40 protein-coding genes are annotated in these 43,397 nt (G+C 63.8%); 24 read left to right on the forward strand and 16 right to left on the reverse strand.

What is annotated here, in order from left to right:
- The first annotated feature begins 155 nt into the window (after positions 1-155).
- Genes LB558_RS28820 through deoA form a run of 6 tightly spaced genes read left to right on the forward strand, consistent with a single transcriptional unit; the run spans position 156 to position 6,405 of the window.
- The gene (locus tag LB558_RS28820; RefSeq protein WP_224700630.1) at positions 156-1,688 is read left to right on the forward strand and encodes an ABC transporter ATP-binding protein; all 1,533 of its coding nucleotides are present in this window, start codon (positions 156-158) and stop codon (positions 1,686-1,688) included.
- Complete coding sequence (locus LB558_RS28825) at positions 1,685-2,824, forward strand: ABC transporter permease (protein ID WP_027037671.1); 1,140 nt, start codon at positions 1,685-1,687, stop codon at positions 2,822-2,824. The genes LB558_RS28820 and LB558_RS28825 overlap by 4 nt, the downstream gene beginning before the upstream one ends.
- Position 2,825: 1 nt before the next feature.
- Entirely contained in the window at positions 2,826-3,797 is a 972-nt protein-coding gene (locus LB558_RS28830; RefSeq protein WP_224700631.1) for an ABC transporter permease, read from the forward strand.
- 56 nt (positions 3,798-3,853) lie between these two features.
- Entirely contained in the window at positions 3,854-4,246 is a 393-nt protein-coding gene (cdd, locus tag LB558_RS28835) for a cytidine deaminase (protein ID WP_013529630.1), read from the forward strand.
- 30 nt (positions 4,247-4,276) lie between these two features.
- Positions 4,277-5,086 carry a purine-nucleoside phosphorylase gene (locus LB558_RS28840; protein WP_224700632.1) on the forward strand — a complete coding sequence of 270 codons (810 nt, stop codon included), beginning with the start codon at positions 4,277-4,279 and terminating at the stop codon, positions 5,084-5,086.
- Positions 5,086-6,405, forward strand: coding sequence for a thymidine phosphorylase (gene deoA / locus LB558_RS28845; protein WP_224700633.1), 1,320 nt, complete (start codon positions 5,086-5,088; stop codon positions 6,403-6,405). Before LB558_RS28840 ends, deoA begins: the two co-directional genes overlap by 1 nt.
- Positions 6,406-6,481: 76 nt before the next feature.
- Here the strand turns inward: deoA and LB558_RS28850 are convergent, their stop codons facing one another.
- The 3 genes from LB558_RS28850 to LB558_RS28860 form a co-directional block, all read right to left on the reverse strand.
- Positions 6,482-7,045 carry a TIGR02281 family clan AA aspartic protease gene (locus tag LB558_RS28850; protein WP_224700634.1) on the reverse strand — a complete coding sequence of 188 codons (564 nt, stop codon included), beginning with the start codon at positions 7,043-7,045 and terminating at the stop codon, positions 6,482-6,484.
- Positions 7,046-7,266: 221 nt separating this feature from the next.
- Positions 7,267-7,896, reverse strand: a complete 630-nt coding sequence (upp, locus tag LB558_RS28855; protein ID WP_015315749.1) for a uracil phosphoribosyltransferase — start codon at positions 7,894-7,896, stop codon at positions 7,267-7,269.
- A gap of 146 nt (positions 7,897-8,042) precedes the next feature.
- Positions 8,043-9,017, reverse strand: coding sequence for an adenosine deaminase (locus LB558_RS28860; protein WP_224700635.1), 975 nt, complete (start codon positions 9,015-9,017; stop codon positions 8,043-8,045).
- A 134-nt stretch (positions 9,018-9,151) separates the two neighbouring features.
- Between LB558_RS28860 and ubiE the strand changes: the two genes are divergently transcribed.
- The 3 genes from ubiE to coaBC all read left to right on the forward strand — a co-directional run bounded on the left by ubiE (position 9,152) and on the right by coaBC (position 13,117).
- Positions 9,152-9,928, forward strand: coding sequence for a bifunctional demethylmenaquinone methyltransferase/2-methoxy-6-polyprenyl-1,4-benzoquinol methylase UbiE (ubiE, locus tag LB558_RS28865; RefSeq protein WP_224700636.1), 777 nt, complete (start codon positions 9,152-9,154; stop codon positions 9,926-9,928).
- Positions 9,929-9,998: 70 nt separating this feature from the next.
- Positions 9,999-11,573, forward strand: coding sequence for a 2-polyprenylphenol 6-hydroxylase (gene ubiB, locus LB558_RS28870; protein ID WP_224700637.1), 1,575 nt, complete (start codon positions 9,999-10,001; stop codon positions 11,571-11,573).
- 80 nt (positions 11,574-11,653) lie between these two features.
- Positions 11,654-13,117, forward strand: coding sequence for a bifunctional phosphopantothenoylcysteine decarboxylase/phosphopantothenate--cysteine ligase CoaBC (gene coaBC / locus LB558_RS28875; protein ID WP_224700638.1), 1,464 nt, complete (start codon positions 11,654-11,656; stop codon positions 13,115-13,117).
- A gap of 85 nt (positions 13,118-13,202) precedes the next feature.
- Here coaBC and LB558_RS28880 read toward each other — a convergent pair whose 3' ends face one another.
- Together LB558_RS28880 and LB558_RS28885 are read right to left on the reverse strand one after the other, a co-directional pair.
- Complete coding sequence (locus LB558_RS28880) at positions 13,203-13,781, reverse strand: invasion associated locus B family protein (protein WP_224700639.1); 579 nt, start codon at positions 13,779-13,781, stop codon at positions 13,203-13,205.
- Positions 13,782-13,814: 33 nt separating this feature from the next.
- Positions 13,815-22,148, reverse strand: a complete 8,334-nt coding sequence (locus LB558_RS28885; protein WP_263495444.1) for an autotransporter outer membrane beta-barrel domain-containing protein — start codon at positions 22,146-22,148, stop codon at positions 13,815-13,817.
- 585 nt (positions 22,149-22,733) lie between these two features.
- Here LB558_RS28885 and LB558_RS28895 point away from each other — a divergent pair.
- Both LB558_RS28895 and LB558_RS28900 read left to right on the forward strand, forming a co-directional pair.
- Entirely contained in the window at positions 22,734-23,042 is a 309-nt protein-coding gene (locus LB558_RS28895) for a hypothetical protein (protein ID WP_224700641.1), read from the forward strand.
- A gap of 127 nt (positions 23,043-23,169) precedes the next feature.
- Positions 23,170-23,646, forward strand: a complete 477-nt coding sequence (locus LB558_RS28900; RefSeq protein WP_224700642.1) for an NUDIX hydrolase — start codon at positions 23,170-23,172, stop codon at positions 23,644-23,646.
- 4 nt (positions 23,647-23,650) lie between these two features.
- On the opposite strand, the gene LB558_RS28905 is transcribed toward LB558_RS28900, so the two are convergent.
- The 5 genes from LB558_RS28905 to LB558_RS28925 form a co-directional block, all read right to left on the reverse strand.
- Positions 23,651-24,502: a citryl-CoA lyase gene (locus LB558_RS28905; RefSeq protein ID WP_224700643.1), complete on the reverse strand. Its 852-nt coding sequence runs from the start codon at positions 24,500-24,502 to the stop codon at positions 23,651-23,653.
- Positions 24,499-25,683, reverse strand: a complete 1,185-nt coding sequence (locus LB558_RS28910; RefSeq protein ID WP_224700644.1) for a CaiB/BaiF CoA transferase family protein — start codon at positions 25,681-25,683, stop codon at positions 24,499-24,501. Before LB558_RS28910 ends, LB558_RS28905 begins: the two co-directional genes overlap by 4 nt.
- A 15-nt stretch (positions 25,684-25,698) precedes the next feature.
- Positions 25,699-27,222 carry a tripartite tricarboxylate transporter permease gene (locus LB558_RS28915; RefSeq protein WP_127259888.1) on the reverse strand — a complete coding sequence of 508 codons (1,524 nt, stop codon included), beginning with the start codon at positions 27,220-27,222 and terminating at the stop codon, positions 25,699-25,701.
- Between the two features lie 4 nt (positions 27,223-27,226).
- A complete protein-coding gene (locus tag LB558_RS28920; protein ID WP_224700645.1) occupies positions 27,227-27,763 on the reverse strand; it encodes a tripartite tricarboxylate transporter TctB family protein in 537 nt (178 codons plus the stop codon).
- Between the two features lie 125 nt (positions 27,764-27,888).
- A complete protein-coding gene (locus tag LB558_RS28925) occupies positions 27,889-28,863 on the reverse strand; it encodes a Bug family tripartite tricarboxylate transporter substrate binding protein (RefSeq protein ID WP_224700646.1) in 975 nt (324 codons plus the stop codon).
- A gap of 183 nt (positions 28,864-29,046) precedes the next feature.
- On the opposite strand from LB558_RS28925, the gene LB558_RS28930 reads away from it, so the two are divergent.
- Positions 29,047-29,817 carry an IclR family transcriptional regulator gene (locus tag LB558_RS28930; protein WP_224700647.1) on the forward strand — a complete coding sequence of 257 codons (771 nt, stop codon included), beginning with the start codon at positions 29,047-29,049 and terminating at the stop codon, positions 29,815-29,817.
- Positions 29,818-29,959: 142 nt separating this feature from the next.
- On the opposite strand, the gene LB558_RS28935 is transcribed toward LB558_RS28930, so the two are convergent.
- Complete coding sequence (locus LB558_RS28935) at positions 29,960-30,493, reverse strand: GNAT family N-acetyltransferase (protein ID WP_224700648.1); 534 nt, start codon at positions 30,491-30,493, stop codon at positions 29,960-29,962.
- 198 nt (positions 30,494-30,691) lie between these two features.
- Here LB558_RS28935 and LB558_RS28940 point away from each other — a divergent pair, with 198 nt between their 5' ends.
- A complete protein-coding gene (locus LB558_RS28940; protein WP_224700649.1) occupies positions 30,692-31,147 on the forward strand; it encodes a DUF2214 family protein in 456 nt (151 codons plus the stop codon).
- Here the strand turns inward: LB558_RS28940 and nth are convergent.
- On the reverse strand, positions 31,141-31,947 hold the full coding sequence (gene nth, locus LB558_RS28945) for an endonuclease III (protein WP_224700650.1): 807 nt from the start codon (positions 31,945-31,947) through the stop codon (positions 31,141-31,143). The genes LB558_RS28940 and nth overlap by 7 nt on opposite strands.
- A gap of 22 nt (positions 31,948-31,969) precedes the next feature.
- Between nth and LB558_RS28950 the strand changes: the two genes are divergently transcribed.
- A complete protein-coding gene (locus tag LB558_RS28950; protein ID WP_224700651.1) occupies positions 31,970-32,464 on the forward strand; it encodes a DUF2244 domain-containing protein in 495 nt (164 codons plus the stop codon).
- An 86-nt stretch (positions 32,465-32,550) separates the two neighbouring features.
- On the opposite strand, the gene LB558_RS28955 is transcribed toward LB558_RS28950, so the two are convergent.
- Positions 32,551-33,366, reverse strand: coding sequence for a class I SAM-dependent methyltransferase (locus LB558_RS28955; RefSeq protein ID WP_224700652.1), 816 nt, complete (start codon positions 33,364-33,366; stop codon positions 32,551-32,553).
- Between the two features lie 115 nt (positions 33,367-33,481).
- Between LB558_RS28955 and LB558_RS28960 the strand changes: the two genes are divergently transcribed.
- From LB558_RS28960 to LB558_RS28995, 8 genes are all read left to right on the forward strand, one after another.
- Positions 33,482-34,357 (forward strand): methylated-DNA--[protein]-cysteine S-methyltransferase, encoded by an 876-nt coding sequence (locus LB558_RS28960; protein ID WP_224700653.1) that lies wholly within the window; start codon positions 33,482-33,484, stop codon positions 34,355-34,357.
- 220 nt (positions 34,358-34,577) lie between these two features.
- Positions 34,578-35,048 carry a hypothetical protein gene (locus LB558_RS28965; protein ID WP_224700654.1) on the forward strand — a complete coding sequence of 157 codons (471 nt, stop codon included), beginning with the start codon at positions 34,578-34,580 and terminating at the stop codon, positions 35,046-35,048.
- 21 nt (positions 35,049-35,069) lie between these two features.
- A complete protein-coding gene (locus LB558_RS28970; RefSeq protein ID WP_224700655.1) occupies positions 35,070-35,462 on the forward strand; it encodes a hypothetical protein in 393 nt (130 codons plus the stop codon).
- On the forward strand, positions 35,429-35,941 hold the full coding sequence (locus LB558_RS28975; protein ID WP_224700656.1) for a hypothetical protein: 513 nt from the start codon (positions 35,429-35,431) through the stop codon (positions 35,939-35,941). The genes LB558_RS28970 and LB558_RS28975 overlap by 34 nt, the downstream gene beginning before the upstream one ends.
- The gene (locus tag LB558_RS28980) at positions 35,916-36,398 is read left to right on the forward strand and encodes a hypothetical protein (RefSeq protein ID WP_224700657.1); all 483 of its coding nucleotides are present in this window, start codon (positions 35,916-35,918) and stop codon (positions 36,396-36,398) included. Before LB558_RS28975 ends, LB558_RS28980 begins: the two co-directional genes overlap by 26 nt.
- 150 nt (positions 36,399-36,548) lie before the next feature.
- Positions 36,549-37,454: a ribokinase gene (locus tag LB558_RS28985; RefSeq protein WP_224700658.1), complete on the forward strand. Its 906-nt coding sequence runs from the start codon at positions 36,549-36,551 to the stop codon at positions 37,452-37,454.
- Positions 37,455-37,456: 2 nt separating this feature from the next.
- Positions 37,457-38,908 (forward strand): amidase, encoded by a 1,452-nt coding sequence (locus LB558_RS28990; RefSeq protein ID WP_224700659.1) that lies wholly within the window; start codon positions 37,457-37,459, stop codon positions 38,906-38,908.
- 96 nt (positions 38,909-39,004) lie between these two features.
- Positions 39,005-39,619, forward strand: coding sequence for a LysE family translocator (locus tag LB558_RS28995; RefSeq protein ID WP_224700660.1), 615 nt, complete (start codon positions 39,005-39,007; stop codon positions 39,617-39,619).
- Between the two features lie 153 nt (positions 39,620-39,772).
- On the opposite strand, the gene LB558_RS29000 is transcribed toward LB558_RS28995, so the two are convergent.
- Positions 39,773-40,714 carry a nucleoside hydrolase gene (locus tag LB558_RS29000; protein WP_224700661.1) on the reverse strand — a complete coding sequence of 314 codons (942 nt, stop codon included), beginning with the start codon at positions 40,712-40,714 and terminating at the stop codon, positions 39,773-39,775.
- Between the two features lie 316 nt (positions 40,715-41,030).
- On the opposite strand from LB558_RS29000, the gene LB558_RS29005 reads away from it, so the two are divergent.
- A complete protein-coding gene (locus tag LB558_RS29005; RefSeq protein ID WP_013529591.1) occupies positions 41,031-41,456 on the forward strand; it encodes an Hsp20 family protein in 426 nt (141 codons plus the stop codon).
- A 121-nt stretch (positions 41,457-41,577) separates the two neighbouring features.
- On the forward strand, positions 41,578-41,832 hold the full coding sequence (locus LB558_RS29010; RefSeq protein ID WP_023760740.1) for a DUF1150 family protein: 255 nt from the start codon (positions 41,578-41,580) through the stop codon (positions 41,830-41,832).
- Between the two features lie 68 nt (positions 41,833-41,900).
- Here LB558_RS29010 and ptsN read toward each other — a convergent pair whose 3' ends face one another.
- Positions 41,901-42,365 (reverse strand): PTS IIA-like nitrogen regulatory protein PtsN, encoded by a 465-nt coding sequence (gene ptsN, locus LB558_RS29015; RefSeq protein WP_013529589.1) that lies wholly within the window; start codon positions 42,363-42,365, stop codon positions 41,901-41,903.
- A gap of 121 nt (positions 42,366-42,486) precedes the next feature.
- A complete protein-coding gene (gene hpf, locus LB558_RS29020; protein ID WP_013529588.1) occupies positions 42,487-43,071 on the reverse strand; it encodes a ribosome hibernation-promoting factor, HPF/YfiA family in 585 nt (194 codons plus the stop codon).
- Positions 43,072-43,397 lie beyond the last annotated feature (326 nt).

Consider the following 43,397-nt stretch of genomic DNA (forward strand, 5'->3'; position numbering starts at 1 on the left):
TCATACTAGCGAATGTGAAGGCCTCGGCCACGTTGGAAATTGACAAGCGCACCGGGATTTGTCGAGAGTGAACCTGCTCCGCCAATTGGCACGGGGGGAGCGTCATGCTAGGCGTTTTGACCAAGCGATAAAAAAATAAGAGTGGGACAGGCTGCATGGCGCAAGCCGCAATCGAGTTGATCGGCATCAACAAGAGTTTTGGTGCGGTGCGCGCCAACCGGGACATCAATCTCGAGATCGGTCGCGGCACGATCCACGGCATTGTCGGCGAGAACGGAGCTGGCAAATCGACGTTGATGTCGATCCTCTACGGCTTCTACCAGGCCGACAGCGGCGAGATCCGCGTTGGCGGCCAGCCGGCCTCGATCAAGACCCCCAATGACGCCATCGCGCTCGGCATCGGCATGGTGCATCAGCACTTCATGCTGGTCGACAATTTCACGGTGCTGGAGAACGTCATCCTCGGCGCCGAAAGCGATGCGCTGCTGAAGAAGAGCATCGCCAAGGCGCGCTCCGAACTGGAGCGGCTGGAGCGTGAATACGGGCTGGAAGTCGATCCCGATGCAGTCATCGAGGAGCTGCCGGTCGGCCTGCAGCAGCGTGTCGAGATCCTGAAGGCACTCTATCGCGGCGCCGAGATCCTGATCCTCGACGAGCCGACGGGCGTGCTGACACCGGCCGAGGCCGACCATCTTTTCCGCATCCTCGGGCAGCTGAAAGACCAGGGCAAGACGGTGGTGCTGATCACCCACAAATTGCGCGAGATCATGGCCATCACCGACACCGTGTCGGTGATGCGCCAGGGCACGATGGTGGCGACGCGCGAAACCAGGAAGACGACTGTCGAGGAACTGGCCGAGCTGATGGTCGGGCGACGCGTGCTCTTGCGGGTCGAGAAGGGCGAGGCGGCAGCCGGCGGCGTCAAGCTCGCGGTTAAGAACCTGACGGTGAAGGATACGCGCGGCGTCACCATGGTCGACGACATCTCCTTCGATATCAGGGCGGGCGAGATCGTCGGCATCGCCGGCGTCGCCGGCAACGGACAATCCGAACTGCTCGAGGCGATTTCCGGCATCAGGCGCGCCGTGTCCGGGTCTGTCATGCTCGACGGCAAGCCGATCGACCTGACCGGTGCGGCAGATCCCGGCGAACTGCGCGACCGCGGGCTGGCGCATGTGCCGGAGGACCGCCATCACGTCGGGCTGGTGCTGGCCTTCGAGGAGAACGAGAATTCGATCCTCGGCTATCACGATGATCCCCGCTATCTCCGGGGCCCTTTCCTCAACATCGATGCCATCCGCAACGATGCCAGGGACAAGATCGCCAAATACGACATCCGCCCGGCCGACTGCCGGCTGAAGACCGCCAATTTCTCCGGCGGCAACCAGCAGAAGATCGTGCTGGCGAGGGAGATGGAACAGGACCCGGGTGTTCTGATCGTTGGCCAGCCGACACGCGGCGTCGACGTCGGCGCCATCGAGTTCATCCACAAGCGCCTGATCGCCATGCGCGACCAGGGCAAGGCGGTGTTGGTGGTGTCGGTCGAGCTGGACGAGATCCGTTCGCTGTCCGACCGTATCCTGGTGATGTTTGCCGGCCGCATCGTCGGCGAGCGCGGTCCCGAAGCGACCGAGGGCGAGCTCGGCCTGCTGATGGCCGGCATCGAGCACCAGGAGGCAGCACTTTGAGCACGCCTTACGCCAAACTGCCGGCTTGGGCCGACTATGGCCTGATCCCGCTGATCAATCTGTTCGTCGCCTTCGTCGTCGCCGGCTTCGTCGTGCTTCTGGTCGGCGAAAACCCGCTGCGCGCCGCCGTCATCCTGGTCGAGGGCGCCTTCGGCAAAGGTACAGGCATCGCCTTCACCCTCTTTTATGCCACCACCTTCATCTTCACCGGGCTTTCGGTGGCGGTGGCCGCGCATTGCGGCCTGTTCAACATCGGCACCGAGGGGCAGGCCTACATCGCCGGCCTCGGCATCGCCATCGTCTGCCTGAGCTTCGACAGTACACTGCCATGGTGGCTGACCTTCCCGCTGGCGATCATTGCAGCGGCGGCGGTGGGCGCATTGTGGGCGCTGATCCCGGCCTATCTGCAGGCCAAGCGTGGCTCGCACATCGTCATCACCACCATCATGTTCAACTTCATCGCCGCTTCGATCATGGTTTACCTGCTGGTCGGCCCTTTGAAGCCAGCCGCCTCGCAAGCGCCGCAGACGCGCAACTTCCTTGCCGGCGCGGAATTACCCAAGCTCAACTGGATCATCGAGCTGTTCGGCGCCAAGATCCGTTCGGCGCCGCTCAACGTCACCTTCCTGCTGGCGCTGGTCATGGCCTTCCTGGTCTGGCTGCTGATCTGGCGCACCAAGCTCGGCTATGAGATGCGCACCTACGGTCACAGCCCGAAGGCGGCACGCTATGCCGGCATTTCCGAAACCCGCATCATCATCACCGCCATGATGATCTCGGGCGGGCTGGCCGGCATGATGGCGCTCAATCCGGTGATGGGCGATCAGCACAATGTCGCCATCGACTTCGTTTCCGGCGCCGGCTTCGTCGGCATCGCCGTGGCGCTGATGGGCCGCCTGCACCCTGTCGGCATTGTCCTGGCGGCGATCCTGTTCGGCATGCTTTACCAGGGCGGCGCCGAACTCGCCTTCGAGATGCCGGCAATCAGCCGCGACATGATCGTCATCATTCAAGGCTTGGTGATCCTGTTTGCCGGTGCCCTCGAGCACATGTTCCGGCCCTACATCCAGGCGCTGTTCGCCTCGTTCAGTCCGCGATCGGTCGGCATGGAAGCGGTCAAGGGGAAAGGTGCCTGAGATGGATGTGTTCAACGCGATCATCCAGACATTGGACTCCACCATCCGCCTCTCGGTGCCGCTGCTGCTTGCCTGCCTCGCCGGGCTCTATTCGGAACGCGCCGGTATCTTCGACATCGGCCTCGAAGGCAAGATGCTGGTCGGCGCCTTCGCTGGTGCCGCGGCCGCTTCCGTGTTCCATTCGGCCTTTCTCGGCCTCGGCATGGCGATCCTGATCTCGGTCGCCTTCGCCATGGTCCACGGCTTTGCCTCGATCACCCATCGCGGCAACCAGATCGTCTCCGGCGTCGCGATCAATTTCATCGCCGCCGGCTCGACCATCATCCTCGGCCAGGCCTGGTTCCAGCAGGGCGGGCGCACGCCGGCGCTGCAACCGGGCGAGCGCTTCGAGGCCATCACCCTGCCGGGTGCCGAGGCCATCCGCGACGTGCCGATCATCGGACCGATCTATGCCGAGCTCCTGTCAGGCCACTCGATCCTGGTCTATCTTGCCTTCCTGATGGTGCCGTTCACCTGGTGGGTGCTGTTTCGCACCCGTTTTGGCCTCAGGCTGCGCGCCGTAGGCGAGAACCCGGCCGCCGTCGACACCGCCGGCATATCGGTCGCCTGGCTGCGCTACAGGGCGCTGATCTGCACCGGCATCCTCACCGGCATTGCCGGCGCCTACCTGTCGATGGTGCAAAATGGCGGCTTCGTGAAGGACATGACCGCCGGCAAGGGCTACATCGCGCTGGCAGCCCTGATCTTCGCCAAGTGGAAGCCGGTCAACGCCATGTTCGCCTGCCTTCTGTTCGGCTTCCTGGACGCGGCGTCGATCCGCCTGCAAGGCTCGCCGCTGCCCATCATCGGCAAGGTGCCGGCGCAATTCATGCAGGCGCTGCCCTACATCCTCACCGTCATCCTGCTCGCCGGCTTCATCGGCAAGGCAATCCCGCCCCGCGCCGGCGGCGTGCCTTATGTCAAGGAACGTTGAGCGGCAGGTCGGCTTTGCGCCGGGTTTTGAACACGATCATCGGAGAGAACACCTGAATGTCGCATGATCTGTTCGAGGCCGCCAAGGCCGCCATGGCCAAGGCCTACGCGCCCTATTCCAAGTTTCCGGTCGGCGCTGCCTTGCGCACCGAGGACGGGCGCGTCTTTACCGGCGCCAACATCGAAGTCGCCTCCTATCCGGAAGGCTGGTGCGCCGAGACCACGGCGCTCGGCCACTACATCATGGGCGGCGGCGGCAAGATCGTGGAGATCGCCGTCCTTGCCGAACGCATGGCCAAATGCTCGCCTTGCGGCGGCTGCCGCCAGCGGCTTGCCGAATTCTGCCGGCCGGAAACAAAGCTCTATCTCTGCGACAATGCCGGTGTGGCCGAGACCGTGACCATGGGCGACATGCTGCCCTATGGCTTCCGCGGCGATATTTTGAAATGAACAACGGGCTCAAATGAACAGCTGGCAACGATGACGGAAAAAGCCCTGGATCATCTCGTCGAAAGGCTGGACGGCCTGGCGCCGGCCACGGCACTGGTGCTCGGTTCGGGCCTCGGCGGTCTGGTCGACCAGATCGAGGACCCGATCCGCATCTCCTATGCCGATCTGCCGGGTTTTCCCAGAAGCAGTGTCACCGGGCACGCCGGCGAAGTGGTGGCAGGGCTGTTTGCCGGTGTGCCGGTGCTGATGCTGTCGGGCCGCGCCCATTACTACGAGCACGGCGTTGCCGCGGCGATGCGGCCGGTGCTGGAAGTGCTTGCCGGCATCGGCATCACGAAACTGATCCTCACCAATGCCGCCGGCTCGGTCGATCCGGACATGCCGCCGGGCTCGGTGATGCTGATATCGGACCACATCAATTTCTCGGGCACCAACCCGCTGATCGGCGAACCAAGCGACCGGCGTTTCGTCGGCCTCACCGAAGCCTATGATGCCGGCATCCGCCAGGCCATCGAACGGGCGGCAAACGCGACCGGCACCACCCTGCACAAGGGCGTCTATATGTGGTTCTCCGGCCCATGCTTCGAAACGCCGGCCGAAATCCGCATGGCGCGCATCATGGGCGCCAATGCGGTCGGCATGTCGACCGTACCGGAGGTCATTCTCGCCCGCTTCCTCGGACTGCGCGTCGCCGCCTGTTCGGTCATCACCAATTTGGCGGCCGGCATGACCGGGGCCGAGCTTTCGCACCAGGAGACCAAGGACATGGCGCCGTTCGGCGGCGCGCGGCTGGCGACGATCCTGCAGCGCGTGTTCCGCGACGGACTGCTGGAGATCTGATGCTTCCCCAGGAAATCATCCGCCGCAAGCGCGATGGCCTCAAGCTGTCGGAAGAGGAGATCGCCGGCTTCGTCGAGGGCGTGACGTCGGGCGCCGTTACGGACGGCCAGGCCGGCGCCTTCGCCATGGCGGTGTTCTTCAACGGCATGAACCGCGACGAGGCCGTGGCGCTGACGCTGGCGATGCGCGATTCCGGCGATGTGCTCGACTGGTCGGACCTGCCCGGCCCGGTCACCGACAAGCATTCGACCGGCGGCGTCGGCGACAATGTCTCGCTGATGCTGGCGCCGATCGTCGCCGCCTGCGGCGCCTATGTACCGATGATCTCGGGCCGTGGCCTTGGCCACACCGGTGGTACGCTGGACAAGATGGATGCCATCCCCGGCTACATCAGCCAGCCCGATGTCGCGCTATTTCGCAAGGCGGTGCTCGAAACAGGCTGTGCCATCATCGGCCAGACCGCCGACCTCGCGCCCGCCGATCGACGGCTCTATGCGATCCGCGACGTTTCCGGCACGGTCGAATCGGTGCCGCTGATCACCGCTTCGATCCTGTCGAAGAAGCTGGCGGCCGGGCTGCAATCGCTGGTGCTCGACGTCAAGGTCGGCAACGGCGCCTTCATGGAAAAATCGCGCGACGCCACCGCACTCGCCAACAGCCTGGTAGAGATCGCCAACGGCGCCGGACTCAAGGCCTCGGCGTTGATCACCGGCATGAACGAGCCCCTGGCGTCGGCTGCCGGCAATGCCGTCGAGGTGCGCAACGCCGTCGATTTCCTCACCGGCCGGTATCGTGACCGTCGGCTCGAGGATGTGACGCTGGCGCTGGCCGCCGAAATGCTGCAGTCGGCCAGGCTGGTGTCGTCCAACCAGGATGGCATGCGGCGCGCCACCGAGACGCTCGCCAGCGGCCGCGCCGCCGCCACTTTCGCACGCATGGTGGCCACGCTTGGCGGCCCCGCCGATTTCATCGAGAAGCCGGAAAAATACCTGCCAGCGGCTGCGATCGAATTTGCCGTCAAGGCGACCGCAAATGGCTTCGTCACCGGCATCGCCACCCGCGACATCGGGCTCGCCGTGGTTGGCCTGGGAGGTGGGCGCACGCGGTCGGACGACAAGGTCGACCCCGCGGTCGGAATTAGCAGGCTGTTGCCGGTCGGTGCGGAGGTTGGGGTCGGCGAGCCGCTGGCGCTCGTCCATGCCCGCTCATCGGCCGATGCCGAGACCGCTGCCATAACCGTGCTTTCGGCCTATACGGTCGGCGCCTCGAAGCCGCCCGCCGACAAATCGGTCATCCGGCGGATTCTGCCGCGCGGCTAATGCATGTCGCCCAAAAGTGGGTTTCCCGGGAAAAGCGCATAGCGCTTTCCCTTGGGAATTGCGGAAACGAATAGCGTTACTGAACGAGCAGCAGCGTGCCGTTCTCGACCTGGTATTTGTCGAGCCGGTTGAGGAAGCTCATACCGATCAGATTGGTGCGCAGCGCCCTGTCGTCGAGCACGATGGTCTGGACGTCGTTGACCGTGATGTTGCCGATCTGCAGGCGGTCGATCATGGCCACGGCCGCCTTGATGGTGCCGTTGGCTGTGTTGACCTCGCGGTTGAAGTCGGAAGCGTTCAGCGACAGGCCGATCCTGCGTGCCGTCGAAATATTGATGGCTACCAGCGTGGCGCCGGTGTCGATCATGCCGTCGACCTGACGTCCATTGAGCTTGAAGGGCGATGAAAAGTGTCCGCGCTCGTCTGCCGACACGACCACCTTGCGGCCCATCGGCAGCGGTGCCGCGGGCTTGTTGGGCACCGATGCCAGATTGACATCCGGTTGGGCTTCGGCGGCTTGTTTGCCCGGCACCGCCGACCTCAGCAGTTTTTCGACGAGTTGCGGATTCGACTGATACACAATCGGTATCGATGCCGATGAGCCGGCGAAAACGGCGAGGATCAGAAGTTTGCGCAGCATGGATCGGCCTCGCCGCATGACCCCGAAAATCGGGATCGATTTTCGGAAAGGCTCATGCGCAAAATCAAAAGTGCTACAGCGTCCTTTGCGCATCCGAAATGGACGCGCGGCGCTGTAGTGACAGCCGATCGTTAAGCCCGGATGGTGTTTGCCGCTTTAACGGGCGCCAAAACCGCGCCTTTGCGTAAATATTTGGTAAATCGTACCGACTTTGCCTGATATTACTTGGTCCCGTACATGCGGTCGCCGGCGTCGCCGAGGCCGGGCATGATATAGCCCTTCTCGTTGAGCTGGCGGTCTATCGAAGCGGTGAAGACGGGAACGTCCGGATGCGCCTTGGTGAAGCGCTCGATGCCTTCGGGCGCCGCCAAGAGGCAAAGAAAACGGATGTTGGTGGCGCCGCGCTCTTTCAGCTTGTCGATCGCCGCGATCGCCGAATTGGCGGTGGCCAGCATCGGATCGACGACGATCACCAGCCGGTCGGCGAGATCGCTCGGCGCCTTGAAGAAATATTCGACCGCTTCCAGCGTTTCGTGATCGCGGTAGAGACCGACATGGGCGACCCGCGCCGCCGGTACCAGGTCGAGCAGGCCTTCCAGCAAGCCGTTGCCGGCGCGCAGCACCGAGGCGAAGACCAGTTTCTTGCCCTCAAGCGTCGGCGCTTCCATGGTTTCCATCGGCGTTTCGATGGTCGTCGTCGTCAGTTCGAGATTGCGGGTAACCTCGTAGCCGAGCAACAGCGATATCTCGCGCAGCAGCCGGCGAAAGCCAGCCGTCGAGGTTTCCTTCTTGCGCATGATGGTCAGCTTGTGCTGGACAAGCGGGTGGTCGACGACGGTGACGCCCTTCATGGTGTTCTCCTGATGCCTGCGCCCGAAAATGCGCGCATGGCCCTTTCGGACGCGCCGCGCTTCAAGCTGCCTGGGCGAACCCTAGCGGCAATGCGCCGGCCAAGGAACCGCTTGGCCCGCACCGACCACAGCTTTGTCGGCGGAAATCAGCGCGCCGCGCCGTTCAACCGGGCAAGAAGAGCCGTCTTGGTCTTTTTGTCGACGAAAGCGGCCTCGATGGCCGTTCTGGTGACGGCGGCCAGCGCCTTTTCGTTCATCGAGAAATGCTCGGCGGCAATGTCGTATTCGCGCTTCAGCGAGGTCCAGAAATAGGGCGGATCGTCGGAATTGAGCGTCACCTTGCAGCCGGCCGCCTGCAGGGCCGGAAACGGATGATCGGCGAAACTGTCGAACACCTTGAGCGCTATGTTGGAACCGGGGCAGCATTCCAGCACGACGCCCTCGTCGGCGATGCGCCGGACGAGGTCCGGGTTCTCGATGGCGCGAACGCCATGGCCGATGCGGGACGGACGGATATGATCGAGCGCCGCCTGGACCGTCTCCCAGCCCGTCAGTTCGCCGGCATGGATGGTGATGCCGAGCCCCGCCTCACGGGCGATCTCGAAAGCCCTGACATAGTCCTCCATATCGCCGATGCGCTCATCACCGGCGACGCCGAAACCGGTGACCAGCGGATGCCCGCAGCGCGCCGCGAAGCGTGCCGCCTGCTCGATCGACTCGACGCCGACATGGCGCACGCCGGTGACGATCATGCGGCCCTCGATGCCGGTCTTGGCCTTGGCACGGGCCATGCCTTCGCCGAGTGCATCGGTATAGGCCTTGGGCGACAGGCCGGACTTTTTCGCGTGGTCCGGCGAGGTGAACACCTCGGAATAGATGGCGCCATCGCGAGCGAGACTGGTCAGATAATGGTCGGCCAGCCGCGCATAGTCCTCCTCGGTCCGGAACAGATCGGCGGAAAAATCATAAGCCGCCAGGAAGGAGGTGAAATCGTGCCACACGAAGGAACCGTTCTGGATATAGGGCGAGGTGTCCTTGCCGTATTTCTGCGCCTGGCGGATGACGAGTTCGGGCGCCGCTGCCCCTTCGATGTGGCAGTGCAGTTCCGCTTTCAAAGGCATTCAATCATCCCGTCGGTCCGTCCAGGTCTCGAAAACCCGCCACCTGGAAGCGCGGCTGAACACCGCGCCTTAAACAATAGCGCCCGCACCATCGATCGGCTATGGTCCCGCCGGTTTTATGACGGATCAAAAAAATGTCAGTTGAGAGAACCACGGCCGCGGGCGGCATGGAAACCTCCTATGGTTTCAAGCGTGTAGGGGCTGGCGACAAGCAGTCCCTGGTCAACGATGTTTTCCACAAGGTCGCCAACCGCTACGACCTGATGAACGATCTGATGTCGGCCGGCCTGCACCGGCTGTGGAAGGACGCCATGGTCACTTGGCTCAATCCTCCAAAAAGGCCCGGCTGGCGCGTGCTGGACGTTGCCGGCGGCACCGGCGACATCGCCTTCCGCATCGTCGATGCCAGCCACGGCAATGCCCAAGCCACCGTGCTCGACATCAATGGCTCGATGCTGGCCGTCGGCCGCGACCGGGCCGAAAAGAAAGGCCTGTCCGGCAACACCGATTTCGTCGAGGCCAATGCCGAGGAACTGCCCTTTGCCGACGCCACATTCGATGCCTACACCATCGCTTTCGGCATTCGCAACGTCCCGCGCATCGAGGTGGCCTTGGGCGAAGCGCTTCGCGTGCTGAAGCCCGGCGGGCGCTTCCTGTGCCTGGAGTTTTCCGAGGTCGAGATGCCGCTGCTCGACAAGGCCTACGAAGCCTGGTCGTTCAACGCCATCCCCAAGATCGGCAAGATGGTCACTGGCGACGGCGAACCCTATTCCTATCTGGTCGAATCGATCGCCAGGTTTCCCAATCAGCAGAATTTCGCGACGATGATTTCCCGCGCCGGTTTCGACCGCGTTTCCTTCCGCAACTATTCCGGCGGTATTGCGGCACTTCATTCGGGCTGGAAGCTTTGAGGCCGGTCCGCATTTCTCACAATCGACGCGTGCGATGCCGGTTCGAAGAGCCGGCAGGACGGGCGCGGCCATGAGCACGGTCAGTGCTGGATTTCGGCTCGTAAGGGCCGGCTGGGTGCTGGTGCGCGAAGGCGTCGTCGCCGCCTTGCCGGGCGAGGAATTGTCGGGCCTGCCGAAATTCGGCTGGCGGCTGGCACGGCTGTTCACCCGCCGTCGCGCGCTTGCCTATGAGCGCAGCGACCGGCTGGCCAAGGCGGTCGTCCGGCTCGGTCCCTCCTACGTCAAGCTCGGCCAGTTCCTGGCGACACGGCCCGACGTGGTCGGCAACGACATGGCGCTCGATCTCGCCATGTTGCAGGACAAGATGCACACCTTCCCCAGGGCTGAAGCCATCGCGGCTATCGAAGCCTCGCTCGGGCGCAAGGTAGGCGATCTCTACGCGCAATTCGGCGATCCGGTCGCGGCCGCCTCCATCGCCCAGGTCCATGCCGCCGATACCACGCATGACGGCGTTGCCACCAAGGTGGCGGTGAAGGTGATCCGGCCGGGCGTGCGCCGCCGCTTCTTCCAGGACCTCGAAAGCTATTTCCTCGCTGCCCGCCTGCAGGAAAAATACATCCCGTCGTCACGCCGGCTGCGGCCGGTCGAAGTGACCGAAACACTGGCGCAGACCACCAAGATCGAAATGGATCTGAGGCTCGAGGCGGCGGCCCTCTCCGAACTTGGCGAAAACACAAAAGACGATCCCGGCTTTCGCGTGCCATCGGTCGATTGGGAGCGCACCGGCCGCGACGTGTTGACCATGGAGTGGGTCGACGGCGTCAAGATGAACGACATTGCCGGCCTCGACGCTGCCGGCCACGATCTGAAGGCGATCGCCGCCAACCTCATCCAGTCGTTCCTGCGCCACACGCTGCGCGACGGCTTCTTCCACGCCGACATGCACCCGGGCAACCTCTTCGTCGAGGCAAACGGCACGATCGTCGCCGTCGATCTCGGCATTGCCGGACGTCTCGGCAAGAAGGAGCGCCGTTTCCTCGCCGAAATCCTCTACGGCTTCATCACGCGCGACTATCTGCGCGTCGCCGAAGTGCATTTCGAGGCCGGCTATGTGCCGCGCCAGCACAATGTCGCGGCCTTCGCGCAGGCGATTAGGGCGATCGGCGAACCGATCCATGGCCAGCCGGCCGAGACCATCTCGATGGCCAAGCTTCTGACGCTGCTGTTCGAGGTCACCGAGCTCTTCGACATGGCGACGCGGCCCGAATTGATCCTGCTGCAGAAGACCATGGTGGTGGTCGAGGGCGTGGCGCGCACGCTCGACCCGGCCTTCAACATGTGGAAGACGGCCGAGCCGGTGGTCGGCGACTGGATATCAGGCAATCTTGGACCGCGTGGCATGATGATCGATGCGCGCGATGGCGCCAAGGCGCTGCTGACGCTGGCCCGCCAGGTGCCCGAGCTTGCGGCGCGCACCGACCGACTGTCGCGCGAGATCGACCTGATGGCGGAGCACGGCCTGCGCTTCGACGAAACCACCGCCCACGCCATCGGCAAAGCCGAGGCGCGCTACAGCCGCTCCGGCCGCTGGGCACTCTGGGTGATCGCGCTGACGCTCGTCTATATCGCCTGGAAAATCATCTAGCGGTCTGCCACGAACGGCTTGTCCCAAAGTGATTGCATTGCTATCATTGCAATCGGCAATGTTGAGCAGAGTGCAATCATATGGCCAGCATCACCATTCGCAATCTTGACGACGAGGTCAAGGATCTGCTGCGCCGGCTCGCGGCGGAGAACGACCGCTCGATGGAAGAGCAGGCGCGGGTCATGATCCGCGCTGCCGTCGAAGGCCAGCTTGGCTCGGCCGGCCGCATCGGTCAGATCGAACAGACCTTGCGCGAACTGGCGAGCGCACGCGGCTTGGCCGCCCCAGATGTCGCGGGGAAAATCATACCGCGCGGCCTATCCGGCAAGCGCATCCTGCTCATCATCGGCGGCGGCATCGCCGCCTACAAGGCGCTCGATCTGATCCGCCGGCTGCGCGAGCGCGGGGCCACGGTTCGGGTGGTCATGACATCGGCCGCACAGGAATTCGTCACCACGCTGTCGGTCGGCGCGCTCTCCGCCGACCATGTCTTCACCGAGCTGTTCGACCGCAATGACGAGCACGATGTCGGCCACATCAGGCTGTCGCGCGAGGCCGATCTGCTGGTGGTGGCGCCTGCCACCGCCGACTTGATGGCGAAGCTCGCAAACGGCCACGCCAACGATCTGGCCTCCACCGTGCTCATCGCCACCGACAAGCCGGTGCTGATGGCGCCGGCCATGAACCCCAGAATGTGGGCGCATCCGGCCACCCGCCGCAACCGCGCGACGCTGCAGAAGGACGGCGTCACCTTCGTCGGTCCGGCCAAGGGCGAGATGGCCGAAAGCAATGAAGCGGGCGAAGGGCGCATGGCCGAACCGCTGCAGATCGTCGCCGCGATCGAGGCGCTGCTCGATGTCGGCCCCAAACCGCTGTCGGGGCGCAAGATCATCGTCACCTCCGGCCCGACGCATGAGCCGATCGACCCGGTGCGCTACATCGCCAACCGTTCGTCGGGCAAGCAGGGCCATGCCATCGCAGCGGCATTGGCTAGGCTCGGCGCCGATGTGCACCTCGTCTCCGGCCCTGTCGGCATCGCCGATCCGGCAGGCGTGAAGACCATCCATGTCGAACGTGCGCAAGAGATGCGCGACGCGGTGGAACGGCTCCTGCCCGCCGATGCGGCGGTGTTCGTCGCCGCCGTGGCCGACTGGCGAACCGAGAATTCAGCCGGTGAGAAGATCAAGAAGGTCGTGGGCAAAGGGCCGCCGGTGCTGCGCATGGTCGAGAATCCCGACATCCTCGCCGGCGTCGGCCATCACAGGCAGCGACCCGGCCTGGTTATCGGCTTCGCCGCCGAGACACAGGATCTCTTGCGCAACGCCGAGGCCAAGCTCAAGAAAAAAGGCGCCGATCTCATCGTTGCCAACGACGTGTCGCAGGGAAGCGGCGTCGGTTCTTCGGGCGTGATGGGCGGCGATCGCAACCGGGTGCGGATCGTGTCAAAGGCCGGCGTCGAGGAATGGCCAGAGATGAGCAAGGACGATGTGGCGGCGCGGCTCGCCGCCTTGATCGCCGAAAGGCTTAAAACGATCGTCGTTTGAGCTGAAAGACGTTCTGCTGCAGTGACGCACCGCCCTGCCGCGAGACGGCATTCAGGCGGCGCGCTTCAAGTCCTGCGGCTCCACATCAATTGGTCAAAAGCTCGGCGGTCCGGGCAAGCGCGCCGGCGAAGCCGTTGAGCGGAATGGAAAAACTCACCGCTTGTCCGGTGTCTGCCGCGAAAGCGTCGATCTTCAGTGTGGTGCCCGATTTCAGCAGCGGCGTGACAGTCGCATCGAACACCACCGGCACCAGACAGCCGACGACCTGGCAGGTGTTGAACGCCAGGCTGCCGTCCAGCTTCTGATCGTCGATGGTCAGGCTCACCCCCTTGGCCAGCGCCAGGCCGAACGGCAGCGCAAGCGTTCCCGTGGCATCCTCGCCGGTCTTGCTCGACAGCTCGATCGCCAGCAGCCGCTGATTGTTTTGCTTGTTGAATTGCTGATGCGACAGGCTGCAGGTCTTGGTCGCGCCTGATATCTGGCAATTGACCGTCCAGTCGCCATGGGTTTCGGACAGTGCCGACGCGCCGCCGGGCAACTGCGGCGCATCGGCGGCAGCCGGCGCCGCGACCGCCTTGTCGCTCTTGGTTTGCGCCGCCACGGCCGGCACACCGACGGTGCAGGCAGCACCCAGCATCGCCGCGAAATACACGTACTTCCTCATCAAGATCCCTCCCCCCGGCTCCGCCTCGGCCAGCTAGAAGCTGACCTTGAGAGACGCGCTGATCGCGTTCTGCTTAACCGTCTCGCCGAAGGCGCCATTATACCTGACGGACATGCCGACGCCATTGACGCCATTCAGCTCAAGGCCGGCGCCGACCCGATAGAGCGGCGAATCGACGGCTTCCGTCAAGTGCAATGCGGGGTTGCCAGGCAGATTCTCCGCCGCCGCGAAGCGACCTTCGATTTCCCACTCCTTGTTGGAAAACTCCACGCCAGCCTTGCCATAGACGCGAAGGCTGGCAATGTCGCTGAGTGCAATGTCGGTGCCGACTTCAAAAGCCGGCGTCGCCGAATAATACATATTGGCGCTGCCGTCGAAGTTGAAGCCGGCAACCGAGCCCGCTTCCTTCCCGGAAACACGCAGCCAGCGCGCGTCGAACTGCAACGTCGGCTGCAGGTAGAAAGCACCCATCTCCTGCGTTATGCCGAGCCGCGCCGAACCACCGAACTGGGCGGTTTTCTGCGTGTAGGTGACACTGTTGCCGATGCCAGGCAGCAGTGCCTCCGGCAGATAATCGCCGATCAGCGTTTCGCCCGGAATGAAGGCCACCTGATCGAGATGCGTGTCACGCTCGCCCTTGAAGGAGCCGGTGCCGCCGCCGACTGCGAAGTCGATGAAGTAGTTCTTGTCGGCATATTTCGCCAGCGCGTAGGCCTGCCAGGATTCGCCTGTCGTGGCCGACAGCAATTCGCCGTTGAAATCGATCTTCGAGTCGAATTCGGTCCGGCCTATCGTTGCGCCGAGCGACCAGTGCTGGCCGACTTCGCCGATGCCGCCAAGCGACATCGTCTTCATGACGTCGTCTCGGCCGGTGGTTCCGGCACCCGCGTCGCGGCTGTACTCGGCCTGCGGACTGATCGATGCCCAGACACAGCGGCCGTCGGGGTTCTTGTAGGCGGGAACGCCGGTGCATTCGCGCGCCGCCTCCAGCATGATGTCTGTGGAGCGGTTGATCATCTCGAATGTGTGCACGGCATAGTGCGGCGTCAGCCGCGTCAGAGCCGCGCCGAGCTCCATTTCATCGGGCAGGAAGCGCAGCATGTTGATCAGAAGCGCCATCGGATTGTCTGGGCTCGATGAAGCCTCGACATCGTCGAGATACTGCGCCATCTGGAAGACACCGGGATCGGTCGTGCCGGAGTTCGGATCCTGTGCCAACTCCAGGAAGGTCGGATTGTCGGCGTAGAGAACCAGATCCGTTCCGCCGACCACCTTGGTCTGGAAGTTGAAGCCGACCGCCGGATGCAGCGTCGTCGGCGTGATGCCGGAATCGGTCATCGCCGATCCCTTGGCCAGCACATATTCGGTGAACAGTTTGTCGATTGACAGGAAGTTCAGCGGCGCCTCGCCGTCGAAGTCGCCGGCCGCGCTCAGCGCCAGGGCATCCGTGATCTGGTTGTTGAGATCGACGTCGGTGACGAAGTCGCCCGAGAGCATCTGCGTGAATCCCCCGGTGACATCTACCTTGGCCACGACGCCGATGCCCTGGTTGGTAAACAGCCCGTCATTGGTGAACTTGCCGCCGCCGAGATCGATGGTCTTGAGGCCGACCATCGAGGCGTCGGCGATATTGTGGAAGCTGTTCGTGCCGCCGCCGAGATCCATGTTGCCGATCACCCGTCCGAGCGTGCCGGCAATCTTCGAATTCTCCACATGGTCATCGCCCGATGTGCCGGTGATAGCCAGTGGGCTGAAATCGTCCAGAAGCGATTCCAGGATCGCATTCGTCGGCACGACGGGACCGGGCGCCAACAGGAAGGCTTGGAATGCCTGGAATTGCGACGCCTGGATGGTGAAGCTCGGCGTTGCGCCCATTGCATAGAGCAGGCTGTGATTAATCAGATTGTTGTCCGCACCGCCGACAAGCATCACCGCCACGCCGGTTCCGGCACCGCCGATCGTGTACTGGCCATTCAGGTTGATGGTGATGTTGCCCTTGGCGCCCTTGGCCGTGCTCTCGCCATAGACAGCCACGGAATCCGCACCTTGCGCGAACAGGCTGGACCTTGCTGTCAGCGTGACCGCACTGGAGTTGCCTTGGCCGGTCGCGCTCTGGCCGAACAGCGCGTAGCTTTCCGCGCCCCAGACTGCGATCTGGCTGTTCGCCGTCGCCTTGGCGGCACTGGCATCGCCAATACCGCCGGCCGAGCCGGCGCCCTTGTTCAGGCCGCCCGCGATACCACCACCGCCACCGACCGCCTGCGCGACGATGCCATGCGAGCGCAGACCCGTGGTTTCGATCTCACCGGTTTGGATGACCTCGACGGTGCCACCGACGCCCTTTGATCCGTCCAGCATTTCCAAGGTCAAGCCATCGGGGCCGTCACCGTCGTCACTGGTCGCGAACCGGCCGAAGCTGGTCCCGCCGATGCCGCCGCCGCCGCCCACGGATTGCGCGACAATGGCGATGGAATCCGTGCCTTCGGTGATGATCGTGCCGGTGCGCTCGACATAGACGTTGCCGCCGTCGCCACCCGCGCCGCCAAGTCCGCCAACGCCCAACGACACCTTGGCCTTGCCGGAAGCATCGGCGCCCATGCCGCCGCCGCCGCCGACGGATTGCGCAACCACGCCATGCGCCAAGGCGCCCGTGGTGTGGATGTCGCCGGCGACCAGCACCTCGACATAGCCACCCTTGCCGCCAAAGCCGCCGTTTACGCCGACTTGAAGCGAGTAAGAGCTGTCGCCTTCGGACGAATTGGTCATCGAACCGCCGAAGCCGCCACCGCCGCCGACCGACTGTGCGAATATGCCGATGGCACCAGCGCCGGATGTGTTGATGGTACCCGCGTTGTGATGAACGTAAACATCGCCGCCGTTTGCACCGGCACCAACCACCTTGTTGGGGCCAAGCGTATCGGCGAGCGCCAGCTGAATGCCAATGGCCGTGCTGCCGTCCGAAGCCTGCGTCAAGGAACTCGACGCGCCGCCGCCGCCTCCGATCGATTGCGCGAAGATGCCGTGCGACATGACGCCGAGAGTGGTGATATTGCCGTAATTCGTAACCCGCACAGTGCCGCCGTCAGCGCCGCCTGCGCCTGTTCCACCGAGTTGCAAGGTCACGGTCGTATCGCCACCCGTGGCCTGGCTGTTGCCCGCGCCGGCCGACCCGCCGCCACCGCCCACGGACTGCGCGAAAATGCCGTCCGCATTGTCACCGGCGGTCATTATGACGCCCGTCGCGTTGTTGGTGACCGTTACGTCGCCGCCCTTGCCGCCCTTGCCGCCCTTGCCACTCAGCGATGCGGCGATCTGATAGTCCGCCTCCTCGCTGGTCGTCCCCGCCGCTCCACCACTGCCGCCACCGCCGCCGATGGATTGCGCCTGGATGCCATGCGAGCCATGACCGGTGCGCGCACCGGTCAAGAGATTCAGAGTGCCGGTCGTGATGATGCCGGAATTTTCAACGATCACGTTGCCGCCAGTCCCGCCGCCATCGGCAAAGCCGCCCACGACCAGATTCACCGTCAGTGTCGCGCCTGAGCCCCGGCTCTCGCCACCGCCGCCGGCGCCCCCGCTGCCGCCGATCGATTGTGCGAAAATGCCGACCGACCGATTGCCAAGGGTGCGGATTTCAGCAGTCACTTCGTTGGTGACGTAAACAAAGCCACCCAGGCCCGCCGCTCCGCCAAATCCACCCACGGAACCGCCGATCGCATACTCGGCCTCGACACCTGACGATGCCGCGCCGCCGATGCCGCCACCGCCGCCGACCGAACTTGCCGTGACGCCATTCGATTCGTCCCGATCCGTCTGGATCTTGGCGCTGTTGGTCACCTGGATCTCGCCGCCATTGCCGGCATCGCCGCCGGCCAATCCGATGCCCGCGCCGACCGAAACGGTCGCGCCGCCGCCATATTTGCCTTCGCTGGCCGCAGCCGCGGCACCGGCAACGCCACCGCCGCCGCCCACCGATTGCGCGATGATGCCGGCCGATCCATACCCACGGGTATGGATGTTGCCGGAATTGTTCACGATCACCTTCATGCCGCTGCTGCCGCTGTCGGGTCCGAGCGCATAGGTGCCCCACTCCGCTTGATTGGTGACGCCATCGCCATCGCGATCTCCGGTGGCGTCGCCGCCGCCGCCGCCGATCGCGAGGTTCGCGTCGACCGTGGTGCCCTCGCTGCTGCCGAGATTGTATGCCTTGGCGTCTGCCGAGCCGCCCGCGCCGCCGCCGCCGCCGATCGACTGCGCCAGGATGCCATTGGAGAAATCGCCATAGGTGTCGAGCATGCCGGAGTTTATGACGGTGACCGCGCCGCCATTGTTTCCGTCGCCGCCCTGGCCACCGATCGCCACATTGGCGTTGACGTTGACATTCGAGCCATTGCTGATCGACGCGGTCGCGCCGCTGGCCGAACCGCCCGAGCCGCCGCCGCCGCCGACCGACTGGGCGAGGATCGCGTTGCTGGTATTGCCGCTGGTGGTGATCTTGCTGGCATTGGTGACATTGACTGTACCACCGGTGTTGCCGGAGCCGCCCCAACCGCCGACCGTTACCGTGGCATTGACAGTGACAGTGCCACCCAGTCCGCCGGCGGCAGCCATGGAGTCGCCGCCGCTGCCGCCGCCGCCGCCGACCGACTGGGCGAGAATGCCATGCGAATTGTTGCCGGTTGTCACGATCGTACTGGTCGGATCGTTGAGACCGAAATTGACCGTCACGGTGTTGCCGCCGCCGCCGCCGCCACCCTTGCCGCCGATGGATGCGCCCAGATTGATGCTGACCGTGGGGCTGAAGCTGCCGGAATAGGTGCGGCTGCGACCGCCGTCGCCACCGCGGCCGCCGACCGATTGCGCCAGTATGCCGCCGCCATTGTCCGGATTGTAGCTACCCAGGACATCCGGATTTGCCACCGATGCGATGTGACCGTTGCCGGTGACCTCAACCGTGCCGCCGCTTCCGCCGGCACCGCCCGATCCGCCGACCGACACCGAAAGCGCACCTGCCGGATACGGATAGATATTCGCCGCCGCGGAGAAAGCGAACGCATCGCCGCCGCTGCCGCCATTGCCACCCACCGACTGCGCGAAAATGCCCTTGGCACCGCCGCCATTGACCATGATGTCGCCGGTGTGGTGAACGATGACGTTGCCGCCGACACCACCACCGCCGCCGCCGCCGCCGATCGACACGGAAATCGCCGCCAGACCGACCGATGCGGAGTTCGCGGCGCCACCATTGCCGCCGCCGCCGCCGACCGACTGCGCCAAGATGCCATGCGAAAGGCCACCATAGGTCCTGATATTGGCGTTGTTGGTGACGTCGACCAACTTGCCGTCGCCGCCCGCGCCGCCGCCGCCGCCAACCGAAACAGCCGCTGTCGTGCCGACGGCAAAGCTGAAGCCGCCATCGCCGCCGCCGCCGCCAACCGACTGTGCGAACAGGCCGATCGAGCCGTACTGCAGTGTCGTGATCTTATTGGTGTTGGTTGCACGAACCTCGCCGCCGTTGCCGCCACCGTCGCCACTGCCCGCGACGGATACAGCGGGGCCGAGACCAGCCGCGATCGAGAACCCACCGGAACCGCCGCCGCCGCCCACGGACTGCGCCAGGAAGCCGTGCGAGAAAAGACCGTCCGTTTTCAATTCGGCGCCGTTCGAAGCGGTCACGTTAAGTCCGATACCGCCGACGCTTCCATTGCCACCAACGCCGACATTGACGCCCGCCCCGGCTGAGATTGTCGAGCCGCCGGCACCGCCGCCGCCGCCGATGGATTGCGCGACAAAGGCATGGGAATATTCGCCTGAAGTCGAGATGCTGCCGCCACGAATCGTGGCGACGACCTCGCCACCGTTGCCGCCACCGGCGCCCTTGCCGCCGATACCGACGGAAACGGCCAGGGACCCTGCAAGCGAGAAGCCGCCGCTGCCGCCGCCGCCGCCTACAGACTGGGCAAGAACGCCTATCGACCGATCGCCGCCTGTGACGATTGTGGCGGTACCGACGTCGAGATCGACGCGTTCGCCATTGCTGCCCTTGCTTGATCCGCCGCCGACACCGACGGCAACCCCCGCCGAGAGATTGACCGAGAAGCCGCCATTGCCGCCGCCGCCGCCGATCGACTGAACGATAAGGCCGGCGGAATCGTTGCCGCGCGTGGTGATCGTGGTGGTGTTCGACGTATACTTGGCCGTGCTGGTGGTGCCACCCACGTCGCCAGCGCCGCCAATGCCGACCGCAACGGCGAAGCTGCCCGTGAACGCGCCGCCGCCATTGCCGCCGCCGCCGCCGACCGACTGCACGATGATGCCCGCCGACCGATCCTGGAACGTATCGACAGTGCCGTTGAAAGTGGCGTCCGCGGCCATCGACTTGCCGCCGCCCGATCCGCTGCCGCCGACCGAGACCGCCGCGGCAACGCCGACCGCTCCCGAGAAGCCGCCATTGCCGCCGCCGCCACCGATGGATTGCACGATCAATCCGGTCGAATCGACTCCGTGCGTTTCGATCTTCTGCAGGCCGTCGGCCACCGTGCGGAAAAACACCTGGCCGCCATCACCGCCCTTGGACCCGCTTCCGCCAACCCCGATCGCCGCACCGAGGCTGCCCGCGACGTTGAAGCCGCCATTGCCGCCACCGCCGCCGATCGACTGCGCGATGAAGCCCGCGGAGCGGTCGCCGGAGGTCTTGATCGAACCGCCGCTGGTAACGTCCACCAGGCTGGCATTACCACCAGCAGCCCCGCCACCGCCCACGCCGACGGCGACACCGAGGGAAACGCTGACCGAGAAGCCACCATTGCCGCCGCCGCCGCCGACCGACTGTGTGACCACACCGGCCGAATCCGCACCACCGGTGGTGACATCGGCATTACCGATGGTGTAGTGCACCTCGCCGCCGTCGCCACCTTTTGAACCCGAGCCGCCTACGGCGACCGAAGCGATCCCGCCGGCTGCGATAGCGCCGCCGCCATTGCCGCCGCCGCCGCCAACCGACTGCACGAGCATGCCGATCGCCGACCGGCCGTTTGTGCTGACGATAACGCCGTTTCCAGCCTGGTTGGCGGTGACGCTGCGGCCGTTTCCGGCGGTGCCACCACCGCCGCCAACCGCGACTGACGCCACGGAGCTGCCGATCGCAACCGCGTATCCGCCATTGCCACCGCCGCCGCCGACCGATTGTGCGAGGACGCCTATTGCGCCATCGCCGCCATTGTTGTCACCGCCGGTCCTGATTTCACCGCCGATGCCGGCAGTCACAGCTTCCGCGTTACCACCGCCATCACCTCTGCCGCCAGTGGAAACGAAAACGCTGCCGGCGCCACCGCCATTGCCGCCGCCGCCGCCGATCGATTCAACCAGCATGCCGATTGCGTTGGACCCGAAGGTCGTGATCTTGCCGGTATTGGTCGCACTGGCCTGCCCGCCATTATTTCCGTCCTCGCCGGATCCGCCTCCAGCGTAAAAGAGCCCGAAAGCGCCGCCACCATCACCGCCGGCGCCGCCGATCGACTGGACGACCAGTCCGCTGGCGGAGTCTCCGTGGGTCGTAATGGAACCGGAATTGTCGCCCGAAGCACTGCCGCCTTGGGTTGCACTCCCACCATTGCTGCCGGAGCCCGCGAAAAGTGTCGAGGTTGAATTTCCGTCGCCGCCTTTGCCGCCGGAGGAGCGAACAAGCATGCCGTACGAGAACGACCCCGAAGTTGTGACAGAACCGGCGTTGCTGCCGGTCGCCGTCCCGGCATTGCCGCCATTGCCGCCCTCGCCGGCATTGGCGTATCCGGCCGAAACGGCATTGCCACCGGTGCCGCCATCGCCGCCGCTCGCGTCGACGGCTATACCGACCGAATTTGCTCCGGTGGTTTCGATTATGCTCGAAACAGTCGCGGTCGCACTGGCAGTGCCACCAGCACCACCAGCTCCGCCGTCGCCCTCATCCGCGAAGAAAAGCCCTCCGCTGCCGCCGCCATTACCGCCTCTGCCCCCGGTAGCGGTTGCAACCATGCCGTGATGGAAGTCACCGTCCGTGAACAGCGTGGAGGTGGTGTTCGTGGCCGTGGCGCTGCCGGCGTTGTTGCCATTGCCGCCCTCGCCACCATTGCCTACCAACAACAGAAAGCCGTATCCGCCATTGCCGCCGTTGCCACCATCGGCCGTAACATCGAAGGCGCTGGTGAAATTGGGAGCCGGCGCTGGCACACTTTGGTCGATGTTGTTGACGTGCGTCGCGTTGCCACCCGCCCCTCCGTCGCCACCATCGCCGTCATAGCCGCTACCGTTGCCGCCGTTGCCGCCGTTGCCATTGATCAGGAGCTGTGCGTGAACGATGCCTGACGAGAGGGGCGAGAGCCCGGCCATCGCGGTGGCGCCGAGCAAGAACGCGAGGCGTTTCGGCAGAATTGCGAAACGCCTATTCGCAGGACTCGAAAACTCATGCGGAGCCCCTCTCTGACTGTCGAGAGCTGCCGCTGGATACGCGTTGCTTGTTTCCTCGCTGGTCGGTACGCAAGACTGAGAACGCGCGACAACGCGCTTTGAAAACAAAGCCATGCACTTACCCCCCTTTGCGGGGCGCCCCCCGATCCCTCCGGAGTCTGGCGCCACCGCTATAGTCTGCCCATGCAATTGCAATAAAAATGCCGGCACTGCACAATAAAGTTCAATGCATAAGGCCAGGGCGTTCGCATTCCCGCTTATGCAACGCTGGCTCAATTAGAATACATTAACTTGGTCCAGATGAAATCGAAAACTTACGTAACGGAGCCTGACCAAAGCCACTGACGTTTCATAGTCGTCATATGACGACTATCTGCGTTTCGCGGCCGGAATCGCAGAACAAAGCGATCGGACTGCCCGATTTCGTGATGCGTGACCCGCTGGCCATGGCATCGCCGCGCAAACGTCCTATATCAGTGGACAGAGTTTTTGCGCGGGAATGAGCGGATGTCGGCACTTCGGTCATCAACGATCTTCACAGTGGCAATGCTGGCCACGGCAGTGCTGGCGGGCGTTTGCCTGCCGGCTTCCGCGCAAGCGCTCAATTCCGCTACCGGCAACAATGCGCTGATCCGGCAGAACGACCTGCAAATCCTGCAAAACAGGATACAGCGGCAGCAATATCAGCAGCAACAGCAGCAGTACCGCGCCCAGGACCGCCAGATCGTTCAGCAACCGCCACCGGTCGTGCAGCAGCTCAAACCAAGCTGCCAGACCCAGATAATCGGCACCACCGCCGTGAGCAATTGCCGCTGACATCAAGGCCTTTTTCGTTTATTTAGCCGACTTATGTATTTCGAGTGTCTTCCGGCACATGCGAAAGTTTTGGTTTTGCAACGACGCACTGTCGCGCTATGCGGCATTGCATCGACTGGATTGACGAATGGCAGCCACCAAGAAGAAGGCCGTACGCAAGGCAAAGATGGGCGAGAGAATCCGCCAGGTGGCGGCTATTCCCTTTCGTCTGACCGCGCACCGCGACATCGAGGTTATGCTGGTCACGTCGCGTACCACCAGGCGCTTCATCGTCCCCAAGGGCTGGCCGATGAAGGGCAAGAGCGGACGCAAGGCGGCCACCATCGAGGCGCAGGAGGAAGCCGGCGTGCTCGGCAAGACGCTGAAACAGCCGGCGGGCACCTATTCCTACTGGAAGCGGCTGGCCAATCGCTTTGTCCGCGTCGACGTCATCGTCTATCTGCTCGAGGTAACGGAGGAACTGGCCGACTGGCAGGAAGCCAAACGACGCCAGCGCGCCTGGCTGGCGCCAGCCGACGCGGCCATGCTCATCGACGAGCCGGATCTTTCAACGTTGGTGAAGACGCTGAAGATTCCTCAGCCTTTGCAGGTGGACCAGGCATAAAACCTCACTCGCCGGGGTCATCGCTTTCGGGAAACGGCCGCACCGGCGTGCCGGTATAGGCCCACAGCCACTCGCGCGGCAGCGGCCCCTTGTTTCGCTCGGCCTGCTGCGACTGCTCCCAGGCATGCGCCAGGATGCCGACCGAGCGCGACAGCACGAAAAGCCCGCGCGTCAGCGGCGGCGGAAAACCGAGTTCGCCATAGATGACGGCGGTGGCGCCATCGATGTTGAGCGGTATTTTTTTCCCCTTGCGCCGCGCGACGTCAGCCTCGATCGCATCGGCGATGTCGGCGAAACGTCCATTGACGGCACCGCGTGCGGCAAATTCGCGGGTCAGTTCCAGCAAGCGCGGAGCGCGCGGGTCGACGGGATGGAAGCGGTGTCCGAGCCCCGGCACATAGCCCTTCTCCCCGGCGAAGAACCGGTCGAGCCGCGCCGAGACCGCTTCATTCAGCGTCATCCCGGCATCGATCGCCACGGCAATGTCGCCATAGAAGGAAAGCGCCTGCTCGCCGGCGCCACCGTGCACGTCGCCGAGAACGTTGATGGCCGAGGCCATGGCGCTGTTGATACCGACGCCGCAGGTTGCAGCCATACGCGCGATGGCGATCGATGGCGCCTGCGGTCCGTGGTCGACGGCGGCAGCCAAGGCAATACCGAGCAACTCTGCCTGATCCTCGCTGGGCAGTTCGCCGCGCAGCATCAACCAGATGACAGCCGGGAAGCTGACGCGGCCGATCAGATCCTGGATCTCGTAGCCGCGCAGCCGGATGACACCAGGCCGCATCTCGATGATGTCGGTCTGCCACCATTCCTCGCCGCGCTCACGGCCCGTCTTCTTCTCCGTGCCGCTCATGCGCGTGCCTTTGTCTTGGCGCGGGGTGGCAGGTCGGCGAACACCTCGCCCATATGTTCGCCGAGCGCCGGCGGCGGCTTTGTCGGCAAGGGCGCCTCGCCATCGACCATGAAGCCGCCGCGCAGAACGGTCAGCGGCTTGTCCATGCCAGCCACATCGTTGAAATTCGCGGTCACCTGGCGCTCGAGGACTTGCGGCTCGGCCAGCACTTGCGGGATCGTCAGCACCCTGCCGGCAGGCACGCCGGCGCGATTGAGCATCTCTTCCCAGGCCGCAGCCGGCGCGCCCACCAGGGCGTCCTCGATCTCGACTTTAAGCGCCGCACGGTTGCGCTTGCGCGTCTCGCGCTCGGCAAAGCGCACATCGGAAGCCAGTTCCGGCCGGCCGATCAGCCGGCACAGCGCCACGAACTGCTCCTGCTTGTTGGCGGCGATGTTGATGAGCCCGTCGCCGGTGCGAAATGCACCGGAGGGTGCCGCCGTCATGTTCTCATTGCCCATCGGCTTGGGGTCGATACCTGCGGTCAGATAGTTGGAAACCGGCCAGCCAAGTGCGGAAAGTGTGCATTCGAGCATCGAGACGTCGAGAAAGGCACCCTCGCCGCTCGTCTTCTGCCGCACCAGCGCCGAGGTGATGGCGAACGCGCCGACCAGTCCGCCAAGCGTGTCGGCCACGGGATAACCGACCCGCAGCGGCGCCGTTTCCGGTGTGCCGGTGATGCTCATGATCCCAGACAGGCCCTGGATGATCTGGTCATAGGCGGGATTGTCGCGCATTGGCCCGGTCTGGCCGAAACCCGATATCGCGCAGTAGACGAGGCCCGGACGGACCGTCTTCAGCGCCTCGTAGCCAAGCCCCAGCCGATCCATCACGCCGGGGCGGAAATTCTCGACCAGAGCGTCGGCGCTGGCCACCAGATCGAAAAAGCGCTCGCGATCGGCTTGCTTCTTGAGGTCGAGCACAACCGACCGTTTGCCGGCGTTCTGCGCCAGGAACGAGGCTCCCATGCCGGCGCTGTTCAGCGTTGGCGAGCCGCCGAGCTGGCGCGCCAGGTCACCGCCTTGCGGCGCCTCGACCTTGATCACGTCGGCGCCAAGCAGCGCCAGCTGATAGGCACAGTAGGGACCGGCCAGCACATTGGTCAGGTCGAGGACGCGAATACCGGAAAGCAGTGGTGTCATGGCATCACGGGTCGATCAGGCATCGCCGGGCACATGCTCCGGCCCACGCCGACGCCGATGCTCGATGAAGGCCCAGATATGCGGGCCGGCGAGGCCGATGAAGGCGAGCGTCAGCAGCGTCAGCGACAGCTTGTGGGTGTAAAACACCGACCAATCGCCATTCGAGATGGTCATCGCCCGGCGGAACTGGGTTTCGGCGAGCGGCCCGAGGATCATACCGATGATGACAGGCGCGGTCGGGAAATCGAACCGCCGCATCAGGAAACCGGCGGCCCCCAGGAGATAGAGGATGACGAGGTCGATGGGCGATTGCGAAATGCCATAGGTGCCGACCGTGGCGAACACCAGAATGCCGGCATAGAGCTGCGGCGCCGGAATTTTCAGCAGCCGCACCCACAGGCCGATCAGCGGCAGGTTGAGAATGACCAGGATGACGTTGGCGATGAACAGGCTGGCGATCAATCCCCAGACGAGGTCGCCTTGGGTCGTCAGAAGCAGCGGTCCGGGGTTTATGCCGTAGCTCTGGAACGCCGACAGCATGATCGCCGCCGTCGCCGAGGTCGGCAGGCCAAGCGTCAGCATCGGCACCAGCACGCCGGCTGCGGACGCATTGTTGGCGGCTTCCGGGCCGGCAACGCCCTCGATGGCGCCGACCGTGCCGAACTCCTCCTTGTGCTTCGACAGCTTCTTTTCGATGGCATAGGACAGGAAGGTCGGGATTTCGGCGCCGCCGGCCGGCATGGCGCCGATCGGGAAGCCGATCGCGGCGCCGCGCAGCCAGGGTTTCCACGAACGCCCCCACTCGGCCGCCGTCATGTAGAGCGAGCCCTTCAGCGGCACGATCTCGTCCTTGCCGGCATAGCGGCGCGAGGCCATGTAGAGCGTCTCGCCGACGGCAAACAGGCCAACGGCGGCGATGATGACGTCGACGCCGTCGAGCAGTTCGGTCATGCCGAAGGTGAAGCGCGGCTGGCCGGTTTGCAGGTCGACGCCGATCATGCCGATGACGAAGCCTGCGAACAGGCTGGTCAGGCCGCGCACGGACGAGGAGCCGAGCACCGCCGAAACGGTGATGAAGGCCAGCACCATCAGCGAGAAATATTCGGCCGGGCCGAAGGCCAGCGCGAACTTGACCACCACCGGCGCCAGGAAAGCGACGCCCATCGTGCCGATGGTGCCGGCGACGAACGAGCCTATCGCCGAAGTGGCGAGTGCCGCACCGCCACGGCCCGAACGCGCCATCCTGTTGCCTTCCAGCGCGGTGACGATGGTGGCGCTTTCGCCCGGCGTATTCAGCAGGATCGACGTCGTCGAGCCGCCGTACATGGCGCCGTAGTAGATGCCGGCGAAGAGGATGAAGGATGCCTCCGGCGCCACCTGATAGGTGATCGGCAAAAGCAGCGCGATGGTCAGCGCCGGCCCAAGACCGGGCAACACACCGATGGCGGTGCCAAGCGTGGTGCCAAGCAGGCACCACAGAAGGTTGACGGGGGTGAAGGCGACCGAGAAGCCATGTGCGAGATGTCCGAGCGTTTCCATGGCGTCAGCCCCTCAACATGGTGATGAACGCATCGATGACCGTGTTCAGCTGGTTCTCGATGAAACCGGCACCGATGTTGACGCCAAGCGCCCTGGCGAAGCCGAAATAGGCGGCCAGCGCCAGGATCAGACCGAGCACTGCGTCACGCAGCGTGCGCTTGCTGCCGAAGCCGTAGCAGACCAGAACGAACATGACGACCGAGGCGGCGGTGAAGCCGAGCGGCTGGATCAGCACCAGGTTCGCCACCAGTCCGTTAACGACGATGCCCATCGCCTTCCAGTCGGTCGGCGTCTCCTTTTCTTCCTCCGGCTGCCAGCCGCCGCGCAGCGCGGCGACGATGAGCAGCAGCGAAAGCACGATCATGCCGGTCATGGTGATATAGGGAAAGACGGTCGGCCCGACCTTGGAATAGAGCGGCGACACCGGGATCGCCAGGGTCTGCCAGGCGACGGCCCCGGCGCAGGCCAGAAGCCCGATGCCGATCAACAATTCCGGCACGGCAAGGCGCGACGGCGCCGCCTGCTGGTCGCTGGTGCTCATCGGTGTCCTCCCAAGGTGGCCGGCATCCTCCAGCCGGCCGCATCCGCAGTTTCGCCGCATCAATCATATGTCCATGCGGCAGGCGAAATGGGAAGGGGCGGCACTCTAACCGCCCCCTGAAGACATCAGGCGAGGCCGAGATCCTTGAGGATCGCGGTGATGCGGGCCGTGTCCTCGGTAAGGAATTTTGCGTAGTCGTCGCCAGTTAAAAGGATGGGCGTCCAGTTGCGGTTTTTGCACTCGGTTGCCCATGTATCGCTCTTGGCCATGGCCTCGATCATTTTGACCATCGCCGCCTTGTCGGCGTCGGAAATGCCCGGCGGTGCGAAGACGCCGCGCCAGTTGAACAGCTCGACATCGATGCCGGCCTCCTTCAGCGTGGGCGCATCGATGCCGTCCTGGCGCTTGTCTGCAGAGATGGCGAGCAGCCGCAGCGCGCCCGCCTTGACCTGCTCGGAGAACTCGCCAAAGCCGGAGATGCCGGCCGCGACCTGGTTGCCGAGCAGCGCCGACAACGCCTCGCCGCCGCCGGCGAACGGCACGTAGGACAGGTTTGTCGCCGGCACGCCGACGGTCTTGGCAATCAAGCCGAACAGGATGTGATCGGAACCGCCTGCGGAGCCGCCAGCGACAGGAACTTTTGTCGGATCGGCCTTGAGCGCGGCGACGAAATCAGCGGCCGTCTTGAACGGCGACTCCGCCGGCACGACCAGGGCCTCGAACTCGCCGGTGAGGCGGGCGATCGGGGTGACTTGCGTCAGGTTGTTCGCGGCCTTGTTGGCAATGATGGCGCCAACCATGACCATGCCGGCAACCATCAGGGAATTGCCTTTGCCGTTCCACTGGCTAATGAATTGCGGCAGCCCGACAGTGCCGCCGGCGCCGCCGACATTGGTGATCTGCGAACCGGAGATGAGCTTTTCACTGCGCAGCACCTGGTCAATCGTGCGCGCCGTCTGGTCCCAGCCACCACCCGGTGCGGCAGGCACGAAGAGCTGTATCTGGGGCGCACCCTCGGCGAAAGCGGGAGAAAGATGCGACGTCATCAGCCCGGCACCCACGGCTGCGGTGCTCATCAAAAACTTGCGTCTGTTCAGCATGGGATTCCTCCAAATCACGACACCTCCTCCGGTGCCCGCCAAAACGCGCCTGCATCCAGACCCGTCATCGATTTCAAGCAGATGTTACGGAGTTCTGTCAACGGAAACGATATTCTACTGGACAGAACGATTTGGCGGCGCGACACAGTCGCGTCGCTCGGCTTTCTTCAAACCGGAACCGCCATGGACTCGCCAAGCAAATCGGCAGATGCGAAAATCGACCGCGCGTCCACCGAAGGTGTTGCGGCACTCGATCGGGCGATTGCCATTCTCGATGCCTTCACCACCGATGACCGGTCGCTCAGCCTGGCCGAGATCGCGGCGCGCACCGGCCTCTACAAGAGCACCATCCTGCGGCTTGCCAATTCACTTTTGCGCGGACGATTGCTCGAGCGCCTCGACAATGGGCGCTACCGCGTCGGACCCGCGACCTTTCGGCTCGGTGCGCTCTACCAGCGTTCGGTCGTGGCGGTCGATATCCTGCTGCCGATCATGCGCGATCTTTCCGAGCGAAGCTGGGAGAGCGTTGCCTTCTATGTTCGCTCGGGCGACGTCCGCACCTGTCTATACCGCGTCGAATCCAAGCACCCGATCCGCTACACGATACGCGAAGGCGACGTATTGCCTTTGCTGCTCGGCTCGGGCGGCCGCGTGCTCGCAGCGTTTTCGGGCCAGCAGGGCGAACCCTACGAGACCATCCGCAAGACCTGCAATTGTCTCGCCGTCGGCGACCGCGACCCCGAGACGGGGGGCGTGTCGGCGCCGGTGTTCGGGCCGGGGGGCGTCCTGCTCGGCGCTTTGACGCTGGCCGGGCCCAGCACGCGCGTCGACGCGGCATTTCTGCAGCGCATGAAGCGTCCGCTGCTCGAGGCGGCAGCCCGCGCCACCCGCGCCTTCGGCGAGGACGCCTCAATGCTCGAGCAGGCAAGCCTGGCAGCGGACGCCATGCCGTAGAATGCGTCCTGGTTGGGAAGGCTCGCTCAGTTCAATTTGACCAGAACCACACGGCGGTACTTGGCGCGGTCCGCCTCGTCATCATTGCTGGCGACAGGCGCCATCATGCCGGCGCCCGCAGCGGTCAACCGCGCCGCTCAGGTCACCGCGCCAGCAGGATGGTCGGAGCGTCGTGATAGGTGGTCTTTACCACTTCCCGGTAACCGCACTTGGCAGCCACCCTCAGCGAAGCGCCGTTTTCCGGATCGATGATGCAGACGGTCTTCTCGCGCCCGAAAATCACTTCGCCCCACGCCAGGACGCGGCCAACCACCTCGGTGGCGAAGCCCGCACCGTGCACGGCCGGAATCAGCGCCCACCCGGCCTCGGGAATGCCTTCGATCGATGGTTCCATGTCGCGCTTGAGATCGTGAAACCCGGCCTCGCCGATGAAGCGCCCGGTCGCCTTCTCCTCGATCGCCCAGAAGCCATAGCCGAGCAACGACCACAGGCCGGCGTGACGCAGGAAGCGCATCCAGCTTTCTTCGCGCGTGCGCGGCTTGCCGCCGATGAAGCGGGTGACGACGGGATCGGTCCACATCGCGGCATAGGTGTCGAAATCGTCCAGCCGGTGTGCCCGCAGGATGGTTCGCTTCGTTTCGATGACAGGAGCACTGGTCGCTTGCGGATTGTTCATGGGATCTGCCTCGCACGGATCGTCAGCGCTTAGCAAATCGCCGGTGCGGCGCAAGGGGCCAGGGCAACACGGCCCATCATCCAGGCGCGCTATGGGAATTTTGCGAGACGGTGATAATTTCACGACAGGCTGATTCAACACCTGCCAGCGTGACCTTTTTCAGGCGCGCATTGGTGCCGTCAAACCGGGGGAAAGAGCATGGACACCACCGATCTTGTGCTTGCGATCTTCCATCATCTGCTGGTGTTTTCGCTGGCGGGGATCATCGGCGCCGAATTCGTCCTGATCCGCGGCGACCTGGGTGCTGCGACGCTCAAGAGGCTCGCCGGCATCGACCGCCATTACGGCGTCATCGCCGCGCTGATCATCGTCGTCGGCATCGGCCGCGTCTTCTATGGCCTCAAGGGCTGGGAATTCTACGTCTACAACTGGGTGTTCTGGGCCAAGATAGCGGCGTTCGGCGCTGTCGGCTTGCTGTCGATCATCCCGACCGTCCGCTTCATATCCTGGAACAGGCAGGCGAGCGGCAATGCCTCGTTCCAGGTGCCGGCGACCGAGCTTGCGTCCGTGAAGACCTATGTCCGCGCCGAAGCTTTCATCTTCCTGCTCATCCCGGTCTTCGCCGCGGCGATGGCGCGCGGCTACGGCTACTGATCGACCGCTGAAGCCATTTCGAGCGGTGCGATCGGCACCAGCGGTGCCGGCACATCGGTCGTCTTGACCTCGGCCTTGCAGATGTCGGCGATGACGCAGGCCGGGCAATCCGGCTTGCGCGCCTTGCAGACGTAGCGGCCATGCAGGATCAGCCAGTGATGTGCATGGCGCATATATTCGTCCGGAATGATCTTCAACAGTCCTTGCTCGACCTGTTCCGGCGTCTTTCCGGGCGCCAATCCAAGCCGGTTGCCGATGCGGAGAATGTGTGTGTCGACCGCCATCGTGTGCTGGCCGAAGGCCATGTTGAGCACGACATTGGCGGTCTTGCGCCCGACCCCGGGCAGCTTGACCAATTCATCGCGACTATCGGGTACCTCGCCGCCATGGTCGCGGATCAGCGTCTGCGACAGAGCAATCACATTCTTCGCCTTGTTGCGCCACAGCCCGATGGTGCGGATATATTCGCCGACCCTTGCCTCCCCCAGCGCCAGCATCTTGTGCGGCGTATCGGCGGCCTTGAACAACGCCCGCGTCGCCTTGTTGACCCCTGCATCCGTCGCTTGCGCCGACAGCACCACCGCGACCAGCAGCGTGAAGGCGTTGACATGTTCGAGCTCACCCTTCGGCTCGGGCCGCTGGACGGAAAAACGTCGGAATATCTCGCTCACTTCGGCCGGGCTGTAGCGTGACGCGCTTCGCGCCGGCCGCGGGCGCGGCTTTGCGTTCGAGCCATCGCGTCGTGCGGGCAACACCTCTTTTTTGGACAGGGAAGAATCTTTGGACTTGGGGCTTGCCATTTCCCTCCTATAATATCCCCTCATGAGCGACACAAACGCCTCCTTTCAGGCCGACGAGCCATTCTTTCAGGCGCTACTCACCCCGCACCGGTCTCTGGGCCGGACAGGCTTCTTCGTCCTGATGGGCGCGCTGCTGTTCGGCTGGCTGGTGACAGGCGCGTTTTTCCTGTCGCGCGGCGCCTGGCCGGTGTTTGGCTTCTTCGGCCTCGACGTGGCCGCCGTCTACATCGCCTTTCGCGTCAACTATCGTGCCGCTCGCGCCCGCGAAGAAGTCTCGGTCTCGCGCACCAGCCTCGACATCCGCAAGACAGCCCCCTCGGGGAAATCGGAAGCGCATCGCTTCAATCCGTTCTGGGCGCGGTTTTCGGTGGCCCGCCACGCCGAGATCGGCATCACAGGGATGAGGGTGGAAGGCGAAGGCCAGAACGTGCCGATCGGATCCTTCCTGGACCCCGATTCCCGCGAGAGTTTTGCCACGGCTTTTTCACGCGCGCTGGCGACCGCCAAGACGCGCTAGAAGCAATTCCGGGAAAAGTGTGAAGCGGTTTTCCGGGAAAAGCGCAGCGCTTTCTCTAGGGAATTGCGCCAAACAAACAGGACGTCTCAAAACCGATAGCGCAAAAGCCTGCCGATCTTTCGCAATGCAGGAATATGTCGCCACAGCCGGATGAACAGCTTCGCGGACCAGCCCACACGGGCGGCGTGTTCAAGCTTGTAAGCCGAGATGTCCTCAACGAATCGCAACTTCGGAACCGCCAACTCCAGTTCGTGCGGATCGTCGATGGCCCAGTGGACCTCGGCGCCCGTCGCCTTGATGGTCGGATTGAGGCGAAGCAGCTTCAGGCCGAAACGGCTGTAGGCGTCGAAGATCAGCTCGCCGCTGGCAAGATGCGAGACGAGCCGCGCTAACAGGCGTGGCCCCTCTTCTGCTGGGAGATAGGGCGTCAGTCCTTCCGCCACCACGATGGCCGGGCGATTGCGCGGCACTTCAGCCAGCCAATCCGGTTCGGTCAGCGACGAACCGATCAGGTGGTAATGGTCGCGCAACGGGTAAAGCTTGCGCCTGAGTTCGATGACCTCTGGGTAGTCGACATCGTACCAGTCCACGCCTTGTGGTGGATCGACACGGAAGATACGCGTATCGAGCCCGCAACCCAGATGCAGCACGATAGCGTCGGGATTTCTGGCGAGAAAGTCCTCGACGCGGACGTCCAGCGTCTTTGCCCGGATCGCTAGGCCGACGCCGAGATTGTCGTCAACCTTGAGCCGGGAGAAATCATAGTCGATCTTGCGAACCGCCCCGTCGGCGAAATGATCCCCGAGCAGCGAATCCGGCAACCTGCTCTCCAGCGCCTTGCCGTAGAGCGTCATCAGCAAGGTCTCTTTTGCCCCGGTGAGATCTACTTTTTCGCCGGCCATGAGCGACTCCTGGGCTCGAAATCGGAGTCTATCTGGGTATGCGCCGCAAGAAGGCAAGTTTCGGGTGGCGATCGACGCCCCGAGGGGCGATATTCCGGCTCAAGGAGACAGTTCCATGAGCACCCACACCGCAGTCCTCAAAAAGGACATCACGCCTGAAGGCAGCGACTACGAAATCGTGCGCCGTGCCATCGAGAAGATCAGTCTCGACTATCGTGATCAGCCTTCCCTCGAAGAGCTGGCCGAGGAAGTCGGCGAGACGCCGACCGGCTTGCAAAAACTCTTCACCCGCTGGGCCGGCCTGTCGCCTAAAGCCTTCCTGCAGGCGGTGACACTGGACCATGCGCGCAGGCTGCTCGATTCCGGCATGCCGCTGCTCGAGACCTCGTTCGAACTGGGCATGTCCGGCCCGGGCCGGCTGCATGACCTGTTCGTCACGCATGAGGCGATGTCGCCGGGCGACTACAAGACGCGCGGCGCCGGGCTCACAATCCGCTACGGCTTCCATTCCTCGCCGTTCGGCACCGCCCTGACCATGGCCACCGAGCGCGGGCTTGCCGGCCTCGCCTTCAGTGACCCCGGCGAGGAACGCGCCGCCTTCGCCGACATGTCCAGCCGCTGGCCGAACGCCATCTATGTCGAGGACATGAACGCTACCGGCCCCTATGCTGCCCGTATCTTCGATCCGACGCTGTGGCGCCCCGACCAGCCGCTGCATGTCGTCATGATCGGCACAGACTTCCAAGTTCGCGTCTGGGAGGCGCTGCTCAAGATCCCGATGGGGAAGGCCCGCACCTATTCCTCGATTGCGGCCAGCATCGGCGCACCGTCCGCCAGCCGGGCGGTCGGTGCGGCCAACGGCGCCAATCCGCTCTCTTTCGTGGTGCCTTGTCACCGCGCCATCGGTAAATCAGGCGACCTCACCGGTTATCATTGGGGCCTGACCCGCAAGCGCGCCATTCTGGGCTGGGAAGCCGGGCAGGTATCATAATATCGATTTTACGCAATATTGTGAAGAAAAACACGAGTATATCGGCGTTATTAAGTATAAGCTCGATTTACACTGTGATTTCCGCCGTTGCAACCGAAGGCAACCTCCGGTTCCTATATTTGTTATTTTTGGCCGCTATTTTAGGTAACTCTAAATTAACCACGATAAAGTGATGATGCCTCATATTAATCCGGAGGATCCGGCTTGATAGGAGGTCCCGATGACATGGTTTCGCGCCGCCTGCGGCGCAGCTCTGCTGGTTGCCAGCATCGACGAGGCCGCGTTGGCCACGACGCAGAATGTCATCTTCAACGGCACGATCGCGCCCACCTGCACGCTTGTCGTTGCCACCAACGGTACGATGACGGCCAGTCCCGATCTCCAGTCCCTCAGTTCCCACAACAGCGGCGGCTCGGCCGGAACCGTGACGCTGACGACGACCGGAGGTGTGTCGCTGAGTGTCGACCCGGTCACCACCATGACGGTGCCATCCGCCGACAGCACGTCGACGACCTGGACGCCCACCTACTCCGCCGCCGGCGCGCATTCCATCGTCGAGACCGGCTCGGCGACCAGCATCACCACACCCGGCGCCGATCTCGTCTCGGTTCACCTTGCAGGAACCAAAGGCGGCAGCAATCGCTTCGCCAACGGCAATTATCAGGCAACCGTAACGCTGCGCTGCGAATGACGCGCAGCGAAGGAGGGGTCGTTGAAACATGCTCGAATCCTCGCGACGGCATTGGCCGTCGGATTGGCGCCCATTGCCGCCAAGGCCCAATCGATGTCGCCGATGCGTGGCGAGATCAACAGCTTCACCGACGTCTTCGCGGTTCGCGTCTTCCCCGCCAATCCCTACGCCCGGAAGATCCGGGTCGAAATCCACGTCTACGATCAGGATTTTCAGCCGGTAGACGCCAGAATCTCTCCAAATGTCTTCCAGCTGGCTTCCCAGGCCTCCCGGTCTGTCCTTGTGGTTGTACCTTTTGGCGCCGCTGCCGAGCGTAAAGTGCGTATCTGTACCGAAAGCATCCCCTTTCCCAATCAACAGACGCAGATAAAGGCACAGATATGCGGAAAGTTTTTTGGGCGCCGCAAGTCCTGACACTGGCGCTCGCGGCTGCTTGGGCGGGTGCCTTGCCGGCCGGAGCCGAGGACGTCTACAACCTCAACCAGAACGAGAGCGGCTTCAACCTGCCCGGCGTCACCTTGCCCCAGGGCCAGGACGAGGTCCATGCCGCGGACGGCACCACTTGCCGTTCGGCCGTCTCCGGTTCCGGCGCCTATCTCGATCTCGGCGTTATCAGAGGCAACAGCCAGTCGGACAACAGCGTTGCCACCTATGGTCGGGTGGTGATCCCGATCGGGCGTACGCCGAAGCGCGTCGATTGCAGCCGTCTCTATGAGCTTGAGGTCGAGCGCCTGCAGCTGGAGCTGAAACTCCTCAAAATGGGCCTTGGCGCCGATGGCCAGACGGCGAGCATCGCCGCCAGCGCTCCCACGACCGCGTCACCGGGGTGGGCCAACGAAGGCTGGAGCATCAGGACCGGAAATGGCGATGGCAAGAAAAAGAAGAAGCAGTAGCAGCGCGCTGCTTGCGATGGCAGCACTTGCCGGCTTTTGCCTTCCGGTGCAGGCAGCGATCATTGGTACCTGCACCATCATGGTCGGGGCGTCCGGAACGATGAAGGCCAATCCCGCCATCAGCATACTTGGTTCCAAACAGGCAGGCGGATCGAGCGCCAGCGCCACCGTGGTGGCAAGCTCCCTGTTGTGCTCGATACTTAACCTGCTTGATTGCTATTCGGTTTCGGCGCCGGCGCCTGCCGCGTTCTCATCCGCGCCGAGCGGCGGCGGCACCAACGTGACCTTCGACTCGGTCTTCCGCCTCGATGGCTCGGGGGCCGATGTCAACGGAAGTGTGCCGCAGAGGGTTGCCAACGGCACCCACACCATGCAGGTCGATCTCACCGCCACCAGGTCGAGCGGTATCTTTCCCGCCGGCAACTATCAGGGCACGGTCACCGTGCGCTGCGAATAAGGCCACGATATTCCAAATCGGGCTGGCCCATGCGCATGGTCTGGCAAGCCGGGGTCTTACAGGTTAGCTTCCGCGCAATCGGAACGGCCTGCGTGCGCCCGGACGCACGAAGGATGCTCCGATGTTTGAATGCGTTGCCAGGAGGCTTACTTGATTATCGTCATCGGCTCGATTAACCTCGACCTTATCGCCAAGGTCGACCGCTTGCCGAGCCCCGGCGAGACGGTGGGCGGCTCGGCCTTCGCCACCGCGCCTGGGGGCAAGGGCGCCAACCAGGCACTGGCCGCCGCACGCGCCGGCGCCTCGGTGCGCATGGTCGGCGCCGTCGGCAGGGACAGCTTCGCCGCCGAAGCACTGGCATTGCTGCGCGACGGCAAGGTGGACCTGTCCGGCGTTGCCGAGACTCACGCCTCGACCGGCACGGCACTGATCATGGTCGCCGACGACGGCGAGAACATCATCGCCGTGGTGCCGGGCGCCAACGCTTCCGTGGTGCCAGGCGATCTCTCCAAGGCCTTTCTGAAAAAAGGCGACGTCGTGCTGCTGCAAAATGAGATTCCGCTGGCCACCGTCGATGCCGCCCTCGACCAGGCAAGGGCGGCCGGGGCCATCACCGTGCTCAACACGGCGCCTTTCCAGGGGCAGGCAGCCGGCTTTATCGGCAAGGCCGACTATGTCGTCGCCAACGAAACCGAGTTCGACCTCTACGGTGAAGCGCTGTCGCTGCAAGGCCGCGACCGGGCGGCCCGCATGCGCGACTTTGCCGGAAAGACCGGCCGCACCGTCGTCGTCACGCTCGGCGGCGACGGCGTGATGGCGGCAACGCCGAGCGAATTCCTGGCCGTTCCGGCACGCAAGATCACCCCTGTCGACACGGTCGGCGCCGGCGATACGTTCTGCGGCTATTTCGCCGCCAGCCTGTCGTCGGGCCACACGCTCGAACAGGCCTTGGCGCGCGCCGGCGCGGCCGGCTCGCTGGCCTGCCTGAAGCCCGGCGCCCAACCGGCGATCCCGCTGGCCAAAGACGTCGATCAGGCGCTGCAGGAAACCCGTTAAAAATGCTGCGCCCTCAAACGAAACATGCCGTGCCGCCGGCAAGCGACATCTGCCGCCTGTCCGCTGTCGAACTCGCCAGCGCGATCCGGGAGAGAAAGCTTTCCGTACGCGAGGTGGTGGCGGCATTCCTCGACCGCATCGAGGCGGTCAATCCGCTGGTCAACGCCATCGTCTCCTTGCGCGATCGCGCCGATATCCTGCGCGAAGCCGATACGGCCGATGCCAGCCTGTCGCGAGCCGAAGCGGTGGGTCCGCTCTTCGGCCTCCCCATCGCCATCAAGGATCTCGCCTCGACCACGGGCCTCAGGACCTCCTTCGGCTCGCCGATCTTCGCCGATTTCGTGCCGCAGGAAGACGATTTCTTCGTCGAGCGTATCCGCAATGCCGGCGCCATCATCATCGGCAAAACCAACGTCCCCGAATTCGGGCTCGGCTCCAACACCTACAACGCCGTGTTCGGGCCGACGCTGAACGCCTTCGATCCGGCCCTGACCGCCGGCGGCTCGAGCGGCGGCGCGGCGGTGGCGCTGGCCCTCGATATGGTGCCCGTCGCCGATGGCAGCGACTTCGGCGGCTCGCTGCGCAACCCGGCCGCCTGGAACAATGTTTTTGGCTTCCGCCCGTCGCAAGGACTTGTTCCCGGCGGACCCGATTTCGAAGTCTTCCATGCGCAGATGGGCGTCGACGGGCCGATGGGCCGCAACGTCCGTGACATGGCGCTGCTGCTCGATGTGCAGGCCGGTTACCACCCGCACGCGCCATTGTCCTACGAGAAACCCGGCTCGTTCCTCGAAGGGCTTGGAATACCCGCAACTGGTGGCCGCATCGCCTGGCTCGGTGACCTCGGCGGTCATCTGCCGGTTGAAACAGGCATTCTCGACCTGTGCGAGGCGGCACTTGGCCGTTTTGTGAAAGCATCCTTCACGACCGAACCCCTGCTGCCGGATTTCGATTTCGAAGCGCTGTGGCAGGCCTTCGTGACGCTGCGCCAGGCCAGCAGCGGCTGCGCGCTCAAAACCCACTATGACGATCCCGCGAAGCGCGGCCTGCTCAAGCCGGAAGCCATCTGGGAAGTGGAGAACGCAATGCGGCTGACGGCGCCGCAGATTCGCGCGGCTTCGGTCATCCGCACCTCCTGGCATCGGACGCTGCTGTCCCTCTTCGACCGCTTCGACCTCATCGCGTTGCCGACCGCGCAGGTCTTCCCCTTCGATGTAAGCTCGCATTGGCCGCGCGAGGTCGCCGGACGAGCGATGGACAGCTACCACCGCTGGATGCAGGTTTCCGCACTTGCCACGCTGGGCGGCTGTCCGGCGGTCAACGTACCTGTCGGCTTCGACGACAAGGGCCGGCCGATGGGCATGCAGTTGATCGGCCGGCCGCGCGGCGACCTCGCGGTGTTGAAGGCGGCGGCCGCCTATGAGGCAACGCTGCCCTGGCAGGCAGGCGCATAGACCGGGCGGGCGCTAGGTAGCGGCTTGCACCGGCTGCGCTGCTATGCATTGATTATCCTCAGCCGCGCCGCCTCGGCGGTATTCCTGGGGAAAATCATGTCGCTGGAACTCTACGCCGCCTATGTCCTCGCTTGCATCGTCATCATCCTGGTGCCCGGCCCGACGGTCACGCTGATCATCGCCAACAGCATCCGCCATGGCTCACGCGCCGGTCTCGCCAATGTCGCCGGTACGCAGGCCGGACTTGCCGTGATGATCGCCATCGTCGGCATCGGCCTCAATACGCTGATCGCAGGCATGGGCCATTGGTTCGAATGGGTGCGGCTGATCGGCGCCGCCTATCTGATCTGGATGGGCGTGCAGATGTTCCGCTCCAAAGGCACGCTGAACCCCGATGGAACAGCGAGAAAGCCGCGCGGCGGCTTCTTCCTGCAGGGCCTGCTGGTGGCGCTCAGCAATCCCAAGACGCTGATTTTCTTCGGTGCCTTCTTTCCGCAGTTCATTTCGCCGCAAGGCAACTACTCGCTGCAGATCGCCATCATGGGCCTGACCGTGATGATCTTCGCCGCCTTCTCGGATTCGACCTACGCGCTGGCCGCCGGTCGCGCCGGGCGCCTGCTGTCGGCCAGCCGCATAAAACTTTTGTCGAGGATCAGCGGCAGCTTCATGGTCGGCGGCGGCCTGTGGCTGGCCTTTTCGCGGTCGAAGTAAGCGCCTCTTCCCTCGCCCCGTTTACGGGGAGAGGTAGTCGCGAAGCGATCGGGTGAGGGGCAGCGCCGGGGTTAGAGACAAAATGTCAACGTTCGTGCCGCCCCTCATCCCCGTGCCGGGACCTTCTCCCCGTGAACGGGGAGAAGGAAGAACCTAAAGCCGCCCCAGCCTTTCCACCAGCAAGGCGAAAAATCCGTCATGGTCGATGTCGCGCATCACCATGGCATTCTTCGGCCGTTTGGTGACGCCCCACCAGTCGATCACGGTCATGCCCATGGTCAGTTCCGACGCGGTTTCCACGCTGACGTTGCAGTTGCGGCCCTTGAACAGGTCCGGCTTCAACAGATAGGCGATGACGCAAGGGTCGTGCAGCGGGCCACCATCGGTACCGTACTTCTCCTCGTCGAAGCGCTCGAAGAACTCCAGCATCTCCGCGGTGGCGGTGCCGACCCTGGTGCCCAGTGTGCGGAAGGCCTGCGTGCGCTTGGCGGTGGTCAGCGCCTTGTGGGTGACATCGAGCGGCATCATCACGATCGGAATGCCGGATTTGAGCACGACGTCGGCGGCCTGCGGATCGACATAGATGTTGAATTCGGCGGTCGGGGTGACATTGCCGCCTTCGAAGAAGCCGCCGCCCATCAGCACGATTTCCTTGATGCGTGGTGCGATGCGCGGCTCGCGGATCAGCGCCAGCGCAATATTGGTGAGCGGCCCGAGCGCGCAAAGCGTGATCATGCCGCTTTCTTCGTTCATCAGCGTCTCGACAATGAAATCGACCGCGTACTGGTCCTGCAGCTTCATCGTCGGTTCGGGCAATTGCGGTCCGTTGAGACCGGTCTGGCCATGCACTTCTTCAGCGGTGACCAATTCGCGCATCAGGGGCCGGATAGCCCCGGCATAGACCTTGATGTCCGGGCGGCCGGCCAGCTCGCAGATCTTGCGGGCATTCTTTTCGGTAAGCTTCAGCGGCACGTTGCCGGCAACGGCTGATATGCCGACGATCTCCAGTTCGGAGCTGCCGAGCGCCAGCAATATGGCGACGGCATCATCCTGGCCGGGATCCGTGTCGATGATGATCTTGCGTGACTGGGGCATTTCAATTCCTTGTTTGGCGAGGTCGTGGGCTTGCACCGATCCGATCGAAATATCCAAATGACGCCGAATCGGCCGCGAGCTGCCAAGGTCGAACCGCTCGACCGGGGAAGACCATCCCGACCTGCGCGCTTCTCGTTGCATCTGCTCCCCGTTTCAAGCGCCATGTCGGTCATTCCTGTGAGTCCACGGCCTGGTCTTTTTGGGCGGGTCTGTAGACGGCTTGAACTTGGTCGCGGGGCGGACCATATCAAGGCCATCGGGAAAAATGCCATCTGGGTTTTTCCACTTTATGTCGCTCTTGAGAGGACAGTGTAACATGAGCCGAATGACGCCCTTTTCCAGCCCGCTTCTTCTTGGTTTCGACGCCATGGAAAAGACCCTGGAACGCCTGGCGAAATCGGGTGACAGCTATCCTCCCTACAACATCGAACGCCTCAGCGGCGCCGACGGCAAGACCGAAAGGTTGCGCATTACATTGGCGGTCGCCGGTTTCGCCGAAAGCGATCTCGATGTCACCACGGAGGAAAACCAGCTGGTCGTGCGCGGCCGTCAAACCGACGACACCGAGCGCGAATTTCTTCATCGCGGCATCGCCGCACGCCAGTTCCAGCGCTGTTTCGTGCTGGCCGACGGCATGCGGGTGATCGCGGCGGAGTTGAAGAACGGCCTTTTGGCAATCGACCTCGATCGGCCGGAGTCCGAACGGCTGGTACGGAAAATAAACATATCGGTGAAAGACTGATCTTTACGACTGCATCGGCCGGAAATCGGTTCCGATTTTCCGAAAGCACGATGCAGCAGACTTAAATGGCTCTCATGCGGGATGGCCTTGAGCGGCGTCCTCGCGCCAAGGAGGCTTTGAAATGACCAGAACTGAAAATATCACCATGACCAATGGCGAATTCGCTCATCTCGGCGAGGGCTCGGTCGCTTATCTCAGAAAGGTCTCGAGCGACGAATTGCTCGGCCGTTTCCCCAATCTCGGCGAAATCGCCCCCGGCATGGAACTGTGGGCCTTGTTTGCCGCCAATGGCCAGCCGATCCTGCTTTCCGATGCGCGTGACCGCGCTCTGGCCGGTGCCATGGAAAACGACCTGACCACGGTCGCCATTCACTGAGAGCGATTCCGGCTGAAACGGAAAAGGGCCGCCCATGGCGGCCCTTGAGATTGTCTGAATCCAGAATATCAGGCCGCGTGCGAGGCCTGGGTGTCCGATAAAAGCGCGTGGATAGCCGCGGCGTCGCGCGTACCCCTGATCTTGGCCACCGTGTCGGCGTCGCGCAGCACCCGCGCGATGCGCGACAGTGCCTTAAGGTGATCGGCGCCCGCCCCTTCCGGCGCCAGCAGCAGAAACACCAGATCGACGGGCTGATCGTCCAGCGATTCGAAATCGACAGGCGTCTCCAGCCGGGCGAAAACACCGGCGATGCGCTTCACCCCGGCCAGCTTGCCGTGCGGGATGGCGATGCCGTTGCCGACGCCGGTCGAACCCAGCCGCTCACGCTGCAGGATGGTGTCGAACACCTCCCGCTCCGGAATGCCGGAAATCGCCGCTGCCCGTTCGGACAGCAATTGCAGCAGCTGCTTCTTGGAGTTCGCCTTCAACGCCGGCAATATCGCCGGAACGTTGATAAGATCGCTCAGATCCATGCTTGAAAATCCCTTGTTCGCCTGCCGTCACCAGTCCCACCCCTCGTGTGGCCGGCTCTTATTGCCGTGCGACCTCTGTCGTCACCGTGCGACCGTTGTCGTCACCGCGCGACCTCTGTCGTCACGCTTGTGCGACCTTGGTCGTCGACGGGTCGATCCAGCCGATATTTCCATCGGGTCGGCGATAAACGATGTTGAGATGGTCGGTTCCCGCGTTGCGGAAGACGAAGACCGGGCTGTCCTTGGTGTCGAGTTCGATGACCGCCGACGCCACTGACATGGTCTTCAGCGTCATGGTTGATTCGGCGACGATGGCCGGCGCGAAATTCTCCGGAATGTCCTCGTCGTCATCGGCAAGCGGCGCCATAACCGTGTAGGCTATGTCGGTCGGTTGACCGTTGGCGGCGCCCGAATTGTGCGATTTCAGCCGGCGCTTGTAGCGTCTCAGGCGGGTTTCCAGACGGTCCGCCGCCGCCTCGAAGGCAAGCGTCGGATCCTGTGCATCGCCGGTGGCCTGCAGCGAAGCGCCGGAATCCAGCCGGATCATGCAGTCCGCCGAATAGCGCGAGCCCGATTTGATGACTGTGACATGTCCTGCAAAGCCGCGATCGAAATATTTGCCGATCGCTTCGCCGACACGATCGTTGATGCGTGTTCGAAACGCATCGCCGATGTCCATGTGTTTTCCCGATATGCGCAGATTCATCTGAAAACTGACCTTCCTTGCTCAGGCTTCAAACTGGCCCGAGTTTATACTCGTGATCCGTGCGCACAAGCTTTGCGGCGTCACTTGCGCCGATTTTAAATCCAAACTTTCCGGTTGATCACAAGCCGCCCTTTGACCGTCCCGAGGCCAACGTCGTGACGGACCATCCGCATGCGGGCATCTAGCCCGTCTCATGCGGGCGGGCTTCTAGCCAGTTCACCGCGGCTTGTCAATGAAGTGCTGGCCGTGTGTCGTAAGCACACGAGTTGTCCGGATTAGGTAGCACGTGAGTTGTCCGGTTTGATCTTCAGCGAACGGAGGCTGGG

The sequence above is a fragment of the Mesorhizobium sp. CO1-1-8 genome (assembly GCF_020164875.1).
Taxonomy (GTDB): Bacteria; Pseudomonadota; Alphaproteobacteria; order Rhizobiales; family Rhizobiaceae; genus Mesorhizobium.

Bases quoted from the DNA above. Each gene is read 5' to 3' on its own strand.
- LB558_RS28965 (WP_224700654.1), top strand. From the start codon at position 34,578: ATGACATGGTTTCGCGCCGCCTGCGGCGCAGCTCTGCTGGTTGCCAGC.
- LB558_RS28840 (WP_224700632.1), top strand. From the start codon at position 4,277: ATGACGGAAAAAGCCCTGGATCATCTCGTCGAAAGGCTGGACGGCCTG.
- LB558_RS28955 (WP_224700652.1), bottom strand. From the start codon at position 33,366: ATGGCCGGCGAAAAAGTAGATCTCACCGGGGCAAAAGAGACCTTGCTG.
- LB558_RS28990 (WP_224700659.1), top strand. From the start codon at position 37,457: ATGCTGCGCCCTCAAACGAAACATGCCGTGCCGCCGGCAAGCGACATC.
- LB558_RS28935 (WP_224700648.1), bottom strand. From the start codon at position 30,493: ATGAACAATCCGCAAGCGACCAGTGCTCCTGTCATCGAAACGAAGCGA.
- LB558_RS28930 (WP_224700647.1), top strand. From the start codon at position 29,047: ATGGACTCGCCAAGCAAATCGGCAGATGCGAAAATCGACCGCGCGTCC.
- LB558_RS28900 (WP_224700642.1), top strand. From the start codon at position 23,170: ATGGCAGCCACCAAGAAGAAGGCCGTACGCAAGGCAAAGATGGGCGAG.
- LB558_RS28920 (WP_224700645.1), bottom strand. From the start codon at position 27,763: ATGAGCACCAGCGACCAGCAGGCGGCGCCGTCGCGCCTTGCCGTGCCG.
- LB558_RS28885 (WP_263495444.1), bottom strand. From the start codon at position 22,148: ATGGCCGGGCTCTCGCCCCTCTCGTCAGGCATCGTTCACGCACAGCTC.
- upp (WP_015315749.1), bottom strand. From the start codon at position 7,896: ATGAAGGGCGTCACCGTCGTCGACCACCCGCTTGTCCAGCACAAGCTG.
- hpf (WP_013529588.1), bottom strand. From the start codon at position 43,071: ATGAATCTGCGCATATCGGGAAAACACATGGACATCGGCGATGCGTTT.
- LB558_RS28860 (WP_224700635.1), bottom strand. From the start codon at position 9,017: ATGCCTTTGAAAGCGGAACTGCACTGCCACATCGAAGGGGCAGCGGCG.
- ubiE (WP_224700636.1), top strand. From the start codon at position 9,152: ATGTCAGTTGAGAGAACCACGGCCGCGGGCGGCATGGAAACCTCCTAT.
- LB558_RS29000 (WP_224700661.1), bottom strand. From the start codon at position 40,714: ATGCCCCAGTCACGCAAGATCATCATCGACACGGATCCCGGCCAGGAT.
- LB558_RS28915 (WP_127259888.1), bottom strand. From the start codon at position 27,222: ATGGAAACGCTCGGACATCTCGCACATGGCTTCTCGGTCGCCTTCACC.
- LB558_RS28850 (WP_224700634.1), bottom strand. From the start codon at position 7,045: ATGCTGCGCAAACTTCTGATCCTCGCCGTTTTCGCCGGCTCATCGGCA.
- ptsN (WP_013529589.1), bottom strand. From the start codon at position 42,365: ATGGATCTGAGCGATCTTATCAACGTTCCGGCGATATTGCCGGCGTTG.
- LB558_RS28995 (WP_224700660.1), top strand. From the start codon at position 39,005: ATGTCGCTGGAACTCTACGCCGCCTATGTCCTCGCTTGCATCGTCATC.
- LB558_RS29005 (WP_013529591.1), top strand. From the start codon at position 41,031: ATGAGCCGAATGACGCCCTTTTCCAGCCCGCTTCTTCTTGGTTTCGAC.
- LB558_RS28950 (WP_224700651.1), top strand. From the start codon at position 31,970: ATGAGCGACACAAACGCCTCCTTTCAGGCCGACGAGCCATTCTTTCAG.
- nth (WP_224700650.1), bottom strand. From the start codon at position 31,947: ATGGCAAGCCCCAAGTCCAAAGATTCTTCCCTGTCCAAAAAAGAGGTG.
- LB558_RS28960 (WP_224700653.1), top strand. From the start codon at position 33,482: ATGAGCACCCACACCGCAGTCCTCAAAAAGGACATCACGCCTGAAGGC.
- LB558_RS28980 (WP_224700657.1), top strand. From the start codon at position 35,916: ATGGCAAGAAAAAGAAGAAGCAGTAGCAGCGCGCTGCTTGCGATGGCA.
- LB558_RS29010 (WP_023760740.1), top strand. From the start codon at position 41,578: ATGACCAGAACTGAAAATATCACCATGACCAATGGCGAATTCGCTCAT.
- LB558_RS28940 (WP_224700649.1), top strand. From the start codon at position 30,692: ATGGACACCACCGATCTTGTGCTTGCGATCTTCCATCATCTGCTGGTG.
- LB558_RS28910 (WP_224700644.1), bottom strand. From the start codon at position 25,683: ATGACACCACTGCTTTCCGGTATTCGCGTCCTCGACCTGACCAATGTG.
- LB558_RS28905 (WP_224700643.1), bottom strand. From the start codon at position 24,502: ATGAGCGGCACGGAGAAGAAGACGGGCCGTGAGCGCGGCGAGGAATGG.
- LB558_RS28830 (WP_224700631.1), top strand. From the start codon at position 2,826: ATGGATGTGTTCAACGCGATCATCCAGACATTGGACTCCACCATCCGC.
- LB558_RS28975 (WP_224700656.1), top strand. From the start codon at position 35,429: ATGCGGAAAGTTTTTTGGGCGCCGCAAGTCCTGACACTGGCGCTCGCG.
- ubiB (WP_224700637.1), top strand. From the start codon at position 9,999: ATGAGCACGGTCAGTGCTGGATTTCGGCTCGTAAGGGCCGGCTGGGTG.
- deoA (WP_224700633.1), top strand. From the start codon at position 5,086: ATGCTTCCCCAGGAAATCATCCGCCGCAAGCGCGATGGCCTCAAGCTG.
- coaBC (WP_224700638.1), top strand. From the start codon at position 11,654: ATGGCCAGCATCACCATTCGCAATCTTGACGACGAGGTCAAGGATCTG.
- LB558_RS28880 (WP_224700639.1), bottom strand. From the start codon at position 13,781: ATGAGGAAGTACGTGTATTTCGCGGCGATGCTGGGTGCTGCCTGCACC.
- cdd (WP_013529630.1), top strand. From the start codon at position 3,854: ATGTCGCATGATCTGTTCGAGGCCGCCAAGGCCGCCATGGCCAAGGCC.
- LB558_RS28895 (WP_224700641.1), top strand. From the start codon at position 22,734: ATGTCGGCACTTCGGTCATCAACGATCTTCACAGTGGCAATGCTGGCC.
- LB558_RS28925 (WP_224700646.1), bottom strand. From the start codon at position 28,863: ATGCTGAACAGACGCAAGTTTTTGATGAGCACCGCAGCCGTGGGTGCC.
- LB558_RS28820 (WP_224700630.1), top strand. From the start codon at position 156: ATGGCGCAAGCCGCAATCGAGTTGATCGGCATCAACAAGAGTTTTGGT.